General features: G+C 63.3%; 51 protein-coding genes and 1 tRNA gene (2 of these 52 running past the window's edge). 34 read left to right on the forward strand and 18 right to left on the reverse strand.

Annotation, left to right across the window (positions count from 1 at the left end; translation table 11 throughout):
• A protein-coding gene (gene glk / locus AB7Z56_RS22025; RefSeq protein ID WP_354123784.1) for a glucokinase crosses the window boundary here: on the reverse strand, positions 1–247 show its start. The gene continues 740 nt to the left of window position 1, outside the view; only the first 247 of its 987 coding nucleotides appear in the window; its start codon is at positions 245–247; its stop codon lies off the left edge, out of view.
• A 257-nt stretch (positions 248–504) separates the two neighbouring features.
• Here glk and pncA point away from each other — a divergent pair, with 257 nt between their 5' ends.
• From pncA to AB7Z56_RS22070, 9 genes are all read left to right on the forward strand, one after another.
• Positions 505–1131, forward strand: a complete 627-nt coding sequence (pncA, locus tag AB7Z56_RS22030) for a bifunctional nicotinamidase/pyrazinamidase (RefSeq protein WP_354123785.1) — start codon at positions 505–507, stop codon at positions 1129–1131.
• Positions 1132–1147: 16 nt separating this feature from the next.
• Positions 1148–2263, forward strand: a complete 1116-nt coding sequence (locus tag AB7Z56_RS22035) for an alpha/beta fold hydrolase (RefSeq protein ID WP_354123786.1) — start codon at positions 1148–1150, stop codon at positions 2261–2263.
• 150 nt (positions 2264–2413) lie between these two features.
• Positions 2414–4447 (forward strand): NAD(+) synthase, encoded by a 2034-nt coding sequence (locus tag AB7Z56_RS22040; RefSeq protein ID WP_354233566.1) that lies wholly within the window; start codon positions 2414–2416, stop codon positions 4445–4447.
• Positions 4448–4941: 494 nt separating this feature from the next.
• Positions 4942–5757, forward strand: coding sequence for a sugar phosphate isomerase/epimerase family protein (locus AB7Z56_RS22045; RefSeq protein WP_063983251.1), 816 nt, complete (start codon positions 4942–4944; stop codon positions 5755–5757).
• A gap of 30 nt (positions 5758–5787) precedes the next feature.
• Positions 5788–7425: an ABC transporter substrate-binding protein gene (locus AB7Z56_RS22050; RefSeq protein WP_208071326.1), complete on the forward strand. Its 1638-nt coding sequence runs from the start codon at positions 5788–5790 to the stop codon at positions 7423–7425.
• A 3-nt stretch (positions 7426–7428) separates the two neighbouring features.
• A complete protein-coding gene (locus tag AB7Z56_RS22055) occupies positions 7429–8412 on the forward strand; it encodes an ABC transporter ATP-binding protein (RefSeq protein ID WP_166105807.1) in 984 nt (327 codons plus the stop codon).
• Positions 8409–9401: an ABC transporter ATP-binding protein gene (locus AB7Z56_RS22060; protein ID WP_208071328.1), complete on the forward strand. Its 993-nt coding sequence runs from the start codon at positions 8409–8411 to the stop codon at positions 9399–9401. Before AB7Z56_RS22055 ends, AB7Z56_RS22060 begins: the two co-directional genes overlap by 4 nt.
• Entirely contained in the window at positions 9401–10330 is a 930-nt protein-coding gene (locus AB7Z56_RS22065; protein ID WP_014495224.1) for an ABC transporter permease, read from the forward strand. Before AB7Z56_RS22060 ends, AB7Z56_RS22065 begins: the two co-directional genes overlap by 1 nt.
• On the forward strand, positions 10327–11187 hold the full coding sequence (locus AB7Z56_RS22070; RefSeq protein ID WP_283016512.1) for an ABC transporter permease: 861 nt from the start codon (positions 10327–10329) through the stop codon (positions 11185–11187). The genes AB7Z56_RS22065 and AB7Z56_RS22070 overlap by 4 nt, the downstream gene beginning before the upstream one ends.
• A 33-nt stretch (positions 11188–11220) precedes the next feature.
• Here the strand turns inward: AB7Z56_RS22070 and AB7Z56_RS22075 are convergent, their stop codons facing one another.
• Together AB7Z56_RS22075 and AB7Z56_RS22080 are read right to left on the reverse strand one after the other, a co-directional pair.
• On the reverse strand, positions 11221–12597 hold the full coding sequence (locus AB7Z56_RS22075) for a SagB/ThcOx family dehydrogenase (protein ID WP_283018873.1): 1377 nt from the start codon (positions 12595–12597) through the stop codon (positions 11221–11223).
• A gap of 95 nt (positions 12598–12692) precedes the next feature.
• Positions 12693–14939: a TOMM precursor leader peptide-binding protein gene (locus tag AB7Z56_RS22080; protein ID WP_283016511.1), complete on the reverse strand. Its 2247-nt coding sequence runs from the start codon at positions 14937–14939 to the stop codon at positions 12693–12695.
• Positions 14940–15856: 917 nt separating this feature from the next.
• Between AB7Z56_RS22080 and AB7Z56_RS22085 the strand changes: the two genes are divergently transcribed.
• The 3 genes from AB7Z56_RS22085 (at position 15857) to AB7Z56_RS22095 (ending at position 19324) form a co-directional block, all read left to right on the forward strand.
• Positions 15857–16726, forward strand: coding sequence for a VOC family protein (locus tag AB7Z56_RS22085; protein WP_441256412.1), 870 nt, complete (start codon positions 15857–15859; stop codon positions 16724–16726).
• Between the two features lie 201 nt (positions 16727–16927).
• Entirely contained in the window at positions 16928–18778 is a 1851-nt protein-coding gene (gene ilvD, locus AB7Z56_RS22090) for a dihydroxy-acid dehydratase (RefSeq protein ID WP_283016509.1), read from the forward strand.
• Between the two features lie 222 nt (positions 18779–19000).
• Complete coding sequence (locus AB7Z56_RS22095) at positions 19001–19324, forward strand: hypothetical protein (RefSeq protein WP_283016508.1); 324 nt, start codon at positions 19001–19003, stop codon at positions 19322–19324.
• A 349-nt stretch (positions 19325–19673) separates the two neighbouring features.
• Here AB7Z56_RS22095 and AB7Z56_RS22100 read toward each other — a convergent pair whose 3' ends face one another.
• Complete coding sequence (locus AB7Z56_RS22100; protein ID WP_283016507.1) at positions 19674–20195, reverse strand: GNAT family N-acetyltransferase; 522 nt, start codon at positions 20193–20195, stop codon at positions 19674–19676.
• A gap of 151 nt (positions 20196–20346) precedes the next feature.
• On the opposite strand from AB7Z56_RS22100, the gene AB7Z56_RS22105 reads away from it, so the two are divergent.
• From AB7Z56_RS22105 to fabI, 4 genes are read left to right on the forward strand one after another with little or no spacing between them, the layout of a single operon-like run.
• The gene (locus tag AB7Z56_RS22105; protein ID WP_283016506.1) at positions 20347–22569 is read left to right on the forward strand and encodes a DUF3141 domain-containing protein; all 2223 of its coding nucleotides are present in this window, start codon (positions 20347–20349) and stop codon (positions 22567–22569) included.
• Positions 22570–22598: 29 nt separating this feature from the next.
• Positions 22599–23561 carry a phosphate acetyltransferase gene (locus AB7Z56_RS22110; RefSeq protein WP_283016505.1) on the forward strand — a complete coding sequence of 321 codons (963 nt, stop codon included), beginning with the start codon at positions 22599–22601 and terminating at the stop codon, positions 23559–23561.
• A gap of 5 nt (positions 23562–23566) precedes the next feature.
• Positions 23567–24781 carry an acetate/propionate family kinase gene (locus AB7Z56_RS22115; RefSeq protein WP_283016504.1) on the forward strand — a complete coding sequence of 405 codons (1215 nt, stop codon included), beginning with the start codon at positions 23567–23569 and terminating at the stop codon, positions 24779–24781.
• The gene (gene fabI / locus AB7Z56_RS22120; RefSeq protein WP_028147828.1) at positions 24778–25566 is read left to right on the forward strand and encodes an enoyl-ACP reductase FabI; all 789 of its coding nucleotides are present in this window, start codon (positions 24778–24780) and stop codon (positions 25564–25566) included. The genes AB7Z56_RS22115 and fabI overlap by 4 nt, the downstream gene beginning before the upstream one ends.
• A gap of 6 nt (positions 25567–25572) precedes the next feature.
• Here fabI and AB7Z56_RS22125 read toward each other — a convergent pair whose 3' ends face one another.
• The 5 genes from AB7Z56_RS22125 to AB7Z56_RS22145 form a co-directional block, all read right to left on the reverse strand.
• Entirely contained in the window at positions 25573–26031 is a 459-nt protein-coding gene (locus tag AB7Z56_RS22125) for a MaoC family dehydratase (protein WP_071913863.1), read from the reverse strand.
• A 13-nt stretch (positions 26032–26044) separates the two neighbouring features.
• Positions 26045–26695, reverse strand: a complete 651-nt coding sequence (locus tag AB7Z56_RS22130; protein WP_071913865.1) for a 3-oxoacid CoA-transferase subunit B — start codon at positions 26693–26695, stop codon at positions 26045–26047.
• Between the two features lie 4 nt (positions 26696–26699).
• Positions 26700–27347 (reverse strand): CoA transferase subunit A, encoded by a 648-nt coding sequence (locus AB7Z56_RS22135; RefSeq protein ID WP_038944143.1) that lies wholly within the window; start codon positions 27345–27347, stop codon positions 26700–26702.
• Between the two features lie 92 nt (positions 27348–27439).
• A complete protein-coding gene (locus tag AB7Z56_RS22140) occupies positions 27440–28036 on the reverse strand; it encodes a hypothetical protein (protein ID WP_166341360.1) in 597 nt (198 codons plus the stop codon).
• Entirely contained in the window at positions 28033–28959 is a 927-nt protein-coding gene (locus AB7Z56_RS22145) for an alpha/beta fold hydrolase (protein WP_354233559.1), read from the reverse strand. The genes AB7Z56_RS22140 and AB7Z56_RS22145 overlap by 4 nt, the downstream gene beginning before the upstream one ends.
• 132 nt (positions 28960–29091) lie before the next feature.
• On the opposite strand from AB7Z56_RS22145, the gene AB7Z56_RS22150 reads away from it, so the two are divergent.
• The 8 genes from AB7Z56_RS22150 to AB7Z56_RS22185 all read left to right on the forward strand — a co-directional run bounded on the left by AB7Z56_RS22150 (position 29092) and on the right by AB7Z56_RS22185 (position 36633).
• Positions 29092–31599 (forward strand): alpha/beta hydrolase, encoded by a 2508-nt coding sequence (locus AB7Z56_RS22150; RefSeq protein WP_283016502.1) that lies wholly within the window; start codon positions 29092–29094, stop codon positions 31597–31599.
• 9 nt (positions 31600–31608) lie between these two features.
• Positions 31609–32472, forward strand: coding sequence for an alpha/beta fold hydrolase (locus AB7Z56_RS22155; protein ID WP_283016501.1), 864 nt, complete (start codon positions 31609–31611; stop codon positions 32470–32472).
• A 27-nt stretch (positions 32473–32499) separates the two neighbouring features.
• Positions 32500–32850 (forward strand): phasin, encoded by a 351-nt coding sequence (locus tag AB7Z56_RS22160; RefSeq protein ID WP_071913875.1) that lies wholly within the window; start codon positions 32500–32502, stop codon positions 32848–32850.
• Between the two features lie 49 nt (positions 32851–32899).
• Positions 32900–33076, forward strand: coding sequence for a hypothetical protein (locus AB7Z56_RS22165; protein WP_166096581.1), 177 nt, complete (start codon positions 32900–32902; stop codon positions 33074–33076).
• A gap of 16 nt (positions 33077–33092) precedes the next feature.
• A complete protein-coding gene (locus AB7Z56_RS22170; RefSeq protein ID WP_354123791.1) occupies positions 33093–33227 on the forward strand; it encodes a hypothetical protein in 135 nt (44 codons plus the stop codon).
• Positions 33228–33251: 24 nt separating this feature from the next.
• Entirely contained in the window at positions 33252–34001 is a 750-nt protein-coding gene (locus AB7Z56_RS22175; RefSeq protein ID WP_225048843.1) for a MarC family protein, read from the forward strand.
• A 622-nt stretch (positions 34002–34623) separates the two neighbouring features.
• The gene (locus AB7Z56_RS22180) at positions 34624–36237 is read left to right on the forward strand and encodes an NAD(P)/FAD-dependent oxidoreductase (RefSeq protein WP_354123792.1); all 1614 of its coding nucleotides are present in this window, start codon (positions 34624–34626) and stop codon (positions 36235–36237) included.
• Between the two features lie 204 nt (positions 36238–36441).
• On the forward strand, positions 36442–36633 hold the full coding sequence (locus tag AB7Z56_RS22185; protein WP_063983274.1) for a hypothetical protein: 192 nt from the start codon (positions 36442–36444) through the stop codon (positions 36631–36633).
• 47 nt (positions 36634–36680) lie between these two features.
• Here AB7Z56_RS22185 and AB7Z56_RS22190 read toward each other — a convergent pair whose 3' ends face one another.
• The 5 genes from AB7Z56_RS22190 to AB7Z56_RS22210 form a co-directional block, all read right to left on the reverse strand.
• Positions 36681–40079 (reverse strand): AAA family ATPase, encoded by a 3399-nt coding sequence (locus tag AB7Z56_RS22190; protein ID WP_441256413.1) that lies wholly within the window; start codon positions 40077–40079, stop codon positions 36681–36683.
• 814 nt (positions 40080–40893) lie between these two features.
• Entirely contained in the window at positions 40894–41154 is a 261-nt protein-coding gene (locus AB7Z56_RS22195; RefSeq protein ID WP_071917452.1) for a DUF3551 domain-containing protein, read from the reverse strand.
• A gap of 283 nt (positions 41155–41437) precedes the next feature.
• The gene (locus AB7Z56_RS22200) at positions 41438–41701 is read right to left on the reverse strand and encodes a hypothetical protein (RefSeq protein WP_354123794.1); all 264 of its coding nucleotides are present in this window, start codon (positions 41699–41701) and stop codon (positions 41438–41440) included.
• Positions 41702–41743: 42 nt separating this feature from the next.
• Complete coding sequence (locus AB7Z56_RS22205; RefSeq protein ID WP_038937372.1) at positions 41744–41998, reverse strand: hypothetical protein; 255 nt, start codon at positions 41996–41998, stop codon at positions 41744–41746.
• Positions 41999–42356: 358 nt separating this feature from the next.
• Positions 42357–42446 (reverse strand) — tRNA-Ser (locus AB7Z56_RS22210).
• A gap of 458 nt (positions 42447–42904) precedes the next feature.
• Here AB7Z56_RS22210 and AB7Z56_RS22215 point away from each other — a divergent pair.
• The 7 genes from AB7Z56_RS22215 (at position 42905) to AB7Z56_RS22245 (ending at position 52049) form a co-directional block, all read left to right on the forward strand.
• Positions 42905–45010, forward strand: a complete 2106-nt coding sequence (locus AB7Z56_RS22215) for a tyrosinase family protein (protein WP_354123795.1) — start codon at positions 42905–42907, stop codon at positions 45008–45010.
• 18 nt (positions 45011–45028) lie between these two features.
• On the forward strand, positions 45029–47308 hold the full coding sequence (locus AB7Z56_RS22220; RefSeq protein ID WP_354131531.1) for a LodA/GoxA family CTQ-dependent oxidase: 2280 nt from the start codon (positions 45029–45031) through the stop codon (positions 47306–47308).
• Complete coding sequence (locus AB7Z56_RS22225) at positions 47305–47721, forward strand: hypothetical protein (protein ID WP_071913888.1); 417 nt, start codon at positions 47305–47307, stop codon at positions 47719–47721. The genes AB7Z56_RS22220 and AB7Z56_RS22225 overlap by 4 nt, the downstream gene beginning before the upstream one ends.
• A 2-nt stretch (positions 47722–47723) precedes the next feature.
• Positions 47724–48845 (forward strand): tryptophan 7-halogenase, encoded by a 1122-nt coding sequence (locus AB7Z56_RS22230; protein WP_441256414.1) that lies wholly within the window; start codon positions 47724–47726, stop codon positions 48843–48845.
• Positions 48846–48855: 10 nt separating this feature from the next.
• On the forward strand, positions 48856–51063 hold the full coding sequence (locus tag AB7Z56_RS22235) for a multicopper oxidase family protein (protein WP_441256415.1): 2208 nt from the start codon (positions 48856–48858) through the stop codon (positions 51061–51063).
• Between the two features lie 31 nt (positions 51064–51094).
• Positions 51095–51742, forward strand: a complete 648-nt coding sequence (locus AB7Z56_RS22240) for a DJ-1/PfpI family protein (protein ID WP_354113826.1) — start codon at positions 51095–51097, stop codon at positions 51740–51742.
• A 115-nt stretch (positions 51743–51857) separates the two neighbouring features.
• Positions 51858–52049: a hypothetical protein gene (locus tag AB7Z56_RS22245; protein WP_028153368.1), complete on the forward strand. Its 192-nt coding sequence runs from the start codon at positions 51858–51860 to the stop codon at positions 52047–52049.
• Positions 52050–52107: 58 nt separating this feature from the next.
• Here AB7Z56_RS22245 and AB7Z56_RS22250 read toward each other — a convergent pair whose 3' ends face one another.
• Positions 52108–52332 (reverse strand): hypothetical protein, encoded by a 225-nt coding sequence (locus AB7Z56_RS22250; RefSeq protein WP_028153369.1) that lies wholly within the window; start codon positions 52330–52332, stop codon positions 52108–52110.
• 261 nt (positions 52333–52593) lie between these two features.
• On the opposite strand from AB7Z56_RS22250, the gene AB7Z56_RS22255 reads away from it, so the two are divergent.
• Positions 52594–52914: a DUF1476 domain-containing protein gene (locus AB7Z56_RS22255; RefSeq protein ID WP_063986370.1), complete on the forward strand. Its 321-nt coding sequence runs from the start codon at positions 52594–52596 to the stop codon at positions 52912–52914.
• Positions 52915–52932: 18 nt separating this feature from the next.
• Here the strand turns inward: AB7Z56_RS22255 and AB7Z56_RS22260 are convergent, their stop codons facing one another.
• On the reverse strand, positions 52933–53523 hold the full coding sequence (locus AB7Z56_RS22260) for a TIGR00645 family protein (RefSeq protein ID WP_063983282.1): 591 nt from the start codon (positions 53521–53523) through the stop codon (positions 52933–52935).
• 162 nt (positions 53524–53685) lie between these two features.
• Here AB7Z56_RS22260 and AB7Z56_RS22265 point away from each other — a divergent pair, with 162 nt between their 5' ends.
• Positions 53686–53976, forward strand: coding sequence for a hypothetical protein (locus AB7Z56_RS22265; RefSeq protein ID WP_071913898.1), 291 nt, complete (start codon positions 53686–53688; stop codon positions 53974–53976).
• Positions 53977–54007: 31 nt separating this feature from the next.
• On the opposite strand, the gene AB7Z56_RS22270 is transcribed toward AB7Z56_RS22265, so the two are convergent.
• Positions 54008–54136, reverse strand: a complete 129-nt coding sequence (locus AB7Z56_RS22270) for a hypothetical protein (RefSeq protein ID WP_256374848.1) — start codon at positions 54134–54136, stop codon at positions 54008–54010.
• 804 nt (positions 54137–54940) lie between these two features.
• On the opposite strand from AB7Z56_RS22270, the gene AB7Z56_RS22275 reads away from it, so the two are divergent.
• A complete protein-coding gene (locus AB7Z56_RS22275; protein ID WP_354113827.1) occupies positions 54941–55873 on the forward strand; it encodes a septal ring lytic transglycosylase RlpA family protein in 933 nt (310 codons plus the stop codon).
• 66 nt (positions 55874–55939) lie between these two features.
• Here the strand turns inward: AB7Z56_RS22275 and AB7Z56_RS22280 are convergent, their stop codons facing one another.
• Positions 55940–57068: the final stretch of a beta strand repeat-containing protein gene (locus AB7Z56_RS22280; RefSeq protein WP_441256416.1), read on the reverse strand. The gene runs 3380 nt beyond the window's last position; 1129 of the gene's 4509 nt are visible here — the last part of the coding sequence; its start codon lies beyond the right edge, outside the window; its stop codon occupies positions 55940–55942.

Here is a 57068-nt window from a genome sequence, read left to right on the forward strand (position 1 = left end):
TGACGCAGCGGTTATTGGTCACGGGACCCGCGACGGCCAGCACGGCGCGTTTGGGCTGCTTGCCGCCGGACCGGCGCGCAAGGACGTCGGCGATGGCTTCCCGGACGGTCGGGAAGTCCGCGACCTTCACATAGTCGATGGGCCCGGCCTGGTCGCCGCTGTCCGATGCGCTTTCGCTCAGCGCAAAGCGCGCATTGGTGCCGCCGATATCGGCGAGAAGAATCTGTCCTGTCTTGCCGATACTCATGACCTTGTGGCTGCCGCGCCCTGCAGGCTCGCGGGAACCGTTCCCTCCGCTCCATCAGATCCGCAATTTGCGAACGTCTCTAGAATCCGTCCTTGGGTGAGCCTAGTCAACTCGGACAACGCCAAACCGTTGCATCCCAGGTGCGACGGGCGCGATATCGCCGCATGTGTCGATGGTTGCGAAGCCGCGCGGGAAGATCGACATTGGACGGAGCGTTCGGCGCCCGTCGCGCCGGACGGCTGGAACGGGACCTTGCGATGCAGATTTCCGACCGCGACGTGCTGCTGGTGATCGACGTGCAGAACGACTTTTGCACCGGCGGAGCGCTCGCCGTTCCCGGCGGCGAGAAGGTTGTCCCGGCCATCAACCGAATTGCCGCAAAATTCACCAATGTGGTGCTGACCCAGGACTGGCATCCGGGCGACCACGTCTCGTTCGCACCGAACCATGCGGGCAAGCAGCCGTTCCAGACCATCGAGCTCGACTACGGCACTCAGGTGCTGTGGCCGACGCACTGCGTGCAAGGCACGGCGGGCGCTGAATTCCATGGGCAGCTCGAAATTACCAGGGCAAACCTCGTGGTGCGCAAAGGCTTTCGTCGCGGCATCGATTCCTATTCGGCGCTGTTCGAGAACGACCACCGGACGCCGACCGGGCTGCTCGGCTATTTGCGCGAGCGCGAGCTGAAGACCGTCTTCATCGCCGGTCTGGCGCTGGATTTCTGTGTTCGTTTCTCGGCGGAAGATGCCCGCAAGGCGGGGTTCGAGGTCGCCGTCATCGAGGACGCATGCCGCGGCATCGATCTCGACGGCTCTGTGGCCGCGACCCATCGGAGTTTTCGCGAGCGCGGTATTTCGATCGTCAGCCTGGAGGCCTTGCTGTGAGGACCCTGAGATAGTCATGGTGGAGAAGAGCGGCAAACCGCTGGGTGGGTCGGACCGTCCTCCGGATGATCCGCTGTTATGGCCGTTTGCGGCAGCGCGGCTCGCGATGGACGCCTGCTTCTGGTGGCTGGAACGCGGTCCGCCGGAACAGGACGAGAGCAATCTGCCGTGGACGACGCCCAACACAGTCGCCTTGGAGCTTGCGACCATGCGCCTGCGCGATTGCACGCGGACGCAATCCGGCCAGCCGGCACTGGTCTGCGCGCCCTATGCGCTGCATCGGGCCCTGATCGCCGACTTCGCGCCCGGCCACAGCGTGGTGCAGTCCCTGCAAAATGGCGGCATCGATCGGGTGTACCTCACCGACTGGCGCTCGGCCTCGCCGGAGATGCGCTATCTCTCGATCGACGCCTATCTCGGCGATCTCAACGTCGCCGTCGACGAAATCGGCGCGCCGGTCGATCTCGTCGGCCTGTGCCAGGGTGGCTGGCTGTCGCTGCTCTATGCGGCGCGCTTTCCCGCCAAGGTGCGGCGGCTGGTGCTGGTGGGGGCGCCCGTCGATCTCTCGATCGATTCCGCGCTGTCCCAGCTAGCTCGCAATGCGCCTGAGGCGCTCTACGACCAGCTCGTGGCGCGCGGCGGCGGCAATGTCAGCGGCGACGAGATGCTGCGCTTCTGGACGAAGGCGCCGAGCCGCGACGACATTGCGGCGGCATTGCAGAGGGATCTCTCGGACGAGGAGGGCGCGGCACTGCTCGCGCGTTTCGATCGCTGGAATACCGAGACGCTCAACCTGCCCGGCACCTATTATCTGGAGATCGTCAACCGAATCTTCCGGGAGAATCGGATTGCCGGCGGCAACTTCACGGCGCTCGGCCGCGAGGTTGATCTGAGGGACGTCAAGGCGCCGGTCTTCCTGCTGGCCGGACTCGATGACGACGTCGTGCCGGCCAGACAGGCGCTTGCGACCGCCGGTCTGCTCGGAACACCGCCGGCCTTCATTGCCGCGGCCTCCGAGCCCAGCAATCATCTCGGCCTGTTCATGGGGGCGCGCACCCACGCCCATGCCTGGCCCCGGATCGCCGAGTGGCTGCGCAACGACCTCTCCGGAGTGCTGGCCCGCAGCGCCTGACCTTGTCAGTACCTTGGCCCGGCCGGGCCGGCGAACACGCAAATCCGTTATGCATGACGGCGGATGGCCTGCACGGGGCCCGGTCGATGGGTTACATATCATCCGGAACTGGCGGCTGCGGCCGCGACAAGATTAAGGGTACCGCGCTCGATGAGCTTCCACTCGATCTACGCCCACGGATTTGCGCGCGTGGCGGCCTGTGTCACCGCCTCCCACGTGGCCGATCCCACGGCCAATGCGAAGGCGATCCTGGCAGCGGCAGGCGCTTGCCATGAACAGTCGGTGGCGGTCGCCGTCTTTCCGGAGCTGTGCCTGTCCGGCTACGCGATTGAGGATCTCGTCAAGCAGGACCCGCTGCTCGATGCGGTCGAGCGCGGCCTTGTCACGATCGTCGAGGCGTCCTCGGCGCTGATGACCGTCCTGATCGTCGGCGCGCCGCTGCGCTTTGGTCATCGCATCTACAATTGCGCCGTCGTCATTCATCGCGGCAACGTCCTTGGCGTCGTGCCCAAGTCTTATCTGCCGACCTATCGCGAATTCTACGAGGGACGGCATTTCGCTTCCGGCGCCGGCATCGCCGGAGAGACGATCGCGTTTGGCGGGCTGCATGCACTGTTCGGCGTCGACCTCCTGTTCGCGGCCGAGGATGTTCCAGGCCTGATCATCGGCGTCGAGATCTGCGAGGACATGTGGATTCCGGTGACGCCGGCATCCGAACTCGCGCTTGCCGGCGCCAGCGTGCTGATCAACCTATCCGGCAGCCCGATCACGATCGGCCGGGCGCGCTCGCGCGCACTGCTGTGCCAATCGACGTCGGCGCGTTGTCTTGCGGCCTACGTCTATTCAGCCGCCGGAGCAGGGGAATCGACCACGGACCTGGCCTGGGACGGCCAGACCTCGATCTATGAGAATGGCGTGCTGCTGGCCGAGGGCGAGCGGTTCCGCCAGGACGGCCAGATCACGCTGGCCGACGTCGATCTCGATCTGCTCAGACAGGAACGCGCGCTGATGGGCACGTTCGACGATAATCGCCGGCAACGCGAAGCCTTTTTCCGGAGGATCACCTTCGCCCTGAAGCCGCCGGCCACCGACATCGGCTTCCTGCGCCAGATCGAGCGCTTCCCGTTCGTGCCGAGCGACGAAGCCCTGCTCGAGCAGGATTGCTACGAGGCGTACAACATCCAGGTCGCCGGCCTCGTGCAGCGCATGCGCGCGACCGGAACCAAGCGCGTGGTGATCGGCGTCTCGGGCGGGCTCGACTCCACCCACGCCCTGATCGTCGCCGCCAAGGCGGTCGACCTGCTCGGACTGCCGCGCAGCAACATCCTGGCTTACACGATGCCGGGCTTTGCCACCGGCAGCGAGAGCAAGACCAACGCACTGGCGTTGATGAAGGCGTTGCAGACGGAGTGGCAGGAGCTCGACATCCGTCCCACGGCGACGCAAATGCTGAAGGACATCGGTCATCCCTTCGGCAAGGGCGAGAAGGTCTACGACATCACGTTCGAGAACGTGCAGGCGGGCCTGCGCACGGACTATCTGTTCCGGCTCGCCAACCATCATGGCGGCATCGTCATTGGAACCGGCGATCTCTCGGAGCTCGCGCTCGGCTGGTGCACCTACGGCGTCGGCGACCAGATGGCGCATTATAATGTCAACGCCGGGGTGCCGAAGACGCTGATCCAGCACCTGATCCGCTGGGTGATCGCCTCAAAACAGTTCAGCGACGACGTCAACCGGACGCTTACGTCGATCCTGTCGGCCGAAATCTCGCCCGAGCTGGTTCCGGTCAAGCCCGGCGAGAAGCCGCAGAGCACGGAAGCTTCCGTCGGGCCCTACGAGCTGCAGGATTTCAACCTGTTCTACACGCTGCGGTTCGGCATGCGGCCCTCCAAGATCGCCTTCATGGCGCAGCACGCCTGGAATGATGTCGCCAAGGGCGAATGGCCGCCGGCGTTCCCGACCGATAAGCGCAGGGCCTATGATCTGCCGGAGATCCGGCGCTGGCTGGAGGTGTTCCTGCGCCGGTTCTTCGCCTTCAGCCAGTTCAAGCGCTCGGCGATGCCGAACGGGCCGAAGGTTTCGGCCGGCGGCTCGTTGTCGCCACGTGGCGACTGGCGCGCGCCGTCGGATTCCAGCGCTGCGGCATGGCTTGAGGATCTCGAGCGGAACGTTCCGAAGTGATTGAGACGGCTGATCGGGCAGGGTAGCTCCAGAACGCGGGCAGGGTAGCTCCAGAACGACTTCGCGCCGCGCGGCCCATAAGGCCGGCGGCGCGAAATTGCGTTCAATCTAGAAAGTGCCGAGGTCCGGAGTGCCTAGGAGTCCGGACCTCGTCACCTTGCCCCAGCCTTTGATCCCCCCGCCCCATGCGGTCCCCCAACCCCATGTAGCGCGATCAGAAGGTGATGCCCCTGGAAGGCCGCCGATCGATGCGCGCGATGTACGCGAAGTATGGTTAGGATTCCATTCCGGATCACTACGGACACGAACGCGCTTGATGCTGCACGCTGGTGCATTCGTCCGCATCTGCTGCGATCACTGCTGCCTGAATTCGATGCAGGCGATCGGCGGGGATGTCCACATCAGCGCATCGCCCCGGCACCTGCATTTCACGGGCCTGTCACTTAACTGGTCTAGCGCTGCTCCCGTCATCGCTGACGGTCAAGGAGCAAGCCATGTCGAAGCCGGTGCTGGGCGCAGCATTGTCCATCAAATCGATCCCTGCTCACCGAGATTGGCTTCTGGAACGGCAGCGCGATCTCGAAATCCAGGATTTTTTCCGCGCGGATTTGCTCGACGGCGATTGGCGGAGTGCGGCCAGCGAGATCAAGCAGATGCTCTCGGGCCATACCGGCCGGCTCGGCATTCACGGCCCGTTCTGGGGCTTCAAGATCGACAGCCATGATCCCTTGATCCGCAAGGCGGTGACGAAGCGCCTGCTCCAGGGCCTCGATGCCGCGGAATTCCTCGGTGCGACGCAGATGGTGATCCATTCACCGTTCACGACCTGGGACCACAACAATCTCGACCTCTATCCCGATAACCGCGGCAATCTCGTCGAACGCGTCAAGACGACGCTTGCCGAGGTGATCGCGCGCGCCGAGACGATCGGCTGCGAGGTCGTCATCGAGAACATCGAGGACAAGGATCCGCGCGACCGCGTGCGCCTCGCTAAGGCGCTCGAAAGCAACAAGGTCCGCGTCTCCCTCGATACCGGCCACGCCAACTACGCCCACATCTCCACCGGCGCACCGCCGGTCGATTACTACGTCGAGACCGCCGGCGACATGCTGACGCATGTGCACCTCCAGGACACCGACGGCTTTGCCGACCGGCACTGGGCGCCGGGCGAAGGCAACATCCCGTGGGTGGCCGTGTTCCGCGCTCTGGGCCGGCTGACCTCCAACCCGCGGCTGATCCTCGAACTCCGCAATCACGACGACGTTCGCGCCGGCGCAGCCCATCTGGCCGCGCTCGGTCTCGCTGAATAACCGGCATCACAAAGGTCAGGGCTTATCGTCATGAGCAAACTCACCCGTCGCACCATCCTGAAGTCCGGCGGCGCTGCCGCGGGCACGCTTCTCCTGCCGCGCTTCGCGATCGGGCAGGCGGACAACCGTCCGTCGGTGACGATCGCCGTGCAGAAGGTGACGAATTCGAACGTGCTCGACGTGCTGCGCGAGCAATCGAACGTCGGCGAGCGCGTGTTCTTCTCCTCGATCTGGGAGGGCCTGATCTCCAAGAACTGGCGTGGCAGCCTGGAGGCCGTGCCGGGCCTCGCCACCGAGTGGCGTCGCATCGACGACCAGACCGTCGAGGTGAAGCTGCGCCAGGGCGTGAAGTTCCACAATAGCGACGAGCTGACGGCCGAAGACGTCGTCTTCACCTTCAGCCGCGAGCGCATGTTCGGCGAGACCGAGGCCAAGAGCCGTTCCACCATCCAGGCCTTCGAGAAGATCCCGACGCCGCGCCCGGGCAAGGAACTGCCGCCTGATGTGCCGGCGGTTGCCCGCCGCATCTGGCCGGACCTCGTGCGCGTCGATGCCGTCGACAAGTACACGGTGCGCTTCTACAACGCGACGCCCGACGTCACGATCGAGGGCCGGCTGTCGCGCTACGGCTCCGACATCATGAACCGCCGCGCCTGGGAGCAGTCCGCGAGCTATCTCGACTGGGCGCGCAAGCCGATCACGACGGGCCCGTACAAGGTCGTCGAACTCAAGCCCGACGTGTCGCTGACCCTCGAGGCGCATGACGAATATTGGGGTGGCCGGCCGCCGCTCAAGCGCATCCGTTTCCTCGAAGTGCCCGAGGTCGCGAGCCGCATCAACGGCCTGCTGTCGGGCGAATACCAGTTCGCCTGCGACATCCCGCCGGACCAGATTGCCGGAATCGAGAAGAACGCAGCGTTCGAAGTGCAGGGCGGCACCATCCTCAATCACCGCCTGACCGTATTCGACAAGAACCACGCCGTGCTCGCCAATCCCCTGGTGCGGCGCGCCTTCACCCACGCGATCGACCGCCAGGCGATCGTCGACAGCCTGTGGGCGGGCCGGACCCGCGTGCCGAAGGGCCTGCAGTGGGAATTCTACGGTGACATGTTCAACGCCGACTGGAGCGTGCCGGCCTACGATCCGAAGCTCGCGCAGGATCTGTTGAAGCAGGCCAACTACAAGGGCGATCCGATTCCCTATCGCCTGCTCAACAACTACTACACCAACCAGGTTGCGACCGCCCAGGTGCTGGTCGAGATGTGGAAGTCGGTCGGCCTCAACGTCCAGATCGAGACCAAGGAGAACTGGTCGCAGATCATGGAACGCGCGCCGACCCGCGCGGTACGCGACTGGTCGAACTCGGCTGCCTTCAACGATCCCGTCTCGTCGCTGGTCGCCCAGCACGGCCCGAACGGCCAGCAGCAGCAGATCGGCGAGTGGACCAACGCCGAACTGAACAAGCTTTCGGAGTTCCTGGAGACCTCGACCGACCGGGCCGCCCGCAAGAAGGCGTTCCGCCGCATGCTGGAGATCGCCGAGCGCGAGGATCCCGCCTATACGGTGCTGCACCAGAACGCGACCTTCACCGCGAAGCCGAAGTCGATCAAGTGGAAGGCGTCGCCGGCATTCGCGATGGATTTCCGCGCCGGCAATTTCGAGGCGTAAGTGGTGACGCCGCTGGTCAGCATCCAGGGCCTCAGCGTCGCCTTCAACGGCGTCCCGGTCCTGCGCGGCGTCGATCTCACCTTGCAGAAGGGCGAGGCTCTCGGCCTCGTCGGCGAGTCCGGCTCCGGCAAGTCAGTGACGTGGCTTGCTGCGCTCGGCCTCTTGCCGCGGCATGCAAAAGTCTCGGGCTCCGTGCGGCTCGACGGACGCGAAATCCTCGGCGCACCCACGGGTGAGCTTGACCGGGTGCGGGGCGGGCGGGTCGCCATGATTTTTCAGGACCCCGCAAGCGCACTCAATCCGGTGCTCACCATTCGCAAGCAGCTCTGCGAGGCTTTGGCGCTGCATCGCGCTCTCTCGGGCGAGGCGGTGAGAGCCGAAGCGCGGCGGCTGCTCGATCTCGTCGGCATTCCCGATGCGGCGCGGCGGCTCGAAGCCTATCCGCACGAATTCTCGGGCGGCCAGGTCCAGCGCATCATGATCGCGATGGCGCTGGCCGGAAATCCCGATCTCCTCGTCGCGGACGAGCCGACCACGGCGCTCGACGCCACCATCCAGGCGCAGATTTTGGAGCTGCTCTCGACCATCCGCCGCGAGATGAGCATGGCGATGGTGCTGATCAGCCATGATCTCGGCGTCGTCGCGGAAAACTGCGACCGCGTCGCCGTGATGTATGCCGGCCGCATCGTCGAGCAGGCGCCCGCCAATCAGCTCTTTGCCGATCCGGTGCATCCCTACGCGCAGGGCCTGATCGGCGCACTGCCGCCGCTCGACGGACCGCGTCGACGTCTCACGGCCATTCCGGGGACCGTTCCCGATCCCGCGCACATGCCAAGCGGCTGCGCCTTCGCGCCGCGCTGCGCGCTGGCGGCCGAGCCGTGCGGACTTGCCGTGCCGAGCCTGGCGCCGATCGCGAATGATCGCGTGGTCGCCTGCATCCGGGCTGAAGCTTCGCGCCGTGCGCTGCTCGGGATCGCCGCCGAATGAGCGGGCCGCTCGTCGAGATGTCCTCGATCTCGCGCAGCTACGCGATGCGCTCCGGGATGTTCGGCCGCAGCACAGCGGTTCACGCGGTCGACGGCTTGTCACTTGCGATCCGCAAGGGCGAAACACTGGGCCTCGTCGGCGAGTCCGGCTCGGGCAAATCGACCACGGGTCGTATCGTGCTTGGCCTCGAGCCGCCCGATCGCGGCGAGGTGCGGTTCGACGGCAAGATGATGGCCGCGCCAGGCACGAAGGCGTGGCGCGCGCAGCGGGCGCGCATGCAAATGATCTTCCAGGATCCGCTGGGGGCGCTGGACCGGCGGTTGCCGGTCGCAGCCCAGATCCGCGAACCCCTGGACATTCACGGTCTCGGCACGCCGGCCGAACGCGAGGAGCGTGTCCGCGAATTGCTGCGCGCCGTCGAGCTGACGCCGGCGCATGGCGCGCGCTATCCGGGCGCGCTCTCCGGCGGCCAGCGTCAGCGTATTGTGCTGGCGCGGGCACTGGCGACAAAGCCCGATTTCCTCGTCTGCGACGAGCCGGTCAGTGCGCTCGACGTCTCGATCCAGGCGCAGGTGGTGAACCTGCTTTGCGATCTCCAGGCGCAGCTCGGGTTGACGTTGCTGTTCATCAGCCACGATCTACGCGTTGTCAGGCAGATCAGCAATGTCGTCGCCGTGATGTATCTCGGCCGCATCGTCGAGATCGGCAGCGCCGATGATCTCTTCGCGCGTCCCGAACACCCCTATACGCAGGCGCTGGTCTCGGCGTCACCCGCGCCCGGCCGCCGCAGCGCGGGCCGCATCGTGCTGGCAGGCGATCCGCCGAACCCGGCGGCGCGGCCCCAAGGCTGTGCCTTCCATCCGCGCTGCCCGCGCGCTATCGCGCGCTGCGCGAGCGAGGTCCCGGCGCTGTCGGCCGTCAGCGGTGACAGGCAAGTCGCCTGCCATCTCGTGACGGGGCCGCAGGCCGAGACGCGGGACGCGGCCTGATGGGACGCTACCTTGCCATTCGGATTGGACGCGCGGCGCTGACGATCGTGCTCGTCGTCACCTTCGCCTTCGTTGTGCTGCGCCTCTCCGGCGATCCCGCGCTGATGATCCTGGGACCTGAGGCGCCGCCGGAAGTGCTCGCTGCTTTCCGTAAGGCCTGGGGGCTCGATGATCCCATCTGGTTCCAGTACCTCGACTACTTCGGCGCCATCGCCAAGGGCGAGCTCGGCCGCTCCATGCGCGACGGGCGACCGGCGATCGAGCTCGTGCTGGAGCGGATTCCGGCAACGCTGGCGCTGACGCTGCCGGCCTTCTTCTTCAAGGTCGCCCTCGGCATTCCCGCCGGCATCTACGCGGCGCTGCACCGCGGCTCGGGAATCGATCGCGCCGTGATGATGACGGCGGTCGCCGGCTTCACCGTGCCGAGTTTCGTCCTTGCGCTGCTGCTCGTGCTCGTCTTCGCCGTTCAGCTCGGCTGGTTGCCGTCGGGCGGGCAGGACAGCTGGCGTCACGCCATCCTGCCAATCGTGACACTCAGCCTCGGCGGCGCCGCGGTGCTGGCGCGCTTCACCCGCAGCGCCATGCTGGAGGTGCTGGGCCAGCCCTATATCCGCACCGCCTCGGCCAAGGGCGTGCCGTGGCGCAAGGTGGTGACGTCGCATGCGCTGCCGAACGCGGCGATCCCGACCGTCACCATTCTCGGTTTCATGGTGGGCACGCTGATCGCCGGTGCGGTCGTGGTCGAGAGCGTGTTTGCCTGGCCGGGAGTAGGGCGCCTGCTGGTCGTCGCCGTCGCCAACCGCGACCTCGCCGTCGTGCAGTGCATCCTGTTGCTGGTCGCGATGACCATGGTCACGTCCAATCTGATCGTCGATTTCCTCTACGGCTTCCTCGATCCGCGCCTCCGCGCCAAGGGAGCGCACGCATGACCGATGCGACGCTGAAGGATACGGCTGTCCGCCGCCGCATCAGCCTGCCGGCCATTCCAGTCTCGGTCGGGCTAGCGATCTCCTGGATCGTGGCGATGCTAGTGATCGCGGCGTTCGCCGAGAAAATCGCGCCTTACAGCTTCACCCAGCTCGACCTGCGCAACCGGCTGGCTGCTCCCGGCAATGTCGCGCACTGGCTCGGCACCGACGAGCTTGGCCGCGACGTGCTGTCGCGGCTCCTCGTCTCGATCCGCATCTCGCTGTTGATCGCCTTCGGCGCGACCGCGATCTCGGCGATCGTCGGCACCACGCTCGGCTTCCTTGCCGCGCATTTCCGCGGGGCCGTCGAGCAGTTCGTGCTGATGCTGACCGACTTCCAGGCCAGCATGCCGTTCCTGATCATGGCGCTCGCGGTGCTCGCCTTCTTCGGCAATTCGCTGCCGCTGCTGATCGGCCTGATGGGGCTGTTCGGCTGGGAGCGCTATGCCCGCATCGCCCGCGGCCTCGCCATCTCCGCCAATGCGCAAGGCTATGCCGCGGCCGTCCGCCAGCTCGGTGCGACGCCGTCGCGGATTTACTTGCGCCACATCCTGCCCAACATCGCCTCGACCCTGATCGTTTCGACCACGCTGGTTTTCCCCGAGGTGATCCTGATGGAATCCGGCCTGTCCTTCCTCGGCCTCGGCGTGCAGCCGCCGATGACCAGCCTCGGCAACATGGTCGGCTATGGCCGGGAGTACCTGACCCGGGCGCCCTGGATCATGCTGGCGCCGGCGACCACCATCGTGATCACCACGCTGGCCGTCTCCGTGATCGGCGACTGGCTGCGCGACCGGCTCGATCCGACCTTGCAATAGGGCGACTGGCCTGACGCCGTCGGACACCCGCTTCTAGCCTTGGACCTCCGGCGTCCTGCCGCGCCCGAGCGCGAATTGACCGACCGGGCCCTCGATATGGAATTCCAACTCCGTCATTTTCGCGAACAGATCGATGTTGGTGCTGCCAATGGCGCAGCCGCCGAGGCCCATATCGGTTGCCGTCAGGTAGAGCGTCTGAATCAGGCTGCCGACATCCTTCAGGATCAGCGAATATGCGATTGAGCTGTATTTCCAGGAGATCCGCCCAAAACGCGCCGCGATCGTGATGAGGATTTGTGGCTGACCCGGCGCGTCCATGGCGAACTGGGCAGCCGCCAAATGCGCCTGGAGTTGTTGGGGGGAGGCGCTGATCGCGACTAGCGCGTGGCTCCCTGCATCGTAGTGGTAGAGCCCGCGCGCAAGCCCGTCGCAGTTCGCGACGGTAAGGTACAATTCCAGCTCGTACGCGCTGCCCGCCGACGGATAAGGCCTTGTGCTGTAGGTGACGTCGGAACCGCCTTCGAAATACGGCTCGCTCTTCCACTCGGACAAGACGCGCGCGCTGGTGTCGAGAAACTGCGCGAGTTCGCCGAGCGTGACCGGATTCTTGTCGTCGAAATCCCGCGTTGAATGGCGTTCGCGCAACAGCTTCGGGAAGCGGGAGTTCGGCTCCGGGGAGGAGAATTTGCGCAGGTCAATCTTGCTGCCGGCCCAGGGCGGACGCACCGCTGGCGACGGCGGAACGATGCCGGCATAGGTGAAGGCGGCGCCGACCGGATTGGCTTGCCGACCCTCCGTGCTCCGCGTGTGAAACACCAGATCGTGGAAATCCCAGAGTACGAGGTTGCCGTCGCCTTCGTTCACCCGCAGGCCTTGTCCGTCTTTCGCATCGAGCTTGAGCAGGATCTGGCTGTCCAGCAACAGTTCGAGCAGATGGAGGGTGGAGGAAGCCACCTTCTGGTTGAGCTTGCCGATCTTCCGGGGCTGCGACAGCGCCGCAAGGGTGGCGGCGATGGCGGGATCGCCAATCCGGAACAACGCGCCGGCGCATGGCGATTCCAGCACCAGCTCGTTGCCGCGCCGACGGAGAAAGGCAAAGCGCGATAGCACAATGGTGTCACGACTGCCCAGCTTCGCGCGCCGCGGCCAGTATTCGGGGACTTGGGGCTCGATGACCACGAAGTCCTGCGTGTTACGCGACGAGGAGAGGCGGTATTCCAGAAGCCCCTGCCGGGCCAGGCGACGTACCAGGGCGTCGACGTCTCTCGCGAGGGCGCTCTTGCCCGCAAAGGACGCGAGCGGAAGGCCGGTGCTCAGATGTCGCGCGCAGTCCATCGCGGCCGCGCTGAATTGTCCGAGGTTGACGGAATAGTCGCCCAGAATGGCGGTGATGTTTCCGTCCGGCTGCATCTGGAGGGAGAAATGATGGCTCAACCGGGCGGCAATGTCTGGCGCGATCTTCCTGGTCGGCTTTTTCCGGGGAGCGCGCACGAAAGAGCAACCCTTCAGGTGTGTGGAAGGAATGAAGTCAGATCGCTTTCCGGTCGCGGCCGGTCCAACAATCCGAGCTTCACCGGCACATCGTAAAGGCGACCCGGTGCGAAACGGCGATAGAAATGACGCAGGCCGGGAACGAGGACTCTGACGACCGGAACCTCGACGTCGGGACGTGTCTGGTCGAGGACGAGGAAATCGTAGCCTGCACGGGCGGCGATCTCGACGCAGGCAATGACCTGGTCACGCGTATTGTCGTGAAGCTTGAGGCTCGGCGCTGGGGGGACGATCGGGTGGTCGCTCGGTGTCAGGAACGGGTAGTCTTCCAGGCGCAGCGGCGTGACACCGTCGAGGGTCGGCTTCTCGCCGCTTGCGCCGCCCATCATGCCGACGGACATAAATTGGGTCAGTTCGGTGAGGGATCGCAGCAGCGCTATATGGCGGTCGAAATGCGCGCCGGAACCGAACTCGATATTCTCGTGTCCATTCTGCATCCAGTGCATGATCGCCACGTAAGTCGGAATGCCGAGGTCCGTGGTGATGTCGAGCACCCAGAGCTTGCGCCCGGCTTCCGCAAATTGAGCCTGGAGATCCCGAACATAGAAATCGTCGAATTGCCCGAGATCGACCTCGGCGCGTTGCACCCGGTTGTACCACCAGATCGCGTAGGCATCGCGCTCGATCAGTTCGAGGAAGCCCTGAACGATGGCTTCGTCGCGGGTGTTGCCGGCCGCGCAGCCGTTGGAATCCGTATGAAAGCCGCCATAGAAGAAGTACAGGAGGCCGGTCGGCAGATATTTGAAGCGTTTGTCGCGCAACGACGAGACCGGCGACCACTCGGTCCTCGTCGAGGGATCGAACGGCTCGGGCACCGGATGGGGATCGTCCGGCTGCTGCAGAAACCTGGTCTTGAACTGCGTTTCGCTGAAGAGCTGGACGTCGTTGGGAAGAAGCGCGTCGCCAGGCGCGAAATCGATGAAGCGGCGCGTCGTCCTGATCTCATCGCCCTGGAAAATGCCCGAATAGCGTTCGATCGATTCCATCAGCGCGCTGGCTTCACCCTGCTCGGCGGTCGAGCCCTTGCCAAAACTGCCGCCGCTCAATCCGGACCTGAGCTGGTCGATGCTGTGGGCCGGCGCGGAGAAATTGTGCTGGGCGAAGTAATTGGTGTTCATCGGCAGGTCGACGTCGATCCGCTCGAGCCGGGTGACCACGCCGGTCAGCGGGCTCACATGCTTGCGGAAGCGCGACACCGTCGACCGCGACGTCACGGTGCGATATCCACCGCTGGTCATGACGAGTCTCTTGCCCTCGGCAATCTCGACCAGGGCCGGAGATCGGCGCGGGTTGTTCAGCTTCCTGCTGCCGCAGGTCGGACATTGCGGACGTCGCGTCACGTAGTGCTTGGCGATGGCGGCGCCGGTCAGGTCTAAGCTTGCGATGTGATCGCACAAATCGGTGCGAAAATCCGAGGCAATTGCCTTGGCGATCTCGACTGCCGCAAAATGGATTCCAGTCTTGCCGACGCTTTCTCTGACGAGAGGCGACATGGCAACCGCACGCGCCGGTCCCCGGTCAAGAAACCCCTTGATCTCCCGGTTGCGGATCATGCGATCGAACAGGCAGGTCCAGCAGGCGCTCTCGCCCGGTTTGAACATGGGCCCGACCAGCGGAAACGCGCCGGACGGCTGTACCAGCAACCAGGACGTCTTGCCGGCCACGCGTTCCTGGTTCAGTTCGGCAAGTCGCCCGTCAAGATAATCGTTCACCAGCGTGATCGTGAGCTTCGGCGAGCGCTTGGCGATTTGAACGCCGAGCTTACCCAAGGCCGCGGTCAGCTCCTTGGCGCCTTTGACGTCAATCGACTCGACCTGAACGGGGCAATTGCGAAGATTTTGTTCGGCGATCTCCAAGGGCATGCCGAGGCTTGCCAGGAAACCGCCGACGGCGTCGTCGAACGCTTTCGGGGTCCGCGCAACGACATATCGGCGATCGAGCAGCCGCTTGATTGCTTCCTCGATCTTGTCGGCCGGGAAGCGCTTCGAAAGCTGGCGAATGATCTCCGACCTGGCCTTGCCGTGTTGCCCGATCGCACTGGCGAGGGCGCAGTAGAGCTCGCCGTGCAGGAAGAATTTGCGGTTCTCGGAATAGAGACAAACCGCATCGGGAGGCAGCAAGTAAGCGGTGAAATTCGGTGCAAATCGGAGAATGTCTTTGCGGGTCTGCCGCGCAACGCGGGTCTTGCGAGTTGCAGTCATTGAGTCAGCACGCTGATCCTGTTGCCGTCACGCTAGATCCCCGGCGCAAGATGGATCGTCGCGACCGCGCGCCGGCATTTTCCCAGAGAATTGAAACGAATTCAGCCGTCACCCGCAAGCCGCCGATGCAAGCGTCGTAGCGAATTCAAGCAATTGGCCGGACCCTTTCTTGAGGCCGGCCAATGACCTATCAACCCGTGAATTTGACATTCGGAATGCGCCGGGGTCTAGCACACGCGGCAGCGGCCCCACGATGCGCAGCAACCCGCGCATGATACGGCGCATCCCACCACACCAACGCCACAGCCGACAGCACAGCCAACTGCACAACCCGCACATCGGCAACCGACGCCACATCGACAACCACGGCAAGCCCGACAGCCTCCGCAGCCGCGGCAACCGCCGCATCCGCGCCATGCCAGCTGCACGCGGCTACCGGCGTTTTCCTTGTCGAAGAGATGGAAGGTGGCCAGGCTGACGTCAGCCATTTCCTCTTCATCGAGCGTGATTGCCTGGCCCGTTCCAAGGTGCGGCAATTGTTGTACGTCGGGTGTCGGCACGGCGGACGCCGATGCGCCTCCCGCCAGCGAGAACGTCAACCCTGCGGCTCCGAACGCCGGCACGGCGACTTTGCTTACTCGCTTCTTCCCTTTAGAAGTCTTCTTCGCCTGCCGCATGGTCGAACCTCCGAGCATTGCAAGAAGTATCCCAGCCGCGGTAAGTCTACGCCCAGGAAATAACGCGGGCAACAATTACGCGCACAAAAGCGCGGCGCTGCACGTTCGGGATGTATTCATCTTCATGAACGGCAATCAGCACGGCCGGTTGACACAACGCGTCAACGATCCACGCTCTCGGTGCGCGTGCAACTTGGTGCAGTGCCGCAATCGCTTCCAGGTTTGAACGGAGAGATCGGCGTGGCGGATCAACTCGGACGTTTCGCTTGGTACGAACTGCTGACCACGGACGTCGCGGCGGCGGGCGCATTCTATCGCAAGGTCGTCGGCTGGGGCGTGAAGGATGAATCGACTCCGGAACTGCCTTACACGGTGCTTCGTAGCGGCGGCATCCCGCTGGGCGGCCTTATGGATATCCCGGAAGAGGGGCGGAGATCGGGGGCAACGCCGAGATGGATGGGTTACGTCGCTGTCGACGACCTGGACGGGGCTGCCGCGCAGATCAGGCGTCTCGAAGGCGCGATCTTTGTGCCGCCGACCGACACCAATATTGGCCGAATAGCAGTCGCTGCCGATCCGCAGAAAGCGACGTTCGGGCTGATCGAGAAACCGACATATGGCCGATGGAAACCGGGCCGGCTGGACGAGCCGGGGCGCGTAGGCTGGCATGAGCTATTGGCCGCCGACCGGACCGTGATCTTCGATTTCTACAGCAAACTATTTGGTTGGCAGAAGGCTGACGCTCAAACCGATCCAGCGGACTGGTATCAATTGTTTTCGGCGGGGGGGCAAACGGTCGGCGGCATGCTGACGAAACTTTCGAGCGTAGCGCAGCCATGTTGGCTGCATTACTTCAATGTCGACGACATCGGCGCGGCGACGAAGCATGTGAATGCTGGTGGAGGCCGGATCCTCCAGGGTCCGATCGAATTGCCTGATGGCTGCTGGATCGCACGATGTGTGGATCCCCAAGGCGCCCTGTTTGCACTGCAGGGTGCCGGGGGGCATGCAGGCATCGAGCCATTCTCGGCCTCGGAAGTCGGGTGGTCCGCCAAGTGGGGCGGCGTTGCCTCCCAGGGGAGAATTGTGCTGCCCAAGCCGAAGCGCTAGCTGCTGCAGCGTCCGTCCGGCGCTGGCGCGACCCTGCAATAACCCGCGCCGGGAGCAGGGGAGGCCTGCGCTGGGCCGATCCGGGCCGTTTCGGGGCAAGTTCCCGTTGCGCGCGCCCAGCCCGTGCGCTATCCGGCCGGAAAGGCCTGAGGCGGCTTCCATTTTTCCGCCCGGCTGACCCAACCGAGGACGGAAACCGCCATGCCAGCCTATCGCTCCCGCACCACCACCCACGGCCGCAACATGGCGGGCGCCCGCGGCCTCTGGCGCGCGACGGGCATGAAGGATGCCGATTTCGGCAAGCCGATCATCGCGGTCGTCAACTCGTTCACCCAGTTCGTCCCCGGCCACGTCCACCTCAAGGACCTCGGCCAGCTCGTCGCCCGCGAGATCGAGCAGGCCGGCGGTGTCGCCAAGGAATTCAACACCATCGCGGTCGATGACGGCATCGCCATGGGCCATGACGGCATGCTCTACAGCCTGCCGTCGCGCGAATTGATCGCCGACAGCGTCGAATACATGGCCAACGCGCACTGCGCCGACGGCCTCGTCTGCATCTCCAACTGCGACAAGATCACGCCCGGCATGCTGATGGCCGCGCTGCGGCTCAACATCCCCGCCGTGTTCGTCTCGGGCGGCCCGATGGAGGCCGGCAAGGTCACGCTGCAGGGCAAGACCAAGGCCGTCGACCTCATCGACGCCATGGTGGCGGCCGCCGACTCCAAGGTCAGCGACGAGGACGTCAAGGTGATCGAGCGCTCGGCGTGTCCGACCTGCGGCTCCTGCTCGGGCATGTTCACGGCCAATTCGATGAATTGCCTGACCGAAGCGCTTGGCCTCGCGCTGCCCGGCAACGGCACCGTGGTCGCCACCCATGCCGACCGCAAGCGCCTGTTCGTCGAGGCCGGCCACACCATCGTCGATATCGTGCGCCGCTATTACGAGCAGGACGATGCCTCCGTGCTGCCGCGCAACGTCGCCAACTTCAAGGCGTTCGAGAACGCGATGACGCTGGATATCGCCATGGGCGGCTCGACCAACACCGTGCTGCATCTGCTGGCGGCGGCCCATGAAGGGCAGGTGGAGTTTACCATGCAGGACATCGACCGGCTGTCGCGCCGCGTACCCGTGCTGTGCAAGGTCGCGCCATCGGTCGCCGACGTCCATGTCGAGGACGTGCATCGCGCCGGCGGCATCATGGGCATTCTGGGCGAGCTCGACCGCGCCGGCCTGATCGACACCTCGGTCTCGACCGTGCACGCGCCGACCATGAACGACGCGCTGGAGCGCTGGGACATCAAGCGCTCCAAGAGCGAGTCTGTCCGTACGTTCTTCCGCGCTTCTCCCGGCGGCATCCCGACGCAGGTCGCCTTCAGCCAGGAGCGCCGTTACGACGAGCTCGATAGCGATCGCGAGAAGGGTGTGGTCCGCAACCTCGAGCATGCCTTCAGCAAGGATGGCGGCCTCGCCGTGCTCTACGGCAACCTCGCGCAGGACGGCTGCATCGTGAAGACCGCGGGCGTGGACGCCTCGATCCTGAAATTCTCCGGCCCCGCGCGCGTGTTCGAAAGCCAGGACGCCGCTGTGGAAGGCATTTTGGGCGGCAAGGTCGTCGCCGGCGAGGTCGTGGTCATCATTTACGAAGGTCCGCGCGGCGGCCCCGGCATGCAGGAGATGCTGTATCCGACCAGCTACCTGAAATCGATGGGCCTCGGCAAAGCCTGCGCGCTCGTCACCGACGGACGCTTCTCCGGCGGCTCGTCCGGCCTGTCGATCGGCCATCTGTCGCCGGAAGCGGCGGAAGGCGGCAACATCGGTCTGGTGCGCACCGGCGACCGCATCGCCATCGACATCCCGAAGCGCAGTATCACGCTGGAAGTCTCCGACGAGGAGCTCGCCAAGCGCCGCGCGGCGGAAGAGGCCAAGGGCGATGCCGCCTGGCAGGCTGTGGGCCGCAAGCGCAACGTCTCGACCGCGCTGCAGGCTTACGCTGCGCTCACCACCAGCGCTGCGCGCGGTGCCGTGCGCGAGGTGAAGCGGCGCACGAAGTAAGCGCTGCACCGTCCGCGCCTCGCGCGCATAGTCAACAAGTTCTGAACGGCCGGCGAAAGCCGGCCGTTCGCATTAAGGATGCCTCGACGAAGTTCGGCAACTCGGGATGTTGCAGCGTATACTGCTCGCGACCTTCGCAAATCCATTTTGGGCAACTGGGGCACCACCACAATGTCTCGTACTCTCGCTATCGCTTTCTCAACAGTCGTCGCCGCGATTTCCATGACGAGCGCGGCCTCCGCCGGCTGCTACAATTGCTACGCGCCACCGCCGTGCCAGACCTGCTACCAGCAGCAATACGTGCAGCCGCAATACCGCACCGTCGACGAGACCGTGATGGTGTCGCCCGGCGCGACCGTCGCGCACCGCGCGCCGGCGCAGTACCGCACCGTGATGGTGCCGCAGACCGTGATGGTGGCACCGCCGAGCGTCCAGTATGAACGCATCCCGCCGCAATACGCCACGCGCCAGCGCGTCGAGATGGTTTCGCCCGGCTATTCCTATTACGCGCCGGTGCAGATGGGCTGCGCGTCCTGCGGCTACTGAGCCAACGCAGCGACGAAGAGTTTCGGGCGGCGCTCCTTTGGGGGCGCCGTTTTCTTTTGAGGCAGCAAACGAGGCCCGGAAATGGACGCGAATCCAACCGGGCCTCGCAACCGGCGACGCCCTGGGCGGTGTCGCCAGTGTCCGGGATTGCTGAGGGGCGGCGTGTGTCGGCGGCCGACATGTTGCGAAGCTAGACGAACAGGCTGACGCTCGCCTGACAGATCACGTGCGGCGGAAAATTCAGGCTTGGGGTGAGGGCGCGCGTTTGGAGGTGCCGGTACCAACGGACGGTGGCGCGACGCGCCGCCGCCATTTCTCTCGATGCTGGAGCTCCCGTGCCGGCCGCGTATTAGGACAGCTTCAATGCCATGTGAATTACACCGGGTTCGCGGATCGTTGCGGGCTTGAAGCCAAACTTGTCGAAGACGCGGAGCATCGCTGCGTTCTCCGGTAGCACTTCCGCGGTCAACTCCGTCAAACCGGCCTCGCGGGCGATAGCGATCAGATGGTGCGTCAGCAGCCCGCCAACGCCGCGTCCCTGCCAGGCATCGATCACGACGAAAGCTGCTTCGGCCCGTCCAGGCTCGAATATGACATAGCGACCACCGCCGATGATCATGCTGCGGCTCGCCTCTTCCGTGCACGCAACCAGCGCCACGTGGTTTCTGAAATCGGGTTCCATGAAGAAAGCGCGTTCCCGTTCGGAAAAATGACGCTTCGTCACAAAGAAGCGGCGTTGGAGCGATTGAGCGCTGGTCTCCTCGAGCGCGGCAAGCATGTCGGGCTCATCCTCGGGACGAAGCGCCCGGATATCGACCAATCGTCCGTCGCGTAGTCTCTCCTGGCGGCTGTAATTTGCTGCATCCGGCACTTAAGCTCTCCCGCGGCCCGATTGCGGCGTGCCCCCGCGGGGCGGTTGGTCGATCCCGATTGACGCGAACGCCGTCACCAACCGTTGACCTAAATCAACGTCAGCGACCGCCGACCTTTTTGAATGACCTCGCGCGACGACGAGGTCGAACATGGCGATCAAAGACTTAAAGCTGCCTGATGGCCCGATGTCGGGGCTGGTCGCCTCGGCCGTGGAATACATGGTCGATGCGGGACAGCGCAGCGTCCTGTTCCTGGACATCATGCGCCAGCGCGGCGACCAGTACCGCGATCACGTCGCCCAGACCGCGCCGCATGTGCTGCAATATGCTGCTGAATTGGTCACGGACGGCCGGAAGCTGGACGAACCGGTCAACTACGCGCTGGTGCGCATCGTTCCGCCGAAGGATGTTGAGATCGACATGAGCCGGCGGCCGTTCGTCGTGGTCGATCCGCGCGCCGGCCATGGACCCGGCATCGGCGGCTTCAAGGCCGATAGCGAGATCGGCGTCGCCATGAAGGCGGGGCATCCCTGCTACTTCATCGGCTTCCTTCCGGAGCCTATGCCCGGGCAAACCATCGAACGCATTGCGCGCGCGGAAGCGATCTTTATCGAGACGGTCATCAGCCGTCATCCGGACGCCGACGGAAAGCCCTGTGTGATCGGCAATTGTCAGGCCGGCTGGGCCGTCATGATCCTGGCGTCACTGCGGCCGGAATTATTCGGGCCGCTGATCATCGCCGGTGCGCCGCTGGCTTATTGGGCAGGCGTGCATGGCAAATACCCCATGCGCTATTCCGGCGGCCTGCTGGGCGGAAGCTGGCTCACGGCGCTCACGAGCGATCTCGGTGCCGGCAAGTTCGACGGTGCCTGGCTGGTACAGAATTTCGAGAACCAGAACCCGTCGAATACGCTCTGGACCAAGCAGTACAACGTCTACTCCAAGGTCGATACCGAGGCGGAACGCTATCTCGATTTCGAGCGCTGGTGGGGCGGACACGTCAATCTCAATGCCGAGGAAATCCAGTTCATCGTCGACGAACTCTTCATCGGCAACAATCTCGCCGCCGGTCGGATCGATATGTCCGATGGCCAGAAGGTCGATCTGCGCAACATTCGTTCGCCGATCGTGGTGTTCTGCTCCAAGGGCGACAATGTCACCCCGCCGCAACAGGCGCTGGACTGGATCCTGGACTGCTACGCCGACGTCGACGAGATCAGAGCTTACGGACAGACTATTGTTTATACGGTTCACGAGAGCATCGGCCATCTCGGGATCTTCGTATCCGGCGGCGTGGCCAAGAAGGAGCACGCTGAGTTCTCAAGTAACATCGATCTGATCGACGTGCTGCCGCCAGGACTCTACGAGGCCACGTTCGAGGCCCGTGGCAACGAGACGCTCAATGCGGATCTTGCGGCTGGCCAGTGGGTGATGCGCTGCGAGGCCCGCACGCTGGACGATATCCGCGCAATGGGCGGAAATTCGCCCGAGGATGAGCGGCGCTTCGCTGCGGCCAAGCGTGTCTCGGAGCTAAATCTCGCGGCCTATCAAAAATTCTTGCGGCCGTGGGTGAAGGGCATGGTGACGCCCCAACTCGCGGAATGGGCCCGCAACATGCATCCGCTGCGGCTGCAATACGAGGCGTTCAGCAGCCAGAACCCCTGGATGTCCACGGTCAAATCGGCTGCAGATCGTGTCGAGACAGACCGCAAGCCGGTTTCAAAGGACAATCCATTCCTGTCATTCCAGGAACAAATGTCGAAGCAGATCGTGCACGCGCTGGATAGCTGGCGCGACGCGCAGGAGGCGCTGAGCGAGGCCGTCTTCCTCAACCTCTACGGCTCACCACTGCTCCAGGCCGCGGTCGGCGTCGACCCTAATTCCGTGCCCTCGCGCCACCGGGAGATGTCGCCGGAGCATCGTGCCATGCTCGCGGCACGGATCGCCGAGCTAAAATCGCACATCGGTGAGGGCGGACTCCGCGAAGCGGCCCTCCGTGCGCTGCTTTATGTTGGTTCCGCACGCGGCATGGTTGATGAGCGCAGCATCGAGGCGTTGCGGCAGGTTCGGCGTGACCATGCCGGCGCCCGCATGACGCTGTCGGAATTCAAGACGCTGGTGCGTGAGCAGTTCTTCATGCTGCTTCTTGATCGCGAAGGTGCTCTCGCTGCGATCCCGAAATTGTTGCCCGACGACACCAACCAGCGGCGTGCGGCCTTCGCGGCGATGCGCGAGGTGCTGTCGGCGAGTGAGGACATCACCGGCGAGCGGGCCAATCGCCTGAAGCGCGTCGCCGCGCTCTTCGGTCTGGACGGAGAGGCGGAGTTGACATCGAACGTCGCCCCTTTCGATCCCAAGGCACGGGCGTCGTAACGCGGATTGGCAGGATCGGGAGTGACATCATGTCGGCCGACACGACGCAAACCCAGCCCGGCAGCAAGTATGATCGGTTAATTGCGGCGGCGAAGGGCGCGCCGCCAACGCCGACTATCGTGGTGCATCCTTGCGACGAGACCTCGCTGCGCGGTGTTATCGACAGCGCAAGCGCCGGCATTATCCGGCCCGTGCTCGTCGGGCCCGAGCGGAAGATCAAGGATACCGCCGCCCGGTGCGATCTCGATGTGTCCGGCTTCGAGATCGTTGATGCCGCGCACAGCGACGAAGCCGCGGCCAAGGGCGTCGAGCTCATCCATGCCGCCAAAGGCGAGCTGTTGATGAAGGGCAGCCTGCACACCGACGAATTGATGCGCGCCGTCACGGCCAAGACCGGTGGCTTGCGCACCGACCGGCGTATCAGCCATGTCTTCGTGATGGACGTGCCTGTCTACGCGGAGACCATCTTCGTGACGGATGCGGCGATCAACATCTTCCCCGATCTCGACGCCAAACGCGACATCATTCAGAATGCGATCGACCTCTACAATCAGGCAGGGTTCGGCAAGACGCCGCGGGTCGCGATTCTGTCTGCCGTCGAGACCGTGACCTCGAAAATCCCCTCGACCATCGAAGCCGCTGCCCTATGCAAGATGGCCGATCGCGGCCAGATCACCGGCGGCATCCTCGACGGCCCGCTGGCTTTCGACAATGCCATCGATCTGGAAGCCGCGCGGATCAAGGGCATCACATCCGAGGTCGCCGGCCGCGCTCAGATCCTGATGGTTCCGGACCTGGAGTCCGGCAACATGCTGGCCAAAAATCTCGCCTATTTCGCCAAGGCCGATGGCGCCGGCATCGTGCTCGGTGCGCGCGTGCCCGTCGTGCTGACCTCGCGCGCGGATTCCCCACGTGCGCGGATGGCGTCCTGTGCGGTCGCCGCGCTCTATGCTCATGCCCGGCGTCAGAAGGCGCCGACGGTTGCCGCGTGATCGCCATGGATACGATCCTCGTCGTCAATGCCGGCTCGTCCAGTGTGAAGTTTCAGGTCTACGCGATCGAAGGCGACGGTGCGCTTCGTCGTCAGATCAAGGGACAGATGGACGGTATCGGCAGCCGACCGCGTCTGCGGGCAAGTGGCCCGAGCGGCGATCCGATGGCCGATCGGGCCTATCCGATCGAGGCTGTGCCTGATGTTCCGGCGGCGATGGCCGTTGCCGGCGACTGGCTGCGGGACGAACTTCGCGTCACGCCGATCGCGGTCGGTCACCGGGTCGTGCATGGCGGGCCGGACTATTCGCGGCCAGTACTGATCGACCACGGCGTCGTGTCCCGTCTCGAACGATTTGTGACCCTGGCGCCGCTGCACCAGCCCCACAATCTGGCGCCGATCCGTTCGCTGCTGGCGAATTTCCCGACGCTGCCACAGGTTGCCTGCTTCGACACCGCATTTCACCGCACGCATGATGCCGTCGCCGACCACTATGCTATTCCGCATCAACTTCATGCCGAGGGTGTCAGGCGCTATGGCTTTCATGGGCTGTCCTACGAGTATATCGCCCGGACGCTGCCGGGCGTGGCGCCCGATATCGCGAAGCGGCGCGTGATCGTTGCCCATCTCGGCAGCGGCGCGTCGATGTGTGCGCTCAAGGACGGGCGCAGCGTCGAGAGCACCATGGGTTTCACGGCGCTCGATGGCCTCCCGATGGGAACGCGTCCAGGGCAGATTGATCCCGGGGTGGTGATCTATCTCATCTCCGAGAAAGGGATGTCCGCCTCAAACGTGCAGAATTTCCTTTATCGCGACTGCGGATTGAAGGGGCTCTCCGGTGTCAGCAATGACATGCGCGAGCTGGAGGCGAGCGCGGACCCCAAGGCGAAGCTCGCGGTCGACTATTTCGTCTATCGGATCGGTCTCAGTGCCGGCATGCTCGCGGCCGCCTTGCAGGGCCTCGACGCCTTCGTCTTCACGGCCGGGATCGGCGAGAATTCGGCGAACATTCGCGCGCGCGTGGTCGAGCAGCTCGGATGGCTCGGCGTCACGCTCGATCCCGTCGAGAACTCCCGCAATTCCAGATTGATCTCGCGTTCCGACAGCCGCATCCCCGTCTACGTCGTGCCGACCGACGAAGAGCTGATGATCGCACAGCATACGCTGTCGCTGTTGATGAACGGACAATCGACCAATCCAAGACAAGAGAGGGTGTCATGATCCCCGTGTTCCCGGATACAAAGGTTGCCCTGAAGGGCAAGAAGGGCCTCGTCGTCGGCATCGCGAACGACCAGTCCATTGCCTGGGGGTGCGCGAGGGCATTTCGTGCGCTTGGGGCCGATCTGGCCGTCACCTATCTCAACGATCGCGCCAAGAAACACGTCGAGCCGCTGGCGCAGGCACTGGAAGCGCCGATCTTCATGCCGCTGGACGTGATGACGGAGGGGCAGACCGAGGCGGTGTTCGAGCGGATTACGAAGGAATGGGGACAGCTCGATTTCCTGCTGCATTCGATCGCCTTCTCGCCGAAGGAGGCACTCCATGGCCGCGTGGTGGACGTCGGTCGCGATGGCTTCCTTAAGACGATGGACGTCTCTTGCTGGTCATTCCTGCGCATGGCGCATCTCGCCGAGCCGCTGATGAAGAACGGCGGCACGATGTTCACCATGACCTATTATGGCAGCCAGATGGTGGTGGAGAACTACAATATCATGGGCGTGGCGAAAGCGGCGCTTGAAGCGGCCGTCCGCTACGCGGCCGCCGAGCTTGGCCCCAAGGGCATCCGCGTGCACGCGATCTCGCCCGGCCCGCTCGCCACGCGCGCGGCGTCAGGTATCCCGGAGTTCGACGAGCTCATGGACAAGGCGCAGTCTAAAGCGCCGGCGCGCAGCCTGGTCAGCATCGACGACGTCGGCAACGCCACTGCGTTCCTGGCGCTGGATGGCGCCAAGCTGATCACCGGGGGCGTTCTCTATATCGATGGCGGGTATCACATCATCGACTGACCGCCCTCAGCGATAGTGGAGGGCGATCAGCTCGGCGACACAAGCGGGCTTCTTGCCGCCCTCGATCTCGATCACGAGATGATAGTTGACGCGCAAGCCGTCCGGCGGCACGTCCTCGGTTTCAGCGACGGTGACCCGGCCGCGGAGCTTTGAGCCGGCCGGCACCGGCGCCAAATACCGGATGCGATCCGCGCCGTAATTCAGCGTATTGCGCAGCCCTTTCAAGCCCATCACGGATCGAATGAACAGCGGAGCAAGCGAGAGCGACAGCAGGCCGTGAGCGATGGTGGTGCCGCCGGGCGCTTCCTTCCTGGCGCGGTCCTGGTCGACATGGATCCATTGCTCGTCACAGGTTGCTTCGGCGAATTTATTGATCCGATCCTGGGTCACTTCGATCCAGTCGCTCGCGCCGATCTCGGTGCCGACCGCGGATTTGATCTCGTTGAAGTCGCTGAATATCCGCATGGTCGTGACCTCGTTAGATCGTCATTTCCGGGATGTTGTCAGGAATGACCAATTCGGCCTCTGTCACCGCCACAACCTCGCCAACGCTGACACCTGGGGCGGTCTCGAGCAGCGTCGCCTTGCCGTCCGCAAAACCGATGACCGCCATGTCGGTCACGACCAGATGAACCGGGCGCGCCGAGGTCAGAGGCAAGTTGCATGTCTTGACGATCTTCGACTTGCCCTTCGCTGCATGTTGCATGGCGACGATGACCCGCTTTGCGCCGCTGACGAGGTCCATCGCCCCGCCCATGCCCGGCACCATCTTGCCCGGGATCATCCAGTTGGCGAGAAGCCCATGCGCATCGACCTGGAGGCCGCCGAGCACGGTGACGTCGACATGGCCGCCGCGGATCAGTCCGAACGACATCGCGCTGTCGAAGGTCGCCGCACCTGGGAGCGCGCTAATGGGGCGGCCGCCGGCGTCTGTCAGCGTCGGATGCGCCATGCCTTGTTCGGGAATCGGCCCGGTGCCGATCAATCCGTTCTCCGACTGAAAAAAGACTTTCAAATCGGCCGGAACGTAATTCGCAACCAAGGTCGGAATGCCGATGCCGAGATTGACGAGGTTTCCGCTCTTCAACTCCCTGGCGACGCGTCGGGCGATGATGATCTGCGGGTCCATGATCTCACCCGTTGGTAATCAGGTAATCGACGAGCGGCGCCGGGGTCACGACGTGATCGGGCGCGATGACACCGACGGGCACGATGTTCTCTGCAGTGACGATGACCGTGTCGGCAGCCATCGCCATGACCGGGTTGAAGTTGCGGGAGGTCAGCGCGTAAGCGAGATTGCCGAGATAGTCGGCGAGAAACGCGTGAACCAGCGCGTACTGCGCCCGCAATGCCGTCTCCAGCAGGAACGGCTTGCCATCCACCTCGATCTGACGCTTGCCTTCGGCAACCAGCGTTCCGACGCCCGTCGGCGTCAGCACCCCGCCGAGGCCACATCCGCCCGCGCGGATGCGTTCGACGAAGGTGCCTTGCGGCACGAGATCGACGGCGATCTGGTTCGCGAGCATCTGCTGCTGCGCCTTCGGATTGAGGCCGATATGCGTTGCCGTCAGCCTTGAGACCAGCGTAGCGTCGAACAGCTTGCCGACGCCTTTGCCGGGAGTAGCGGCGTCATTGCAGATCAGAGACAGGCCGGTCTTGTTCTGCCGCACGAGTTCGTCAAGCAGGCGCTCCGGGGTTCCGACGCCCATAAAGCCGCCGACCATGACGCTCGCACCGGCCGGGATCATCGCAACGGCTTCTTCGACGGAAACGGCCTTCATGGGCGGAACTCCGGTCGGAGGTGCAGGTGAATACTGGATCGATGTTGGGGGCGGGCAGACTCTCGGCCTTGATCTGCGTCAAGGTTGCCGGGTCATTCGCGCAGGTCAACGCCGACGCCTGCTAGGGTCTCGTGCCAGAGCCTGCGCACCTCGGCGTGCCGCCGTTCGAGCGTCGCGCTGACGGCGTCCCGGAAAGGTAGGAGGTCCGGGCCCTTCAGGAACAGAATCTGCGCCTGCAACAGCCGGCCGCTCTCGAACTCGATGCGGCGCAGCGCCATCACGAAGGGATCGTTCGCGTTCGCTTCCGTCGGCAGCAGGGCCGCCGGCCGGATCCCGGCATGGACCGCATGTGCGAGCGTCGCGAGGTGAATGGTCTGCGCGCGGGTGTGATCGGCGATGCCTTCGATCGGGGCGGGAAGCCAGGCCATCTCCCAGGATGCCGCCATGGGGCCCAGCGCGAGGTCCGGGACCCACGCGGTCGCGCGCATGAGAAGCGAGACGATCTCGCTCTCGCGATAGAACTGCGCGTTCAATTCGGTCTGCCAGGCGGCATCGAATCTCGCGGGCAGGGCGACCGCGAATTGCCGTGCCAGCGCACCATGCGCAGAAACCAGGAACGCGGCGACCCGCGTCTGCTGGCGCGGCGGCACGCGTCCGTCGGCTTGCAGCGGTCCGAAGAACGCGCTCATATTGCTGGCCTCTGCACCGGAATCGCGCGCAGATGGTCATAGCCGGCGGGAAACGGCGAAAAGTCCCCGCCGGCCTCTTCCGGCGCGATCAAGACCTGTTTGTTGCCCTGCCAGCGGCCAGCCAACACGTCCTCGGCGAAGCGCGCCAACAGGTCGGCTGTTAGTGCAGCCTTTTCGAGCGTGAAGGCGTGATAGGCCCTCGGGATGATGACGAGCGCACTGTCAGGAATTTCCACACGCAACGTCTCGTGCAGCGCCCGCGGCGTGAGGAAGTCGAACTCGCCGTTCAGGATCATCGTTGGGACGGATATTGAGGAAAGCCGCGGCGTCAGCGGCTTGAAGTCGAGGAAAGACTCCATCAGGTTCTGAAGGGCGTACACGTCGTTGACCAGCCAGCCCTGCCGCTTCACGTTGTCGAGCTTGTCCAGCAGCGGCTTCAACCACTGATCAGACAGGTTCATCGGCAGTAACAGATCCTGGAGGTAGCCGGTGCCGCCCAGAATGAGGCCGGTGCGCAAGGCGTTGCCGATCAGTAGCAGTTGTGGCGAAAGCTCGGCGAAGCAGCTCATCGGTACAAGACCCGACAGCCGCGCGCCATGCTCGATGGCATAGCGCAGCGCGATCAAGCCACCGAAACTGATGCCACTGAGGAAGACCGGACCGTCGCCAAGCTCGCCGATCAGGCGATGCAGCACGGCGATGTGGTCGTCCTGATCGATGAACAGCGCGGGCTTGTCGGAGACGCCCTGGCCGAGCAGGTCGAAGGTAGCGACCCGGAACCGCCGTGCGATTAGCGTGTCGCGATACGTGCCCCAAAGCTCGGAATACTGCGTGAGACCGTTGACCAGCACATAGGCAGGCGCATTCGCCGGTCCGTCGAGCTCATAGCGGATACGATATGAGCCATGACTGAGGAAGGGCATTGCGGGGACCGGCCAGCGTGACGATGACCACGATCCTCAAGGCAGGCTCAAGGATTCCATTGAGCTAAATCAAACCTCAGGAGGAGGTCCAGCCTAGCGTTCGCGCAAAATACCGCCAGGAGGGAGTTCGTCATGAACGGGAGAAGCGCACTCAAGCGTTGCTTCGTCAGCCTGATCCTGTTGCTGGTCGGTACCGCGCTCGCGGTCGCCCAGCCGTTCACGCGGCGCTCGTCGCAGATGCAGCATGACGGGCTCAAAAAGACCTATGAGATCGCGAACTTCCGGCTTGGCGGCAAGTACGACCTGGCCAATCCCTCCAAATGGGAGAATGGCGGCGAGGGCGGCGTGACGCTGGAATCGCTCGGGGCAGGCAAGCTGCGTACCGGATACATCGCGATCGGCAACGCGCGGCGCAATGCCGCCGGTGAGATCACCAACGCGGTCGTGATCAATTCCTATTATTCCGGCGATTCCACCGATATGTACGAACAGTGGGTCAAGGGCGCGGCCCTGTCGGGCGGCGTCCCGATCATCGGCCCCGGACGGCCGATCGACACCGACCGCTACTACGTCATCATGGTCGACCCGCTCGGGACGTGGGGCGCCAGCAAACCGTCCGACGGCCTCGGCATCAAGTTTCCGCAGTACAGCTACTACGACATGGTGCAGGCGAACTACCGCCTGCTGCGCGACGAGTTGAAGGTGGCGCGCGTCGCGCTTGTCACGGGCGTCTCCATGGGCGGCACCCAGACCTACGTGTGGGGGGTCATGCATCCCGAATATATCGGCGCCCTGATGCCGATCGGCGGCACCACGCAGTCGGACGGTGAAGACCCCGTCGGCAACTGGACCTTCCAGATGATGACGGCCGCGATCGAGGGCGATCCGGTCTGGCAGGCGACCAAGGGCGACTACTACAATCTGCCCAAGGAGAAGCACCCGATGCCGGGTGTGGCGTTCGGCTGGTCGATCCTGGGCATGACGGGCTACGACTTCGGCTTCCGCACGACCCAGAACTGGGCCGCGGTCCAGCCCGAGATATTCTACTGGGATCCGCCGAACGAGAAGGCCGGTCTGAGCGTCACCAACCGTGCCAAGCTCTATGACGCCGTCGATCTCGTCTGGCGCAACCGGGTCGGTGAGACCCACAACATTAATCCATATCTCGGCCGCATCCAGGCGCGCACGCTGGTGATGCACATCACCAACGACCTCTGGCTGAACTTCAAGCTGGCGCAGAAGGCCGTAGATCGCGTGCCGGGCGCGGACCTGATCGCGCAGGAGAGCCCGGTCGCCCATTACGGCGTATTCCCAATCATCAACCAGCGCAAGAACGATCCGAAGTTCGTCGCCTTCATGGACGACGTCGCGGCTCTCGATCGCGCGAGGATGTTCGTCGACAAGAATTATCGCGTACCGGGCGTCGCCGAAAACATCGATCCGAGCAAGTCCTTCTGGAAGGACTTCGTGACCTATCCCTATCCGGTCAAATACGCCAACGCCAAGGACAAGATCGGCAACACCTGGCAGATTGGTTACATGGATGAGTATGCCGGCACCGACAAGGATCCCAAGGTCCTCGTCATCATCCACGGCAAGGGCGCATTCGGCGGGCACTATGGCAACATCATGCAATATGCGCTGCGGAGTGGCTTGCGTGTGATCGTGCCGGACTTGCCGAACTACGGCATGTCCGGGCCCGGTAATCTCGATAAGAGCCCGGCGCGCACCATGCAGGATATGCGCGAGGTCATCTACGATCTCGTCGTAAACCAGCTTGGCGTCAAGAAAGCCTATTATCTCGGCCACTCGCTGGGCGGTCAGTTCGTCACGGGGTACGCCCTGACCTGGCCGGATGCGGTGCAGGGCCTCGCGCTCGAAGCACCATCCGGACTCGAGGAATACCCGCGCGACATCACGATCGCGAAAGACAAGAAGGCACCTCTGTTCCAACCGGGACTCGGTCGCGACTTCGACAAGTGGAAGCAGATCTGGGACCAGACCGGCATCCTGGCGGCGGAGAAGGCCCGCGACGAGCAGGGCATTCGCGACTTCTTCTATTTCAAGAAGCGCGACCCCGACACCGGCGTGGTGTCGGCGGCGAAGAGCGGCTACTTCTTCAGCGACAGCGAATATGCGCGCTTCCATACCGAGCAGCGCGTCGGGCTTACCAAGGGCAATCCCAAGGAGCTCGAACAGTGGTGCAACGTCTTCATCTTTGACATCTACACGATCGGGGCCGAGCTCCAGCAGGATGATCCGAAGAACCTTTACGAGCGGGTCACCCAGATCAAGGCGCCGATCTTCCTCGCCTTCGGTGACAAGGAGCCGTTCATCCCGACGCCCGCTTTCAACGGGCTGACCGATCTCGGACGCGACGTCATCACGCCGTTCATGACGCGCATGACCAACGCGGGCAACCGGCCGATTCTGAAAATCTATCCGGAGACCGGGCACTTCATCCACACCGACAATCCGGTGGAATATTCCGCCGACGTCGTGGACTTCGTCACGAAGGGAACGGTCGACACCTCATCGCCCCTCGGCACAGATCGCATGATCAAGGGGTCCGTGGTATCCGCCCTGCCAGTGGCGCCGACACCTCCCGGTGCGGCACCAACCGCCGGTCTCAACAAATAGGATCGGTCTATGCCACGGGTGCAGGCGGGTGAAATCGAGCTTGGCTGGCGGGAGTGGGGCCGAGGCGAAGTGACCGTCGTCTTCATCCATGGCAATCTCGCCAGCAAGGACTGGATCGAGCTGGCTGCGCCCTTGTTTCCGACGGGCCTGCGCGTCATCGCCATCGACTGGCGCGGCTGCGGGGACAGCGACCGGCCGAAGCCTGCCGCCGATTATGCGAACTACTCCATGCAGCAGCATGCCGAGGACATGCTGGCGGCACTCGACATGCTCGACATCGGCCATTGCCATCTCGCGACGCATTCGACCGGCGGCATCATCGCCGCCCGTATGCTCTTGATGCAGCCGCAGCGTTTCGGACGCGTGTTCGCACTCGATCCGGTGACGCCGCTCGGCATGGCTTTCAATGCCGACCAGATCGGCCTGTTTCGGGCGATGATGGCGAGCAAGGACCTGACACGGACGATCATGGCGACCGCGGCGTCCTCGCTGTTCGTGCCCGAGAGCATGGCGCCGAACGCCGTGCCTCGATTTCGGGAGGGATTGAAGGACATCCAGGCGTTGTTCGACCGCATCATCGAGCAGACCTTTGGCGTCTCCGAGGGCATCTGGATCGGAACGCCGGTCAACCTCACGAAGGAAAGAGAGAGCAGGGAGCTCGAGCGCCGTATGCCGGAGCTGAAGCATCCGCACCTGGTGCTATGGGGCGAATGGGACGGTTGGATTCTGCCAGCCGATCTTCACGTCATGGCCGCTGCGATGCCGGATTGCCGTCTCGTGATCGTGCCTCGCGTCGGGCACTCGATGAATCTCGAAGTACCCGCGCTCTACGCCGGTTATTTCGGCGCCTGGTTCGGAGGGCTTACCGCGTAACTGCTAACACCTGAAGGGAGAGACGTCATGGCAGAGATCAATCTATCCGCAGATAACGTCCGTGCGGCGCTGACCGAGGCACTTGGCCGCCTGCGCAAGGCCAACGCCGACTATTTCGAGATGCTGGAGAAGGGGATCAGTTCGTCGCCTCTGCCGATCGCGAACCAGGCGAAGGAGTTTTGCAGTTTCATGCAGCGCAATGTCACAGCGACCCTGGACCTCAGCGACAAGCTGATCCATGCCAAGGATGTCCAGGACGCGCTCAAGCTTCAAGCCGATTTCTTCCAGGAGCAGATGCGGGCCCTGACCGACCAGACCAAGACCATGGGTGAGGCGGCGATGAAGGCGGCCGGCGGCATGTTCAGTCCGAAGAGCTGAGACTGCAACCACGGTACTGACAGACGCGGTAGCGTCAGAAAGGTCTGGTATGGCCGAGACCAACAAGCTTTCTGTCGAAAAGGCACTCCAGAAGTTGCTTCGCGACGAACCCTTGGAAACGGCGAGCGAGCAACGAGACGAAAAAGCCGAGGCGCTCAGGGAGGAGATCAAGCGCATGCGCGCGCAGAGATCGCGTCTTGAACGATCACCCGGCAAGGACAAGTGAGATCCGGTATCATCGGATGATGCCCCGGTTTTTCGTCGGCATGCTGGCCCGTGTCGCCAACAGCTGGTCGGTGGCCGTGCTGTTTGAGGTTCTGCGCAAGCCGCTCGACAATCTGGCCGATTTCAAAGCGCCCGGCTTCACATGGCCGTAAGCCGAGGAGCGGAGTGGGCGCAGCATGCGTGATATCGCCACATCGGGGCTGGTTGCCGATTTCCTGTTCGGCTTCGGCGCGCTGTTCGCGATCATCAATCCCTACGGACTGGCCTTCATCTTCCTCGACAAGACGAGAGGTCTTTCTGAAGACGAGCGCGCGAGCCTTGCGCTGCGGGTTGCCGGATATGCCTTCGTGGTCCTGCTGGTGTCGCTGTTTCTGGGCAGCCAGATCCTCAACTTCTTCGGCGTGACCATCCCGGCGCTCCGGATTGCCGGCGGCCTCGTAGTCGCAGCGACAGGCTGGTCCATGCTCCACGCACCCTCGGGCCCGGCCGGACCTCACGAGGTCTCGTCCCCCGATCATGCGACCATGAAGCGCATGGCCTTCTTTCCCCTCACAATTCCGCTGACGACCGGGCCGGGAACGATCGCGACAGCCATCGCGATCGGGATTAGCCGCACCAGCAGCCTCGATGCGATGTTCCAGTCATCGATCGTTTCGCTTCTGGTGGCGTTCGCCGTCACCGCGGCGATCTACCATGCCTACCGGAAATCGAGCGCAATGGCGCGCCTGTTCGGCGAGGAGGGCACCAGCGTGGTGACGAAACTGTCGGCTTTCCTGCTGCTCTGCATCGGCGTGCAGATCATCCTCACCGGCGTTTCCGAGGTCGCGCGGTCCATATTGGACAGCGCTCCGCGCGCTATCCAATCGGTGGAAACACGCGGACCGCAACACCAATCGGCCAATGCGACTCCGATGTTGGTCCGGTGATGATCAGGTAGAGTCCGTCTCCATCGGCGTTTGGCGCTCTACCTCGAGCGGTTTGAGCCTTCCAGCCATTCCTCAGGAAAAACCGTCCTCTGAACCCACGGTCAAAAAGCCGCGGTCAGTGATCTGTCACCGCTCCTCCAAACAACGCTAGCCAAGAAGTTGAACTCATTGCAAATTCTGACGATCCGCGCGGAGCTCGCGTACAATGCTACGGTGACGAGCTACGAATGGACCCGCGCAAATTCGGCACTACGCCGATTGGGCGGGCAGGGGACTTCGTCAGGAACGCGGCTAAGCGTGCCGCTATGAGGCTACCTGATGGGCGAGCTAGCCTGAGTCTTTCAGTCGATTGACGCTCAGATCGTCACCGATAGGCGCGTTGATTGTCGATGTTGCGTGTCTCGCGATCGGAGGCAACTGATGGCTCGATCGTCGAGCGGATCAGCATTTGAGTGAGCGCTAGAATAATAGCCCGCTGTCTTGCGGGCCAAAATCGCTCTGTGCGAAGCCCAATGGCGGTCGGGCGGTCGATTTTTCTGCAATCAGACCTGTGATAATGGGACAGAACTAAGCCGAATGGCAAAAGTCATTTCTAACAAGAGCGCAGCGGCAGGAATGTCCCATGAGCGTCTCCCAACTCACGAAGCGCGTTCGACGCGAGCTGACTTATTTGGACTATCCGGCTCGGGAGTGGACCGTCCCGCGATTTATGGACGGAGTGCCGGTTCTGGACGTGCTGGTTGTCGGCGCTGGACAGAGCGGACTGGGTATCGCGTTCGGCTTGAGGCTTGAGCGCATAGCAAACTTCAGGATCATCGATCGTTGCCAGCGCGGTTTCGAAGGACCTTGGCGCAGTTTCGCTCGGATGGAACGGTTGCGGACTCCGAAGGAGGTGACTGGGATTGATTTCGGCGTCCCGAGTCTAACGGTGCGTGCGTGGTACGAGGAAAAATTTGGGCGGCGAGCATGGGGTCGCATAGATACCGTCCCTCGGGAGGTGTGGCGCTCGTATCTGGATTGGTACCGAGACGTCCTGGACCTCCCGGTTGAGAACGAGGTCGAACTAATGTTGATTGAGCCGGCGAATGGCATCTTCCTTGCCCATCTCCGTCGTTCCGAAGGAATTGAGCGGGTGTATGCAAGAAAGATTATTCTTGCGACAGGCTTTGAGGGAAGTGGAAGGTGGGGCGCTCCTAAGTCTCTGGTCGCCCATTTGTCGGCAGATCTTTACGCACATTCGGCCGATGATATCGATTTTCGCAAGCTTGCAGGAAAGCGCATTGGTATCCTTGGTGCCGGGGCATCCGCCTTTGACAACGCAGCTCTCGCACTTGAGGCGGGCGCCGCGCGAGTAGACCTTTGCTTCCGCCGTTCGGAGATGCCGCGGGTCAACCCACTCACTTGGATGAATTTTGCCGGTATGTTGGGCCACTTCGGCGATCTGACGGACCTGGACCGCTGGCGGTTCATGCGTCACATTCTTGAGGAGCTTCCGGTCCCGCCTACACAGGACGCTTATTGGCGATGCCGCGAGTTTGAGAATTTCGCCTGGCACCCCGACTGCGGATGGAGTTTCATCGACGAAGCTTGCGGTATTGCAAGGGTTCAAAGCAGCAATCGTAGATTCGAATTCGACTTCATGATTTTTGCGAGCGGCGTTGAGGCGGATCTCTCGGCGCGTCCCGAGCTCGCCCTATTCTTTGAACAAATAGCCCTTTGGCGCGACCGCTTCACGCCTCCATCGGGCGAGGAAAGCGAGGCCCTCGCGCGCTATCCCTATTTGGGCCAAGCCTTTGAATTCACGGAGCGGCACCGCGGCACTGCTCCGTTTCTGCGAGGGCTACACAACTTTACGTTCGGAGCGATGCTGAGCCATGGAATATCAGGAGCGGCCATCACGGGGATAAAATATGGAGTGCGGCGGCTCGTAAATGGCATCGCGCGTGATCTGTTTTGCGAGGAGTCGGCAACTTATTACCGAGATCTGCTGTCATACCAGACGCCTGAGTTGCGCACCTTGGACAGTGCATTTGTCTGGTTGAGCCAGCTTGGCAGTGACGCCACTGATTTCGAGAGCTTCGCCAATCAGCTGGATCAACGCCAGTTTGCCACGCTCCGCGCCTTGTTGCAGCGATCAAGGCCCCACGAGAAATCTCCGACTGTAAGGTCTTCCCGACTCGGTCGCACGAAGCGCACCTCGCGACCGGCGCGGCTCAAGAACAAAAAGCGGAAGTGAAATAACGACGGCGTGGTAGCGCGATGTCAGTTGCTACCGCTTTCTCTCGCGCTCACCACGAGGGCCCGTGGGTCGGAAGGCCGATCGAGTATTTCTGGAAGAAATGCCGTTTGACTATAGGTCGATGATATTGGAGAATATTTGTTTCACTGCCTTGCACATATTGATCACGGCCTAACGACCACCACCATCGGGAGGTAAGCAATGGCCTTCATCGCGTTTACGAAGGTGATCGATTTTACGACATTGACCGCCGAGCAGCGAAGACAACTCAAGAGCATTCTTGGAAAGCGCGAGAAGCAGCTCAAGAAGGCAATCAAGGATGTCGAGAGCGCCCTTAGCAAACTTGAACGAACAGGTGGCAAGTCCGGAAAGCGGGCGAAGGGCAGGCGTTGATCGGACGCTGATCAATTTACGTCAGGCATGATGTTGAGCGGTGCTGGTCAACAGCTGCCACGCTTTGGCTCATCTTTCATTCCTGAAACCGATTTCATTCCTGAAACTGAGCGTAGTTCGTCGACGAGATTTCTCGCGTCTGTCAGATCGGGTGTATCCCGACCTTCGGTGAACCAAGTGTATATAGGCTCTAAGAGGGACCAAGCCTCGAAATATCTGCCTTCGTTACTCCAATGCCGCGCGAGACAGATCGAGGCACGCAACTCCCACCAGCGAGCTTGTTGTCGCCGCGCAATCGCCACGGCTCGCTGCAGTGCGGCCTCTGCCTGGTCACGCCTGCCGAGTTTTAGGTTGATGTTGCCCCGAAGACGATACAACTCGGCCTCAAAGAAACTCTCCCCTGTTGTTTCGGCCAGCTGAACGCCTTCGTCCAGCAGGCGCAGTCCAACTTCAAGCTCTCCGAGCTGGGCATGAGCGAAGGCGAGATGGCCCAAATAGAGAGTGCGGCGGCACCGTTCAGAGTTTTGGTAAGTTGCCGTCAAAGCGCCGCGCATCAGTTCGATCCCGACTTGAAGATCCCCTCCTTGGGCTAATAGCGCTCCGCGGAAAAAACGTGCTCTTCGTTCAATTGCCGCAAATTCATGCTCGATGCTGAGCGATATCGCTTCGTCGGCGTGAGCCAAAGCGCGCTTTGCGTCGCCGCCGATTGTGCCCAGAACGACTATGTTCCCCAGGGCCAGGGCCGTCGTAAAGCTTTGTTCCCTCGTTCGAGCAAGAGTTTCAGTACGCTCGACGATTGTTGTAGACTGTTTAGGATAGCCAAGGACCAATAGCGTCGTCGAGAGCCACGCCAGGCTGTTCACCGCGTCATCGACTCCGAAGCGGCGATAGGTCGATATCGTGGCTGGATTGGTTGAGCACAGTGCGAGGGCGCGATCGAGGTGTTCGCGTGCGTCGGCGAAGGCACCCGTGAGATGCAATGATTGTCCAATAAAGCGCGTGGCTAGGACGGCCACGCCGGGATGATCATGCTCTGCGGCCAACGCGAGGCCGTACCGGGCATCCTCCAGCGCTGAGCTATACTCCGCGCGCACACTGTGGGCTAGGTAGCTGCCCCACAGGATCGTCATCCGTTCTTCTAGGCTGACACTTTCGCCTAGCAGCGCGCGAGCCCGTGAGAAGACCCGCGACGTTTCAGCCGCGGCATCGCCCTCAGTTGCGGCGACTGCAGGACCAAGGGCCAGATAGAAATCCAGTTCTTTGCGATCGCGTTGCGGCGAGCTGAGCAGTTGCTGGGTCAGCTCCATTCCTCTCGTGAGATGTTTTACAGCCTCGGCATTGGAGGAGCGCCCGAGCGCGCGCTTTCCGGCCTTGAGCCAATAGTCCGTAGCCTTCTCAAGCATGCCGGCTTCGGTGAAATGGTGCGCAAGGATTTCAGGGTCGTTCACGACGGCATCCTGGAAGCCTTCCTCTAGCACGCGCGCTATTTGCGCATGGAGTTGCCGCCGCCGTGTCTTCAGCAGGCTCTGATAAGCCGCATCCCTCACCAATGCGTGTTTGAAGCTATAAATGGCATCCGGCAGGTCACCTTCGCGGAAAATAAGCCCGGCCTCCTCGAGTTCGGAGAGGGAATGCTGCAACCGTGTTTCCTCTCGAGCGACCACAGCCCGCATCAAGGAATAAGAAAATTCGCGACCGATGGTGGCGCCAATCTGGGCGATCTCCTTCACCGAATGCAGGCGGTCGAGCCGCGCCATCAGGGAGTCGTGAAGGGTTTCCGGGATGGCAAAGGGCGGTAACGGTCCCCCGAGCTGATAGCGATCCTGGCATTCGATCAGAATGCCAGCTTCGAGGACAGCCTTGGTGAGTTCCTCCACGAAGAGCGGATTTCCGTCAGTCTTTGTTACGATCTGCTTCATCACGTCGATCGGAAGCGCTCGGCCATTGGCCACCTGCGTGGCAACACCTTTGACATCATCTGGGTTGAGCCGTCCGAGGACCAGGCTTCCGACATTCGCAAGACCGGTCCAGGGAGGCTCGAACTCTGGTCGAAAGGTAACCAGCGCAAGGATAGACAACTGTCGGGCTCGCTCTACGATGAGGTCGAGCAATTCGAGGGTGGTGTCGTCGGCCCACTGAACATCTTCGATAAGCAACAGGATGGGCTGTTTGCGAGAACGGCTCTCGAATTGATCGAGCAGCGCGGCAAGTGTGCGGCGACGCTGCTGGGCGGGGCTTAGCTGCGGTTTTGGATAACGGCTCGCGAATGGGATCGATAGCAGCTCAGCAAAAAGTGGTACTACCGTCTGAACTTGCGGTGCTCTCAACGAGAGGAGTGCCTCCAGCTTGTCAAGCCGCGTCTCGACGGGATCGTCCGCCTTAAATCCGGCACTCCTTTCCAACTGCTCGACCACGGGATGAAGTGCGCTGTTGGCGTGGTAAGGCGAGCACTGATAACGGAAATGCACGTGTGGTTGATGCTTAGCTGCACGTTCAGCCAGAGCCGCTGCTAAGCGCGATTTCCCGATACCCGGCTCGCCTGAGATGAGAACGATCTGGCCTTCGCCCGTGCGAGCCAAACGTTGACGTTCCAACAAGAACTCCAACTCGGAATCGCGGCCGATGACAGGGGCGAGTTCTGTCGGACGCACCGCCTCAAAGCGGCTCTCGGAAGCCGAGACGCCCTGGACGGCCCACGCGCTCACCGGCTCGCTAATGCCTTTGAGGTGGTGGGCGCCAAGGTCGCGAAGACTAAAGATATCGCCAAGGAGACGACGGGTGGAGTCTGCGACGACCACGGTGTTCGGCTCGACCAAGGCTTGCACGCGAGCCGCGATATTGGGAGCGCCCCCAACCACGGAGTGCTCCCGAAGTTTGCCTTCGCCGCCCAGGTCACCGACTACCACCATGCCGGTAGCGATACCGATACGCACCGCGAGCGGTTCTCCAGCGCGGGTTTCAAGCCGTGCGACAGCAGCAATGATATCGAGCGCAGCTCTTACAGTTCGTTCGGGATCGTCCTCGTGCGCAATGGGATAGCCGAAATACGCAAGAATGCCGTCTCCGCGAAAGTCGGCGAGAAAGCCGTCATAGGAGCGCGTGATACGAGCACAAGCAGCGTGATAGGCATCGATGACGGCGCCCATATCTTCCGGGTCAAGGCGTGCCGTCAGGGCGGTCGAATCGACCAAGTCACAGATCATTACCGTGAGGTGGCGCCGTTCCGCGTATTGCGCAATTGCAGCATTCACGACAGTGGAGGGAAGGCTGGAGGGAAGCGCACTGATCGCATTCACGAGGCGTTTCCGGTCGCCGAGTGGGATGCCAACCTTTTCGAAGTCAACTTCTATCAATTGCGGCAACACATCGCAATCTATGGCGTTCGCGATGAACAGGGACTCATGTCGTCCTAGGCCCAAACTTTTCAGCCAAGTCCCGATTTCCATGGCAGGACCCTTGTGTGTACGAACAGCTTCAGCGCATCAGAGCCGAATATTTGCTCGTCCTACTTAATTCTATTGGAAGCCATTCAAACGAACAGTTCGGCATGACCGCACCGACAATAGCATGCTGTCGGGTCCGGACATGTGAACAGCGTCGCAATTCGCAGCATCCAAATACCTGCGGAAACGCGCGAGCGCTTCCGGTTCGCGATGATGGTTGCGACCTGGGCGGCCCGTGAAATTGAGCGGACGATACGTCCGTGAAGCCAGGCCCGCCGGCTCACGCGGGCGGCCTACTTCGCGATCCGATATTTCCTGGCCGCCTTGCGCCTTGGTGGTGTATCCGGCGTACGCTGCTTTCCGAGGTCTCAAACAGAGGCAGGAGATAATGTCGGCTACAGAAATCCTAAAGAGCGCGCTCGCGCTAGCCCTTTATACTGCGGCGACAACAACGACGCTCGCAACCGCCCAAGAAGCGACATTTTCAGAAGGCGAGCGACTTGGCCTTGCGGCGTGTTTGTCCAAATGCCCCGATAACGACAAGGCATGCAACAATCGATGTATCTCGAGTTCTCAAACCAAGGGCCGTGTGTGGGGCGACGATGTGCGCGCTTGCATTAGGGGTTGCCGGGTAGGCACCCAAATGAAAGATCAGATATTTGGTTGTATAACGGGCTGCCGTCTTGATCGGATCGTCCGATAGAAGCGCGGTGGTAGCGTCGACACAAGCCGCTAGGGATTGCGGTACCGAAACGCAGGCGGCCCAAGCAGCAACCCGCCGGTTCGCGCTGGCGGGCTGAGCGTCTCTCGCAATGCCCTAGTAGGCGCGGCGGCCGTGCCGCCGATAAGCTGCGGGGTTTTCCACGCCCGCGAAGTATGGATTAATGGCGCACTCTGCGGCGCGGCCCGATGCCGAAGCATTGCACTGAGGCAGCGATGTGTAGCTGCAATCGTAATAGTTGGCCCCCGCGCGGTAAACGTGCAGGCAAACCGGAAAGGCCGGATTATACGTCTGAGCTGCCGCCGGCTCTGTTGATGCCATCCCGATTGCCAAAATCGCCAAGGCCGGAGTACGCATTGGAACCTCCATTCGGACATTGAGAACGCGTGCGAAGCTCCACGAGCCAGTACTTCGATCGTGCCCCGCGGAGGTCGCGACTGCGCCTGACGATCGCTACCAGCCCGCTGGTCACGCTGGCGGGCCGTCCCTTCTAAACTTCATTGCGATCGGTTCCGTTCCCGATGAGGAACTATACCGCTTTGGGCACAAGTGGACAGAACTGATTGCCGGTTTTTCCTATGCTCATGACCACCTGGCGACCCCATTACCGCCAAGGTGACCTCCAAACGGCCCCGGCAACTTAGTCTTTTGCTGGGGCCGCTTTTGCGCTGGTGCCGATCAGCCGGACATACGTCCCGCTCTCGTGCAGCTCGAGCCAGCCTTTCTCAACTGCATGCTTGATGCCGGCGCCGAACTCCAACCCGGTGGCCTTGAGCGCGTAGAGAAATGAAGCATTGAGCTTTTCGATGTGAATGCGACCGTCCTGGACAGCTTCAATGGTCTTCGCGAGTTTGCGGGCGGCGGCTTCAGGAGCGGCAAAGGCACGTTCGGCGGCGAGTTTCATGCAGATCGACTACCCGATTCTTCGTCCCCAGGCCGTACTGCTTCACCCGCACTTGTGGTTTTTGGCGTGCAGCGCGGTTCGGTCGCCAGTCATCTCACCGACGTAGTCGTCAATGGCGCTCATCAGCTTCTCGCGGTCGGCACGGCGATCCTTCCTGCCAAAGATGAGGTAGTGGCGAAGCCGGCCGAGTTCGGCCAGGTCGGCTGCTACCGCCTCGGCCCGCACTTCTTCCGCGCGCTGACGCATGCGCTCTTGGTGCCAAGCTCTCGCCGCCGCTCTGTTCTCTGCCTTGGTCATGACGCCATCGAACCGCGCAGGCGAGAGTCAAATTATCGATTCCTAGCGGCGCGGAATGCTCGCGAGCTACTGCCGGTCGTGGGTGTGGATAGATGCGGGACGCCATCGCTGTGATTCAAGGACCGTCTTGTCGCTCCTTCGATGCATCGCGTCGAAACACGACAGTCCATCGCGACGTCGGAAAGCTGATGAGATCGGCGGCGGCATCAGTGTTGGGATCGGGCGTCGCCTCGTCCGAACTGCGACAAATCGACTCGATCTCACCGCGACGCTTACGGCGCCACCAAGCGACGATTGTACGTTCGATTGTGCGCTGAAGCGAAAACCGCGAGCTAACTAATTGCTTTTGTTGATGTTTTGGCGGAAGGGGTGGGATTCGAACCCACGGTACCCTTGCGGGCACGCCGGTTTTCAAGACCGGTGCCTTAAACCACTCGGCCACCCTTCCGGACAGAGAATGGTTGTCGCTTAACGCAGTCGACCGCGCAAGGCAACGCGAAGTTGGCGCTTGCGGGGGAAAACCAAGTCCGATGGGGAAACGGGCCGGGAAGGGCGAAGCTCGGCTTCGTCGAGCAGTCGTTCGGCGCGGATTCGCTCCCGGTGTGGCTCGGCTTCATCCCACGACGACTGGAATGCACGCTACGCTCAATCACGCAGCGTTTGATGACCGGACACGTCCGATGGCCGGCGCTGAGCTTGAGCAACGCACTCGTGCTCGCATCCGCCTCATCCACACGACGCATGGCCAGATCTGTCGTTTCGATAAAGGTTGTATGAAATAGATCACGCAACCCCGAAAAATATTCGCGCTTGCTTCGACGTTGAAGGTGCGTGTCTACGTGACATCACCCAAAAGTTGTGATTAGTCTCCGGCCGCCTTCTTCGTCTTGCTGTCCGGGGGCTGGAATGGACACCGAAGCATTGACCGTTGCTTATGCGCGCGTGAAGGCGATCCTGGATGAAGCTGCCGGCGATAGCACCGCTGATTATGGTGGCGCTGGACGGTTTTGGGATAAGGGCGCACAGGCGTTGGAGGCGGCCGAGATCTTCGGCATCAAGATGGTTGCTCCAGTGCCGGAGGGCCACGCCTGCTGCATCCCGCCGCATGCGCGCAGCGACGCGTCCGGATTGATCAAGGGATTGCGCGGTGAAGCACCGTTCGACGGTGGCCGGTTCCCGGCGCTGCCATGGGGCGGCAAGCGCCTCGCGCCCGCTGACGTCGACCGCATTGCCGACTGGATCGATGCCGGTTGCCCGGATGATGCGACCAGCGTCGCAGTCGAGCTTGCGCCTGGCAAGCCGGCGAAGACCGCGACGGTGAAGGTGAGCGAGATCGCCGAGTTTGCGGTCGCTGCCGACGGCTATTCGCCGGCCGCGGATGCCGGCGAGCCCCGGCGGCGCATGAACATCGACTGCATGAGCGAGCCGCAGCTCGAACGGCTGCGCCGCGGCTTCCGCCGGCTTTACGATCTCGACCACTGGCCGGAAGACCGGCGCAACTACAACAACCAGGCGCTGATCCACCAGAACCATTGCCAGCACGGCTGGGAGCGCTTCCTGCCCTGGCACCGCGCCTATCTCTACGAGTTCGAACAGAACCTTCAGGACTTCGAGCCCGGGCTGATGCTCCCGTACTGGGACTTCACGATGCCGGAGTACCGGCCGGAGGAGCCGGACAAGGGCCGCATCATTCCGAATTCGATGAAGGCCTATCTCACCGAGGAGGCGGCTGAGACGCTGTTGGCGGCGCTCGACCCGGCGCCGACGGCGGCGCAGAAGAAGGCGATCCTGGCGCTCGCGCATGACCGCGTCACCTTCACCTCACAGCACAGCTTCTTCTGCTATGTCATCAGCAACATCGGCTATGCGGCCGTCACGCCGGATCCTGACAATGCCAACCGCCAGCGCTTCATCGACGCGCTGCTTCAGTCGAACTCGCTCTGGTATCCGCTGCGCTACCCGGCCGAATATCCCAAGGGACAGACGATCAACCAGGCAATCAACTATCATTACCCGTCGGCCGACGACATCGCCCAGATCCTGAGCCTCAACAATTTCCGCGACTTCGGCGGCGGCAGCATCTACGACGCGGCGTTCGGGTTCCTCGACCAGAATCCGCACAACACCATGCACATCTGGACCGGTGGGCAGAATCCGGATGCAGGGCAGGCGACCTATGTCTGCAAAGATGCCCCGACCGCGGCGGCTGCGTCGCAATCCGACGCCGAGACCACACGTCTGCGCGCGCTCGCCAAGCGCCGCAACGATGCCGTACAGGTCGGCGGGCGCCGTTTCCACGCCCGCCCGGATCTCTATTCGCAGCCGGGCTCCGGCGACATGTTCAGCAACCTGACGGCCTCCTACGATCCCGTGTTCTGGCCGATCCACGTCAATATCGATCGGATCTGGTGGGAGTGGCAGAAGCTCAATCCGAATGCGCTGCCGGCCGATCTCGATTCCGTGCTGTCGCCGTGGAACTACACCATCCGCGACACGCTCGACATCGCGCCGTTCGGCTACGAATACGTCCGCAGCTCGCATTTCATGCCGGTCGGCCTCGAGGCGCCGGTCAGCCGCTTCGTGTCGCAGCCGATCAACGTGCCGCAGGCCGCGCGCAGTTTCAAACGCGCGGAGATCCGCCTGCATCAGGTGCCGCAATTGATGCGCTCCTGCTTCGTGCGCGCCTTCCTGAACGAACCCGGGGCCGACGCCTCGACGCCGATCAAGGGCAATCCGCACTACGCCGGCTACATCTCGATCTTCGGACATGGGGCCTGCTACGGCGGTCCCGGCCATTGCGATATCCCGCCGCCGCAGCCGCGGCGCTTCGACCAGCGCGGGCGCAGCCACAATATGCCGCGCGTCCATCGCATCGACGTCACGGCCGCCGCCAGGCAGGCGCTCAAGAAGAAGGGCCCGCTGCAGATCACGCTGGTCGTGATCGGCGGCGACTACCAGGAGGAGAGGGAGCTTCTGAAGCTGGAAGGCGTGTCGATCAGTTTCCTGGATTGAGAAAGCGGCGGGGAAGTCATGGCGACGTATCGAATCCATCCGGGCATCGGCATCGCGCGCCTGGGCAACAGCGACAGCGAATTCTACCTCGCGCCGGAGACGCCCGCGGCGATGCCGCTCGCCTGCGACAGTTTCGGCAATCCCGTGCACGGCCCCGACGGGGTCACACCTGTTCCGGTCAAGACCTTCAAGGATGCGCAGGGCCGCGTGAAGCGCCAGGCCGCGCGCTTCCAGATCTTCGTCTATGACGAGGAGTCCCCGGAAGGCAGGCCGCTGGCGCTCGGCGATGCCGTGGAGGGCGGCGGCAATCATGGTGTGCTCGTCGACATCCAGTGGCGCGTCTATGTCGCCAACAAGAAAGCCTCCTGGTACCCGTTCACCGAGCTCAAGGGCGAGCATGGCTACGCCCCCGGCAGTGCGCGCCGCAACGCCGACATCACCGGCCAGGACCGCGACCTGCTCATCATCGATCCCGGCCCGCGCAGCGTGAATGCGACCACCAACCGGCGCGCGCATTTCGATCGCTCGGGCGGCCCCGGCGGCTATGCCACCACGTTCCCGCCCAGGGGCCTCCAGCCGTTCGACATCGACACGCTCGGCGAGATGATGACCGACAACAAGGGCCGCCTGGTCGTGCTCGGCGGTCACGGCAATTCGGGCATGGACGTCAACGGCAGCTTCGGTCCGAAGATCGAGGACTATGCCAACACCGACGGCTGGTACGACGACATCTCCGACGGGCCGGTGATGGCGCGGCTGATCATGTATTCGAAGCAGGTCGGCCAGACACGCTACATCGACGTCGAGTTTCCGGCCTGGGTCGTGGTCGGCTATCCGCGCTTCGTCCCTGAGATCCTCGACATGATCACGATGGACGAGGTGCTGTACGATCTCTATGTGCGCCAGTTCGCCACCGACACCGGCATCTACGGTACGCTCGGCACCTATGACGATCCGCAGCAGATCCCGTTCCGCGACGAGGCGGCGCTGCGTCACTGGCAGGCCGGCCGTCTTGCCTGGAATCGCAACTACCGGCCGTGGTTCTATCGCGACATCTGGCCGATCCTGTTCCGGCCGGATGAATTCAGGTATCTGAACGATATCCTTCAGCAATCGAACTACCCGCACGATCAGGCGCAGCGCGGCACGTTCGATCCCGACAAATTATCGAAGACCCCGAAACGCGCGACGCGGCCGACGGCGACGGCAACACCGTCGGATGCACCGTTGCGCGATGCCAGTCAGGGCGAAGCGGTCATGGCGGTGGCGGCGGTCGCAGGTCCGACCCACTATTCCAAGGCCGACGATCCCTACGGACCGATGCGCCGCTTCCTGTTCGATCTGTTGCGCCGTGCGGGCGAGGCCAATTCCTTCCAGGTGCAGGACCGGGCATCGTCGCGCGTCCATTCGCTGCCGCTGATGCCATTGTTGTGCGGCGACAATCCGCTGACCAACGAGACGCCGTCGAAGTTTCTTCATCTCACCGAGTACCAGCTCTTCATCCTCGGCCAATGGGCGCGCGGCTGGTTCATCAACGAGAAGGAGGAGGGCTGGCTGCCCGACGGCTATTCACCCTTCGCGCCTTATCCGAAGACACCGCCGAAGACCGGTCGCGAGCTCGACCGCGGCGTGCTCAGCAACGTGCTCGGCGGCGCCTTTTGTCCGGGCGCCGAGCTCGGCTGGGTGATGCGCAACCCTTCGATCTACTGGGCGCCGTATCGGATCAACGCCGATCGCAGCGTCTCGGATTTCCTGCAGAGCGCCGCCCAGGCCAATCAGGACCACGGCACCGTGATTGCCGACCCGACCTTCAACGTCAACTCGCCGCTCAGCCAGGACAACGACTTCGAGACCGGTCTTCAGCCGGGTGACCTCACCAAATATATGGGTCTGCCCTGGCAGTCCGATTTCAACGAGTGCACCACGCAGCCGATCAACATCACCTACGCCGACTGGAACAATTTGTGGCCCGACAGCGACAATGACGATCGCTTGCGGCGCGACGAGAAGACCTGGACCACGCTGTGGTGGCCGGCGCATCGGCCGTTGCAGTCGTTCGAGATCGCCTCGGTCTCGAACGGTAAGCCCAATTACGTCTGGACCACGTGGAGCCGCGGCGTCCCCCAGACGCCGGTCGGCGACCTCAAGATGGTCACCGAGTGGTCGCTGCTTGGTTTCATCGTGCGCAATCCCTACGAGCCGGCCGTCAAGCCCGCCGACAGTTATCAAGGGCCCAAATACATCAGCGTCGAGCGAACAACGGGGGCGCGGCCCGATCCCAAAAGCGAGGCATCATGAGCGACAATCCATTCGTCGGACATTGGACCTATCGCAGCCTGCTCAATGATCCCGACGTCAACACGGCCTTCAACAATCTCGAATTCGGCCGTGGCACGATCGAGATCGCGGACGGGCCGATGCAGCTGCTGACCGGCACGATCGGCGGCCCGGGCTGGTCGCTCGCGTTGAAGGGATCGCGCGCCTATGGATCGCCGATGCAGGTGCGTTTCCAGGGCACCGGCGTCGTCGGCGGCGAGGAATGGATCTACGATTATTGGGGCTCGCTGGTGCCGGCCTGGCCCAATGGCGTCGACCAGCGCCCAGCCATCGTCGGCTCGGTGATCCGGACCATCCCGCATAGCGGCGGCTCGCCCGGCACGGTGGCGCCTGCCGGCGTCGTGGCGTCGTTCTACGCAGTCCGGGCCGACTGACCTTGGCCGCGTTCGACATCATCGTTGCAGGCGCAGGTCCAGCCGGAACGGCCGCTTCCCGCGCGCTTGCGATGTGCGCGCCAGAGCTTCGGGTGGCCGTGATCGCGCCGTCCGGGCGGCGCGGGCGAGACGAAGGACGAGGCGAGGTCTTGTCACCGCTGGTCCAGCCGGTGCTGCGGCAGCTCGGTCTGTGGACGACTTTCCTGGCGCAGGGCTTTGCGCCGTCGCACCGCACGCTCACCTCCTGGGACCAGGCCGGCCTGGCGTCGAGCGAATTGCTGCTGGAAGCGCGCGGGCCGTCATGGCGCGTTGATCGAATGGCGTTCGATGGCTGGCTCACGGCGGCGGGTTGCCGCGCGGCCGAGCGCGTCGATGCGAAGGTCTGTCATCTCGCGCGCGAGGCGGACGGCTGGTCGGTCGTTTGCGACGACGGCAACAGCCATTCGGCCCGGCTGATCATCGATGCGACGGGCCGCGCCCGCGCACTCGCCGACCGCCAGGGTTCGCGGGCGAAAGCGCAGGACCGCCTGATTGCGGCCTATGCCGAGGCGACGACATCGGGACCGGCCGCACCGGAACTGCTCGTCGAGGCCTTTGAAGACGGCTGGTGGTACACGATGGCACTCGACCAGGGCAGGCGCGCCTTTGCGTGCATGACCGATGCCGATCTCGCGCGTGGCCTCAGGCTGAACACGCCGGACGGCTGGCGCAGAGCTCTCGCCAGGACGCAATTCGTCTCGGCGCTCGCGAGCAAGATCATTCGGCTCGAACCACCCCGCTTGATCCCTGCGGGCAGTCGGTGCGCCGCAACGACTGCCGGCTTCCATTTCCTCTGCGCAGGCGATGCCGCGAGCGCTTTTGATCCGATCTCGGGTCATGGCGTGGTCAAGGCCATGCGCTCGGGCGTGTTCGCCGCCTATGCCGCCAGCGATTGCCTCGCGCGCGGTGATGCGGCCGCTCTCGATCGCTACGGCGCGTGGATCGCGCGCGAAGCTGCGGCCTACGCGACGACGCTAAGCGAGCACTACGGCAGTGTCTCGCGCTGGCCCGAGCGCCCGTTCTGGCGGCGCCGGCGTGCCGACGCGCCTTCACGCAATGCTTCGAGCAGTCTTCTGGAACAGTAGGGCGGACAACATGATGAAGAGCTTCGCGCGAATTGGTCTTGTCATCGCCGCGCTGGGACCGAGCCTTCCAGCATTCGCGGCGCCGGTTCCCCGTGCTTTCGAACCGCCGCCGACGCTGCCCGGACAGGGCAATGTCGTGGCCCTGGAGGCCGGCGTGGCGCCGGCCGTTGGCGGCTGCCGGCCGCAAGGATCGATCTCGCGCAGCGGCTCGATCGTCTCGGTGGTGCTCAACTTCGTGCGTGGCCGCTTCTTCATCAACAACCCGGATCCGACCGATCCGCAATCCGATGGCCTCGACCCCGTCGAGCTGCGCTCCTATGGCGGCTGCAAGTCGGGCCCGGCGATCTTCGTCAAGCCCGGGGATACGCTGCGCGTCGACCTGATCAACCAGCTCGCGAAGGACGACCCGAGCTGTTTGCCCAATCCGCCGGAGGGGCTGGGCTTGCCGGCGTTGGTCGGGTGCTTCAACACCACCAACCTGCACACGCACGGCCTGCACGTTTCGCCCGCCGGCAACAGCGACAACGTGCTGCTCAACATCGCCCCGCAGACGAAGTTTCCGTATGAGATCAACATCCCCAACGACCATCCGGCGGGGACGTTCTGGTATCACGCCCACCGTCATGGCTCGACGGCAGTGCAGGTGGCGAGCGGCGCCTCGGGCGTGCTGGTCGTCAAGGGCGAGCGTCCCTATACGCCACCGTCGTCGCAGAACCCGAAGCCGATTGCCGATATCGACACGGTCCTGCATGACGTCAACGGCGCCCCGTTCAAGGAGCAGCTCTTCCTGTTTCAGCAGATCGCCTATGCCTGCTTCGCCAACCAGCCGAACCAGCCCGGCGGCCCGTGGCAACAGATCTACACCACGCAGGGACTCTACAACGCCAGCAGTCCGGCAAATATCGCCAACGCGCCGTGGACGTGCCCGCTGGCGACGTCAGGCAATCCGGTAAGCCCTGGCGTCGTCGAGAACTTTGGCTTGCAACTGGACTCATCGTCGATCTGGGACACCAATGGCCGCTTCACCAGCGTCAATGGCATCGTGCAGCCGACGCTCACCGTGCCGGCGGGCGAGATCCAGCGCTGGCGTTTCGTGCATGCCGGCATTCACGACACGATCAACATTCAGCTCGTGCGGGCTACGCCGGTCGGCACAACGAACCTGATCGCGACTTCGGCGCTGAGCGGCAACCGCCAGCAGCAGAAGGCCGATCTTCTGGCCGCCTGCAACGCCTCGACGGGCACACTGATCCCGCAGTTCGAGATCGCATCCGACGGTCTGACCCGGACCAAATTGCGCACCGTGCACGCCTCGCAAGTCGGCGGCGTGCTTGAATCGAACTACATGCAGCCCGGCTATCGCAGCGACGTCCTCGTCGTATTCCCCTCGGACGGTGACTATTGCCTGCTCAACCAGGCGGCGCCGAAGGCAGAGCGCGTGTCCAACGGCAATGGCGGCGGGCAGGGGCCGTCGACCCCGCAATTGCTGGCCTACGTCCATGTGCGCGGAGGGCAGCCCGTGACGGGGGATCTGCAGGCTTATGTCGGCAAGGCGCTATACGATGCCAATCCGACGTTGCCGGACGCCGTTCGCACCGGGCTGCGTGACGGCGATCTGCGGCCGTGGGCGCCATTCGAAAACCTTGCGCCGCCGGCTGCCGGCAGCCAGCAGCAGCAGGCGGCCTTCGCGATCAACTTCCCGGCCTTCACGGTCAACAACGCCTCGTACGATCCCGACGTGGTGAACTTCACGCGCGAGGTCAACACCACGGACGATTGGCTGCTGTCCGCGCAAGGCGAGCCGCACATCTTCCATATCCACGTCAATCCGTTCCAGGTGATCGACGTCACCACCACCAACACCAACGGTCAGCAGATATCGATCTATAATCCCGACGGCACCTGCAAAGCTGACATCGTGTATGCCGACAAGCAGCAACTGGCCAACCAGTATTGCGGCATGTGGCACACATTCCGCGACACGATCATCGTCGAGAACAACTATCAGATCCGCGTCAGGACGCGGTACGACCGCTACATCGGCGAGTACGTCCTGCATTGCCACATCCTGGACCACGAGGACGCGGGCATGATGGCCAATATCGCGATCGTTCCTGACCTCAACGCGCCGGGCGGCGGCCTCGGGATGGCGGGGATGCGCCATGCCAAGCAGCCGACGGCGACACCCGCGGCGACGCCCGTAGGCCACAAACATTGATCGTCACAGGAGGTAGGGAGGATTGCGCGCGATGAAGATCGGCATTCCCGTCTACGACGGCGTCGACATGCTCGACGTCGCCGGTCCCTTCGAAATGTTCGACTGGGCCGACTTCGACGTCGAGATCGTCGCGGCAAAGCCGGGAATGAAACGGTTTCGCAACCGGGGATTTCCGTTCGAGGTCGCAAAATCCTTCGCGGAATGCACCCAGTATGATGCCGTCTGGATTCCCGGCGGCGATCCAGACGCGCTCACCGAGATCATCAACGATCCGCACCGGACCTACGTCCAGTTTCTGACCGGGCAGGCCGCTGGTGCGAAGTACATGTGCTCGGTCTGCGAGGGAGCAATGCTGTTCGCGGCATCGGGCCTTCTCGACGACCACTGGGCGACGACGCACTGGGCTTTCCTGGAATGCTTCCCGACGCTGTTCCCGAAGGTGAAGGTTGCCGACGGACATCCGCGTTTCGTGCTGGATCGCAATCGCCTGACCGGAGCCGGAATATCCGCGGGCCTCGACGAGGCCCTGATGTTGATCACGCTGCTCGGAGGCACGGAGCTGGCGCGTCAGGTTCAGCAAAACACCGAATACTATCCGGATCCGCCCGTGCGCAGCGCGATTCCCGCAGCGCCGCAGTGCCCGCTCACAGGCGTCAAGCCGCCGGGGTCGACGCAATAGGTCCGGCCGACCGAATGCATCATCTAACTATCTGATATGTTGATACTTCAATCGGCCGCGTCGACTGCCGGGTTCAACTCATGGAACCGTTTCGTTGCTTGCGCGTTGTCTCCGCATGACCGAAGACCTTTCCTTCCGACGCAAACCCCTGACCCCTGAGCAGCGCCAGGCTCGTGATGCCGCACGCCGGATCGAGGCCGAAAAGGCCATGCGCGATCACGAAGAGGCCCAGAAGGCGTTTTACGCCAACAAGGAACGGCTGAGGGCCGAGCGGCTCGCGCGCGAAGCGGCCGAGGCGAAGGGCTGACCGAACGCGGTCTCCGCCCGCAATCTTCTGAAGCGATCTCCCAACCGGAGACCGGCCGCTAATGCCGGTTGGACATTCCCGTTGCGCTCAAAGCCAGCTTGAGCGCCTGGACGGCGCCGGCGAACGCGCCGCGGGGCGCTTGCGCCTCGATCGCCTCGGCCGCGATCCGACAATCGTCGGCGACCTTGAGCAACCCGCTTCGCGCGAGATCCATGGTGGAGAGGGCGGCCTGCTCGAGGCAGACCCGTTCAAGCCGTCGAAACTCCCGCAGCTCTTTGTTCATGCGTCAGCTCTCGATGTCCCCCGGCCCATCGGGCGCCGAGTCTGCTTAACGGACGGTAAACATCTCTGCCTAGCCGATTTGGCTGGCGTGGCGCTGGTGCGTGCCGTGCCCACGCCCGGGCTGCGGCGCACCACCGCGCAGGCTTGACGGCCTCTGCCTTCCGGGAGGAAGATTCAAATGATCCTAAACTGACGAGAACCACGGAGACGCTCGCTCCCAGCCAGTCCGATTCTCTTCAGCGAAAACGCATTGGAGCTGACCATGACCACGTTCGACAAGCGCGAGCAGGGCTTTGAGGCCAAATTCGCTCACGACGAGGAATTCATGTTCAAGGCCACGGCCCGGTCCAACAAGCTGCTCGGGCTCTGGGCCGCGGGCCAGCTCGGGCTCAGCGGCGACGCCGCGGCAAGCTACGCAACGGCGCTGGTGACAGACAATCTGGAGAGCCAGAGCATCGACGATGTCGTGGGCAAGGTGTCCGGCGATCTTGCCGCCAAGGGCGTGGCGCGCGAGCAGGTCGCGCAGAAGCTTCAGGAGTGCCTGCACCAGGCGCTCGCGCAGCTCGAAGCAAGCAAACAATAAGAAGGCCGGCCGTTGCCCTCACTCGGCGTGCTTGCGCATTCCGGAGTCGCTGAGCCTGTCGACGTAGGCAATGCCGATCGCCGAGGCGATGAAGGTGATGTGGATCAGGACCTGCCACATCACGCCGGTCTCGGTGAAGCCGGCGCGGTTCGAGCCGAGATTGCCGGCCTCGATGAAGGTGCGCAGCAGCGCGATCGAGGAGATGCCAATGATGGCCATGGCGAGCTTGATCTTCAGGACGCTCGCATTGACGTGGCCGAGCCATTCCGGCTCGTCGGGATGACCCTGGAGGTCGAGCCGCGAAACGAAGGTCTCGTAGCCGCCGACGATGACCATCACGAGCAGGTTGGAGATCATCACGACGTCGATCAGCGCCAGCACGCTCATCATGATCTGCTGTTCGGTGAGGTCGATCGCGTGCCAGGAAAGATGCCAGAGCTCCTTGAGGAACAGCACGATGTAGACGCATTGCGCCACGATCAGTCCGAGATAGAGCGGCAGTTGCAGCCAGCGCGAGCCGAAGATGATCATCGGCAGCAGGCCCAAACGCGGCAACGGCGGGCGGGGTTCGGTGCGCAGTTCGGACTCGGGTCCAGGCTCAACCGACATTCAGGCAGCATCCTCGCGAGCTGAGATGATCTCGCCTTCATGTAACCCGACAAGATGGCCGGTGGAAGACGGCCAAGCCGCTGGCTGCGGCCGGCAGATCGCGCAGTCTCGTGCTACTGTGCCGAACGGCCAAAGAGTCAGGGCTTGAATCGGGAGGCGGGGGTGTCTTGGAGCGGCTTCGGCAAAGGGCTCGGCGGCATCGCGGTCGCCGTCGCAATCGTGGTTGGCGCCGGTGGCGCGGAGGTCTCGGCGACGCCGCTGACGCCGTTTCGCTACGAGGCGCAGGCGCAACGTCATTGCCCGCACGATCAGGTGGTCTGGCTCGATTTCAGGAAAGGCATCTACTACGGCAAGGGCCAGAAGCGGTATGGCCAGGGTTTCGACGGCAGCTTCGTGTGCCTGAGCGAGGCCCGCGACAGCCTTTATCGCCGCTCGCTATTGGGCCTGCGCTGAGCAGCGCGTGATTCGGAGGTTTGGGGGATGGCTATTTCCGGTCCGGCAGCTTCACCGGCACGTGCGGGGAGGTGCTGATCACCCGGGGGCTTCCGTCGGGATAGGTGCGGTCGCCGCGGATCAGCGATTCCAGAACCAGAAAAAATTTCTCAGCAAGCATTTGCGTCACCCTCGTTGGTGATGGCCTCTTGAAATGAGTCGAGGCGCCGAACGCAGAAATTCAATCAACTAAACGGGAGCAGGGCAATACCGGACAGAGCTGTATGCTGCATCGCGGTGTAGTTGTGGTTAGAAAGAAGGAGCCTGGTGGTGGTGCTCAGGCGAAGGCCAGTGCCACGAGGCTCGAGCAGAGAAGAAACAAGCCGCCGGCGGTCAGTGCCAGGAAGCCATCGGATACGAAGTCATGGTTGCGCATGGGACACCTGCCGCTCTCGTGTTCGATGCTCGGTCGGATCGATTAAGATTGTCCGAACGTGCCGTCTTGAAAGAGGTGATCCTTGCCGTCCGCGCGAATGCCCTCAGGCCCTCGTGCGGTAACCTTCAAACGCATGGGCCAGGAAGATCCCCGCGCTTACCAGACCCATCAGTGCCGAAACCGTCTCGATCATCGTCAAATTCCAGTTCGCCCCTGCAACCGAGAAAACGCGTGCGGCCTTGCACAGTCAAAAGAATTCCAGTGAGCCACAAGACAATGGGGGTGGAGTGAGGATTTGGCGCAACAGAATGTCCAGGAGTGGCACAGAGCAGGGGGCCTGCGCTCCGTAGATCAACGGGGAGAAGCGAACGCCCCGTTTACCATCCCGGCGTGAACGCTGTGGGCTCCCCATTTCCGCCGTGTTCGGGTTGCGTTATCCTTACTGCTTCCGACGCGGTGGTGGGCCGCCTCGGATTTTGGGACCGGACAGCGCTCCCCCGTAGCCAAAGCGGGTTGGGTACGCCTCCGGCGAAGTGGTATTTGGGGCGCATGGGGATCCGACGGTCAGATTCGGTTTTGCGGGCCGCACGCGGTGTTGCCGCGGTCGCGACCTGCCTCGCGCTCGCCAATTGCGCCTCCTCGAACAAGTTCGCCAGCCGGGTCGATCCGAAGTACGGCGTGTCCTCGAGCCCGCGGGTCGTGGCGCTTGGGGATCCGGTTCCGAAAGGCGGCGGCACCTACCGCGTCGGTAAGCCCTATGTTGTGGCCGGCCGGACCTACGTGCCGGAGGAGGACGTCAACTACCGCGCCGAGGGTATGGCGTCCTGGTACGGCGACGATTTCCACGGCCGCCTGACCGCCAATGGCGAAGTGTTCGACATGACCTCGCTGACAGCGGCGCATCCGACTCTGCCGATGCCGTCCTATGCGCGGGTGACCAATGTCTCGAACGGCAAATCGCTGATCGTGCGCGTCAACGACCGGGGGCCTTATCACGGCAACCGGCTGATCGACGTCTCGAACAAAGCCGCTGAACTCCTTGAATTCAAAGGCAATGGCGTCGCCAAGGTCCGTGTCGAATACGTTGGCCGGGCGCCGCTGGAAGGCTCCGACGATCGCCAGCTGATGGCGACCCTGCGCACCGGGATCCCGGCGCCGTCGCCCTCGATGGTGCGGGTTGCCTCGGCAAGGCCCTTCGTGCCGGAGCTTCCGTCCTCGAACCGCGGCGCCATTCGCGGCGAGGTTCCGACGCCGGAAGGGCGGCCCTACAATCTCGGCAACACCTCCGCCGACATGGCGTCGCTCAACGCGACCTCGGAGATGTCGGCCTCGAGCCGCAGCCGGGGCCGGGGCCGGGCGCTCCAGAACGCGCGCGCCGTGTCCTATGACGAGGATGGCCGCTACGCGACCGAGAACGCTCCGTCATCGGCCGACGGCGCCGCCGAGGCCCGCAGCATCCTGAGCGGCCGCGGCCTCTACTAAGCAGGTACCAAGCCGGCAAATCCGGCGAGCGACGTAGCGCCGCTGGCACGTCGTCGCGCTCAGGGATCAGAATGGGATGCGCGCGCGTCCCGTGAACGTCCAGATCTGCGTGTTGCTGCCGATGCCGCCGAGTTCGGCGCCGAAGCCGACCGTGGTGCCGCCCGCCAGCCTTGCGCCGATGCCGCCCGTGACGCGGGCTGACCAGCCCTGGAGCAATGGTGTCGAAGCGAGCGGGATGCCGCCCGCAGCAACGATCGCGGCCGCATCGTCCTGCGTGAAGTAATAGTCGGCAAAGACGCCGGCATAGGGGACCAGCAGCACGCTATCGAGCCACGGCACGGGATAGGAGACCCTGTTGCCGGCAGACGCGCGGCCGCTCGAGAAGGTGCGGGCCGCCTGCTGGGTGCCGAGCGAGTCGACATAGGCGTTTTCCCGCTCCCAGATCGCGTAGACCTTGGCCGACGGTTCGATATTGAAATTGGCCCAGCTGTAGCTGCCGGTGAAGCCGGTCGCGAATATCCAGCGATTGCCGTTGAAGTTGCCTTGCGCCGTGCCGGCGGTGCCGTCATAGCCGATGCCGGAATAGGTCACGGCCACATCGTAACGCAGCGTCGGGATGATCTTCCAGCCGAGATAGGCGCCGACGGTCCAGCCGTCGCCCTTCAGCTTTCCGTTGATGTCGGTCTGGGTGTAGCTGAAGTTCTCGTAGCCGCCGGTCACACCGACCAGCAAATTGGGTCTCGCCCGGTAGGTCAGTCCCGACAGCAGGTTGATCTGCTGGCCGAAAAGCGTGGCCTGGGTTGCACCCTGACCGATGTTGCCGGACGAGCCCCATTGATCGATGCCGCTGCCGCGCACGTCGATCCAGAACAGCCAGTCCTTCTGCTCCCTGAAGCGCGCAGCCGGTGCCTTGGTCGGAGCCGCCCGATCGATCGCGGCGAAGGCGTCATCGATCCGCGAGGAGCCGCGCCCGCGGCCGCCGGTCCGGCCGGAGCCGCCGTCGCCCGAATAGGCGTTCAAACTTTGAGAACCGGGCTGCTGACCGGATTTGGGCTTGTCGTCCTCATCGCCGTCGGGCGCGGCGGCGAAATTGACGCGCAGCCCGCCCGCGCCTGGCATGATGTATTGCCCGCCGTCGCTGAACCCTTCGGAAATCGCGGTGTCAATCGAACCGGAGATCGCCTGTCCCGAGCTC

Source organism: Bradyrhizobium sp. 482_C4_N1_8 (assembly GCF_052075965.1).
Classification (GTDB): Bacteria; Pseudomonadota; Alphaproteobacteria; order Rhizobiales; family Xanthobacteraceae; genus Bradyrhizobium; species Bradyrhizobium barranii.

What these genes read in the sequence shown, in the direction of transcription:
- pncA (WP_354123785.1), top strand. Translation starts at nt 505, where the DNA reads ATGCAGATTTCCGACCGCGACGTGCTGCTGGTGATCGACGTGCAGAAC.
- AB7Z56_RS22035 (WP_354123786.1), top strand. Translation starts at nt 1,148, where the DNA reads ATGGTGGAGAAGAGCGGCAAACCGCTGGGTGGGTCGGACCGTCCTCCG.
- AB7Z56_RS22040 (WP_354233566.1), top strand. Translation starts at nt 2,414, where the DNA reads ATGAGCTTCCACTCGATCTACGCCCACGGATTTGCGCGCGTGGCGGCC.
- AB7Z56_RS22045 (WP_063983251.1), top strand. Translation starts at nt 4,942, where the DNA reads ATGTCGAAGCCGGTGCTGGGCGCAGCATTGTCCATCAAATCGATCCCT.
- AB7Z56_RS22050 (WP_208071326.1), top strand. Translation starts at nt 5,788, where the DNA reads ATGAGCAAACTCACCCGTCGCACCATCCTGAAGTCCGGCGGCGCTGCC.
- AB7Z56_RS22060 (WP_208071328.1), top strand. Translation starts at nt 8,409, where the DNA reads ATGAGCGGGCCGCTCGTCGAGATGTCCTCGATCTCGCGCAGCTACGCG.
- AB7Z56_RS22065 (WP_014495224.1), top strand. Translation starts at nt 9,401, where the DNA reads ATGGGACGCTACCTTGCCATTCGGATTGGACGCGCGGCGCTGACGATC.
- AB7Z56_RS22070 (WP_283016512.1), top strand. Translation starts at nt 10,327, where the DNA reads ATGACCGATGCGACGCTGAAGGATACGGCTGTCCGCCGCCGCATCAGC.
- AB7Z56_RS22075 (WP_283018873.1), bottom strand. Translation starts at nt 12,597, where the DNA reads ATGCAGCCGGACGGAAACATCACCGCCATTCTGGGCGACTATTCCGTC.
- AB7Z56_RS22080 (WP_283016511.1), bottom strand. Translation starts at nt 14,939, where the DNA reads ATGACTGCAACTCGCAAGACCCGCGTTGCGCGGCAGACCCGCAAAGAC.
- ilvD (WP_283016509.1), top strand. Translation starts at nt 16,928, where the DNA reads ATGCCAGCCTATCGCTCCCGCACCACCACCCACGGCCGCAACATGGCG.
- AB7Z56_RS22095 (WP_283016508.1), top strand. Translation starts at nt 19,001, where the DNA reads ATGACGAGCGCGGCCTCCGCCGGCTGCTACAATTGCTACGCGCCACCG.
- AB7Z56_RS22105 (WP_283016506.1), top strand. Translation starts at nt 20,347, where the DNA reads ATGGCGATCAAAGACTTAAAGCTGCCTGATGGCCCGATGTCGGGGCTG.
- AB7Z56_RS22110 (WP_283016505.1), top strand. Translation starts at nt 22,599, where the DNA reads ATGTCGGCCGACACGACGCAAACCCAGCCCGGCAGCAAGTATGATCGG.
- AB7Z56_RS22115 (WP_283016504.1), top strand. Translation starts at nt 23,567, where the DNA reads ATGGATACGATCCTCGTCGTCAATGCCGGCTCGTCCAGTGTGAAGTTT.
- fabI (WP_028147828.1), top strand. Translation starts at nt 24,778, where the DNA reads ATGATCCCCGTGTTCCCGGATACAAAGGTTGCCCTGAAGGGCAAGAAG.
- AB7Z56_RS22125 (WP_071913863.1), bottom strand. Translation starts at nt 26,031, where the DNA reads ATGCGGATATTCAGCGACTTCAACGAGATCAAATCCGCGGTCGGCACC.
- AB7Z56_RS22130 (WP_071913865.1), bottom strand. Translation starts at nt 26,695, where the DNA reads ATGGACCCGCAGATCATCATCGCCCGACGCGTCGCCAGGGAGTTGAAG.
- AB7Z56_RS22135 (WP_038944143.1), bottom strand. Translation starts at nt 27,347, where the DNA reads ATGAAGGCCGTTTCCGTCGAAGAAGCCGTTGCGATGATCCCGGCCGGT.
- AB7Z56_RS22140 (WP_166341360.1), bottom strand. Translation starts at nt 28,036, where the DNA reads ATGAGCGCGTTCTTCGGACCGCTGCAAGCCGACGGACGCGTGCCGCCG.
- AB7Z56_RS22145 (WP_354233559.1), bottom strand. Translation starts at nt 28,959, where the DNA reads ATGCCCTTCCTCAGTCATGGCTCATATCGTATCCGCTATGAGCTCGAC.
- AB7Z56_RS22150 (WP_283016502.1), top strand. Translation starts at nt 29,092, where the DNA reads ATGAACGGGAGAAGCGCACTCAAGCGTTGCTTCGTCAGCCTGATCCTG.
- AB7Z56_RS22155 (WP_283016501.1), top strand. Translation starts at nt 31,609, where the DNA reads ATGCCACGGGTGCAGGCGGGTGAAATCGAGCTTGGCTGGCGGGAGTGG.
- AB7Z56_RS22160 (WP_071913875.1), top strand. Translation starts at nt 32,500, where the DNA reads ATGGCAGAGATCAATCTATCCGCAGATAACGTCCGTGCGGCGCTGACC.
- AB7Z56_RS22165 (WP_166096581.1), top strand. Translation starts at nt 32,900, where the DNA reads ATGGCCGAGACCAACAAGCTTTCTGTCGAAAAGGCACTCCAGAAGTTG.
- AB7Z56_RS22170 (WP_354123791.1), top strand. Translation starts at nt 33,093, where the DNA reads ATGATGCCCCGGTTTTTCGTCGGCATGCTGGCCCGTGTCGCCAACAGC.
- AB7Z56_RS22175 (WP_225048843.1), top strand. Translation starts at nt 33,252, where the DNA reads ATGCGTGATATCGCCACATCGGGGCTGGTTGCCGATTTCCTGTTCGGC.
- AB7Z56_RS22180 (WP_354123792.1), top strand. Translation starts at nt 34,624, where the DNA reads ATGAGCGTCTCCCAACTCACGAAGCGCGTTCGACGCGAGCTGACTTAT.
- AB7Z56_RS22185 (WP_063983274.1), top strand. Translation starts at nt 36,442, where the DNA reads ATGGCCTTCATCGCGTTTACGAAGGTGATCGATTTTACGACATTGACC.
- AB7Z56_RS22190 (WP_441256413.1), bottom strand. Translation starts at nt 40,079, where the DNA reads ATGGAAATCGGGACTTGGCTGAAAAGTTTGGGCCTAGGACGACATGAG.
- AB7Z56_RS22195 (WP_071917452.1), bottom strand. Translation starts at nt 41,154, where the DNA reads ATGCGTACTCCGGCCTTGGCGATTTTGGCAATCGGGATGGCATCAACA.
- AB7Z56_RS22200 (WP_354123794.1), bottom strand. Translation starts at nt 41,701, where the DNA reads ATGAAACTCGCCGCCGAACGTGCCTTTGCCGCTCCTGAAGCCGCCGCC.
- AB7Z56_RS22205 (WP_038937372.1), bottom strand. Translation starts at nt 41,998, where the DNA reads ATGACCAAGGCAGAGAACAGAGCGGCGGCGAGAGCTTGGCACCAAGAG.
- AB7Z56_RS22215 (WP_354123795.1), top strand. Translation starts at nt 42,905, where the DNA reads ATGGACACCGAAGCATTGACCGTTGCTTATGCGCGCGTGAAGGCGATC.
- AB7Z56_RS22220 (WP_354131531.1), top strand. Translation starts at nt 45,029, where the DNA reads ATGGCGACGTATCGAATCCATCCGGGCATCGGCATCGCGCGCCTGGGC.
- AB7Z56_RS22225 (WP_071913888.1), top strand. Translation starts at nt 47,305, where the DNA reads ATGAGCGACAATCCATTCGTCGGACATTGGACCTATCGCAGCCTGCTC.
- AB7Z56_RS22235 (WP_441256415.1), top strand. Translation starts at nt 48,856, where the DNA reads ATGATGAAGAGCTTCGCGCGAATTGGTCTTGTCATCGCCGCGCTGGGA.
- AB7Z56_RS22240 (WP_354113826.1), top strand. Translation starts at nt 51,095, where the DNA reads ATGAAGATCGGCATTCCCGTCTACGACGGCGTCGACATGCTCGACGTC.
- AB7Z56_RS22245 (WP_028153368.1), top strand. Translation starts at nt 51,858, where the DNA reads ATGACCGAAGACCTTTCCTTCCGACGCAAACCCCTGACCCCTGAGCAG.
- AB7Z56_RS22250 (WP_028153369.1), bottom strand. Translation starts at nt 52,332, where the DNA reads ATGAACAAAGAGCTGCGGGAGTTTCGACGGCTTGAACGGGTCTGCCTC.
- AB7Z56_RS22255 (WP_063986370.1), top strand. Translation starts at nt 52,594, where the DNA reads ATGACCACGTTCGACAAGCGCGAGCAGGGCTTTGAGGCCAAATTCGCT.
- AB7Z56_RS22260 (WP_063983282.1), bottom strand. Translation starts at nt 53,523, where the DNA reads ATGTCGGTTGAGCCTGGACCCGAGTCCGAACTGCGCACCGAACCCCGC.
- AB7Z56_RS22270 (WP_256374848.1), bottom strand. Translation starts at nt 54,136, where the DNA reads ATGCTTGCTGAGAAATTTTTTCTGGTTCTGGAATCGCTGATCCGCGGC.
- AB7Z56_RS22275 (WP_354113827.1), top strand. Translation starts at nt 54,941, where the DNA reads ATGGGGATCCGACGGTCAGATTCGGTTTTGCGGGCCGCACGCGGTGTT.